This window comes from Martelella sp. FOR1707, assembly GCF_053484265.1.
In genome coordinates this window covers 454,921-510,918 of sequence record NZ_JBAKFP010000004.1, presented here as the reverse complement: position 1 = coordinate 510,918, position 55,998 = coordinate 454,921, and the positions used below count along the sequence as shown (strand labels likewise).

56 protein-coding genes and 1 pseudogene (2 of these 57 cut by a window edge) are annotated in these 55,998 nt (G+C 62.3%); 21 read left to right on the top strand and 36 right to left on the bottom strand.

All coding sequences use genetic code 11. The features are described from left to right. Window positions 1–790, bottom strand: partial view of an ABC transporter transmembrane domain-containing protein gene (locus tag V6765_RS13800; RefSeq protein ID WP_448429679.1) — the 5' portion only. The gene continues 1,007 nt to the left of window position 1, outside the view; 790 of the gene's 1,797 nt are visible here — the first part of the coding sequence; its start codon is at window positions 788–790; its stop codon lies off the left edge, out of view. Window positions 791–984: 194 nt separating this feature from the next. Here V6765_RS13800 and rpmE point away from each other — a divergent pair, with 194 nt between their 5' ends. Further along, window positions 985–1,206 carry a 50S ribosomal protein L31 gene (gene rpmE, locus V6765_RS13795; RefSeq protein ID WP_180897611.1) on the top strand — a complete coding sequence of 74 codons (222 nt, stop codon included), beginning with the start codon at window positions 985–987 and terminating at the stop codon, window positions 1,204–1,206. 98 nt (window positions 1,207–1,304) lie between these two features. On the opposite strand, the gene rcdA is transcribed toward rpmE, so the two are convergent. The 3 genes from rcdA to V6765_RS13780 form a co-directional block, all read right to left on the bottom strand. Then, window positions 1,305–1,817, bottom strand: a complete 513-nt coding sequence (gene rcdA, locus V6765_RS13790) for a protease adaptor protein RcdA (protein ID WP_448429676.1) — start codon at window positions 1,815–1,817, stop codon at window positions 1,305–1,307. Between the two features lie 274 nt (window positions 1,818–2,091). Beyond that, window positions 2,092–2,280: a DUF1192 domain-containing protein gene (locus V6765_RS13785; protein ID WP_448429674.1), complete on the bottom strand. Its 189-nt coding sequence runs from the start codon at window positions 2,278–2,280 to the stop codon at window positions 2,092–2,094. Next, a complete protein-coding gene (locus V6765_RS13780; protein ID WP_448429672.1) occupies window positions 2,264–3,565 on the bottom strand; it encodes an MFS transporter in 1,302 nt (433 codons plus the stop codon). Before V6765_RS13780 ends, V6765_RS13785 begins: the two co-directional genes overlap by 17 nt. A 193-nt stretch (window positions 3,566–3,758) precedes the next feature. Here V6765_RS13780 and V6765_RS13775 point away from each other — a divergent pair, with 193 nt between their 5' ends. Continuing rightward, window positions 3,759–3,917: a hypothetical protein gene (locus V6765_RS13775; RefSeq protein WP_448429670.1), complete on the top strand. Its 159-nt coding sequence runs from the start codon at window positions 3,759–3,761 to the stop codon at window positions 3,915–3,917. Window positions 3,918–3,920: 3 nt separating this feature from the next. Here V6765_RS13775 and V6765_RS13770 read toward each other — a convergent pair whose 3' ends face one another. From V6765_RS13770 to V6765_RS13750, 5 genes are all read right to left on the bottom strand, one after another. Further along, window positions 3,921–4,646 carry an alpha/beta fold hydrolase gene (locus V6765_RS13770; RefSeq protein WP_448429668.1) on the bottom strand — a complete coding sequence of 242 codons (726 nt, stop codon included), beginning with the start codon at window positions 4,644–4,646 and terminating at the stop codon, window positions 3,921–3,923. Window positions 4,647–4,963: 317 nt separating this feature from the next. After that, window positions 4,964–5,746, bottom strand: a complete 783-nt coding sequence (locus V6765_RS13765) for an amino acid ABC transporter ATP-binding protein (RefSeq protein WP_448429666.1) — start codon at window positions 5,744–5,746, stop codon at window positions 4,964–4,966. Between the two features lie 18 nt (window positions 5,747–5,764). After that, complete coding sequence (locus tag V6765_RS13760) at window positions 5,765–6,919, bottom strand: amino acid ABC transporter permease (RefSeq protein WP_448429664.1); 1,155 nt, start codon at window positions 6,917–6,919, stop codon at window positions 5,765–5,767. A gap of 1 nt (window position 6,920) precedes the next feature. Continuing rightward, window positions 6,921–8,114: an amino acid ABC transporter permease gene (locus tag V6765_RS13755; protein WP_448429662.1), complete on the bottom strand. Its 1,194-nt coding sequence runs from the start codon at window positions 8,112–8,114 to the stop codon at window positions 6,921–6,923. Between the two features lie 116 nt (window positions 8,115–8,230). Next, window positions 8,231–9,259, bottom strand: a complete 1,029-nt coding sequence (locus V6765_RS13750) for an amino acid ABC transporter substrate-binding protein (protein WP_448429660.1) — start codon at window positions 9,257–9,259, stop codon at window positions 8,231–8,233. A gap of 363 nt (window positions 9,260–9,622) precedes the next feature. On the opposite strand from V6765_RS13750, the gene V6765_RS13745 reads away from it, so the two are divergent. Then, on the top strand, window positions 9,623–10,810 hold the full coding sequence (locus tag V6765_RS13745) for a cystathionine beta-lyase (RefSeq protein WP_448429658.1): 1,188 nt from the start codon (window positions 9,623–9,625) through the stop codon (window positions 10,808–10,810). A 241-nt stretch (window positions 10,811–11,051) separates the two neighbouring features. Here V6765_RS13745 and V6765_RS13740 read toward each other — a convergent pair whose 3' ends face one another. From V6765_RS13740 to V6765_RS13730, 3 genes are all read right to left on the bottom strand, one after another. Further along, window positions 11,052–11,726 (bottom strand): SH3 domain-containing protein, encoded by a 675-nt coding sequence (locus V6765_RS13740; RefSeq protein ID WP_448429656.1) that lies wholly within the window; start codon window positions 11,724–11,726, stop codon window positions 11,052–11,054. Window positions 11,727–11,850: 124 nt separating this feature from the next. Next, complete coding sequence (locus V6765_RS13735) at window positions 11,851–13,020, bottom strand: FAD-dependent monooxygenase (RefSeq protein ID WP_448429654.1); 1,170 nt, start codon at window positions 13,018–13,020, stop codon at window positions 11,851–11,853. A 38-nt stretch (window positions 13,021–13,058) separates the two neighbouring features. Next, entirely contained in the window at window positions 13,059–13,304 is a 246-nt protein-coding gene (locus tag V6765_RS13730; RefSeq protein ID WP_448429652.1) for a zinc-finger domain-containing protein, read from the bottom strand. Between the two features lie 131 nt (window positions 13,305–13,435). Here V6765_RS13730 and V6765_RS13725 point away from each other — a divergent pair, with 131 nt between their 5' ends. The 4 genes from V6765_RS13725 to V6765_RS13710 all read left to right on the top strand — a co-directional run bounded on the left by V6765_RS13725 (window position 13,436) and on the right by V6765_RS13710 (window position 16,593). Then, window positions 13,436–14,221, top strand: coding sequence for an alpha/beta fold hydrolase (locus tag V6765_RS13725; protein ID WP_448429650.1), 786 nt, complete (start codon window positions 13,436–13,438; stop codon window positions 14,219–14,221). 120 nt (window positions 14,222–14,341) lie between these two features. Continuing rightward, the gene (cysE, locus tag V6765_RS13720; protein WP_448429648.1) at window positions 14,342–15,169 is read left to right on the top strand and encodes a serine O-acetyltransferase; all 828 of its coding nucleotides are present in this window, start codon (window positions 14,342–14,344) and stop codon (window positions 15,167–15,169) included. 100 nt (window positions 15,170–15,269) lie between these two features. Further along, window positions 15,270–15,479 (top strand): DUF3126 family protein, encoded by a 210-nt coding sequence (locus V6765_RS13715; protein WP_018066339.1) that lies wholly within the window; start codon window positions 15,270–15,272, stop codon window positions 15,477–15,479. Between the two features lie 292 nt (window positions 15,480–15,771). Then, a complete protein-coding gene (locus V6765_RS13710; protein WP_448429646.1) occupies window positions 15,772–16,593 on the top strand; it encodes a sulfite exporter TauE/SafE family protein in 822 nt (273 codons plus the stop codon). A 4-nt stretch (window positions 16,594–16,597) separates the two neighbouring features. Here the strand turns inward: V6765_RS13710 and V6765_RS13705 are convergent, their stop codons facing one another. Both V6765_RS13705 and cobS read right to left on the bottom strand, forming a co-directional pair. Then, the gene (locus V6765_RS13705; protein WP_448429644.1) at window positions 16,598–17,299 is read right to left on the bottom strand and encodes a retropepsin-like aspartic protease family protein; all 702 of its coding nucleotides are present in this window, start codon (window positions 17,297–17,299) and stop codon (window positions 16,598–16,600) included. Between the two features lie 50 nt (window positions 17,300–17,349). Then, entirely contained in the window at window positions 17,350–18,123 is a 774-nt protein-coding gene (cobS, locus tag V6765_RS13700) for an adenosylcobinamide-GDP ribazoletransferase (protein WP_448429873.1), read from the bottom strand. Between the two features lie 103 nt (window positions 18,124–18,226). Here cobS and cobT point away from each other — a divergent pair, with 103 nt between their 5' ends. Then, a complete protein-coding gene (gene cobT, locus V6765_RS13695) occupies window positions 18,227–19,243 on the top strand; it encodes a nicotinate-nucleotide--dimethylbenzimidazole phosphoribosyltransferase (protein WP_448429642.1) in 1,017 nt (338 codons plus the stop codon). Window positions 19,244–19,368: 125 nt separating this feature from the next. Further along, on the top strand, window positions 19,369–19,731 hold the full coding sequence (locus V6765_RS13690; protein ID WP_448429640.1) for a diacylglycerol kinase: 363 nt from the start codon (window positions 19,369–19,371) through the stop codon (window positions 19,729–19,731). Here the strand turns inward: V6765_RS13690 and V6765_RS13685 are convergent. After that, the gene (locus tag V6765_RS13685) at window positions 19,728–20,249 is read right to left on the bottom strand and encodes a GNAT family N-acetyltransferase (RefSeq protein WP_448429638.1); all 522 of its coding nucleotides are present in this window, start codon (window positions 20,247–20,249) and stop codon (window positions 19,728–19,730) included. The genes V6765_RS13690 and V6765_RS13685 overlap by 4 nt on opposite strands. Beyond that, entirely contained in the window at window positions 20,239–21,933 is a 1,695-nt protein-coding gene (locus tag V6765_RS13680; protein WP_448429636.1) for a sensor histidine kinase, read from the bottom strand. Before V6765_RS13680 ends, V6765_RS13685 begins: the two co-directional genes overlap by 11 nt. Window positions 21,934–22,048: 115 nt before the next feature. Between V6765_RS13680 and V6765_RS13675 the strand changes: the two genes are divergently transcribed. The 4 genes from V6765_RS13675 (at window position 22,049) to thrS (ending at window position 26,169) form a co-directional block, all read left to right on the top strand. Then, window positions 22,049–22,705: a uracil-DNA glycosylase family protein gene (locus V6765_RS13675; RefSeq protein WP_448429871.1), complete on the top strand. Its 657-nt coding sequence runs from the start codon at window positions 22,049–22,051 to the stop codon at window positions 22,703–22,705. A gap of 59 nt (window positions 22,706–22,764) precedes the next feature. After that, window positions 22,765–23,250 carry an Lrp/AsnC family transcriptional regulator gene (locus tag V6765_RS13670; RefSeq protein ID WP_448429634.1) on the top strand — a complete coding sequence of 162 codons (486 nt, stop codon included), beginning with the start codon at window positions 22,765–22,767 and terminating at the stop codon, window positions 23,248–23,250. 109 nt (window positions 23,251–23,359) lie between these two features. After that, window positions 23,360–24,049 (top strand): outer membrane protein, encoded by a 690-nt coding sequence (locus tag V6765_RS13665; RefSeq protein WP_448429632.1) that lies wholly within the window; start codon window positions 23,360–23,362, stop codon window positions 24,047–24,049. Window positions 24,050–24,201: 152 nt separating this feature from the next. Continuing rightward, window positions 24,202–26,169, top strand: a complete 1,968-nt coding sequence (gene thrS, locus V6765_RS13660; RefSeq protein WP_448429631.1) for a threonine--tRNA ligase — start codon at window positions 24,202–24,204, stop codon at window positions 26,167–26,169. Window positions 26,170–26,203: 34 nt separating this feature from the next. On the opposite strand, the gene V6765_RS13655 is transcribed toward thrS, so the two are convergent. From V6765_RS13655 to V6765_RS13645, 3 genes are all read right to left on the bottom strand, one after another. Further along, a complete protein-coding gene (locus V6765_RS13655) occupies window positions 26,204–26,998 on the bottom strand; it encodes a glycosyltransferase family 25 protein (RefSeq protein ID WP_448429629.1) in 795 nt (264 codons plus the stop codon). Between the two features lie 113 nt (window positions 26,999–27,111). Further along, entirely contained in the window at window positions 27,112–27,966 is an 855-nt protein-coding gene (locus V6765_RS13650) for a glycosyltransferase family 25 protein (RefSeq protein WP_448429627.1), read from the bottom strand. Between the two features lie 135 nt (window positions 27,967–28,101). Then, a complete protein-coding gene (locus V6765_RS13645; RefSeq protein WP_448429625.1) occupies window positions 28,102–29,061 on the bottom strand; it encodes a hypothetical protein in 960 nt (319 codons plus the stop codon). 121 nt (window positions 29,062–29,182) lie between these two features. Here V6765_RS13645 and V6765_RS13640 point away from each other — a divergent pair, with 121 nt between their 5' ends. Further along, window positions 29,183–29,767, top strand: a complete 585-nt coding sequence (locus V6765_RS13640) for a nitroreductase family protein (protein WP_448429623.1) — start codon at window positions 29,183–29,185, stop codon at window positions 29,765–29,767. A 2-nt stretch (window positions 29,768–29,769) separates the two neighbouring features. After that, a complete protein-coding gene (locus V6765_RS13635) occupies window positions 29,770–30,378 on the top strand; it encodes a flavin reductase family protein (RefSeq protein WP_448429621.1) in 609 nt (202 codons plus the stop codon). Between the two features lie 12 nt (window positions 30,379–30,390). Here the strand turns inward: V6765_RS13635 and V6765_RS13630 are convergent, their stop codons facing one another. From V6765_RS13630 to V6765_RS13620, 3 genes are all read right to left on the bottom strand, one after another. Continuing rightward, window positions 30,391–31,653, bottom strand: coding sequence for a cation:proton antiporter domain-containing protein (locus V6765_RS13630; RefSeq protein ID WP_448429619.1), 1,263 nt, complete (start codon window positions 31,651–31,653; stop codon window positions 30,391–30,393). Between the two features lie 94 nt (window positions 31,654–31,747). Continuing rightward, complete coding sequence (locus V6765_RS13625) at window positions 31,748–32,422, bottom strand: hypothetical protein (protein ID WP_448429617.1); 675 nt, start codon at window positions 32,420–32,422, stop codon at window positions 31,748–31,750. Between the two features lie 181 nt (window positions 32,423–32,603). Next, window positions 32,604–33,176: an NADPH-dependent FMN reductase gene (locus V6765_RS13620; RefSeq protein WP_448429615.1), complete on the bottom strand. Its 573-nt coding sequence runs from the start codon at window positions 33,174–33,176 to the stop codon at window positions 32,604–32,606. Between the two features lie 260 nt (window positions 33,177–33,436). On the opposite strand from V6765_RS13620, the gene V6765_RS13615 reads away from it, so the two are divergent. Continuing rightward, window positions 33,437–33,745, top strand: coding sequence for a winged helix-turn-helix transcriptional regulator (locus tag V6765_RS13615; RefSeq protein ID WP_448429613.1), 309 nt, complete (start codon window positions 33,437–33,439; stop codon window positions 33,743–33,745). Here the strand turns inward: V6765_RS13615 and V6765_RS13610 are convergent. Further along, window positions 33,742–34,485 (bottom strand): SDR family NAD(P)-dependent oxidoreductase, encoded by a 744-nt coding sequence (locus tag V6765_RS13610; RefSeq protein ID WP_448429611.1) that lies wholly within the window; start codon window positions 34,483–34,485, stop codon window positions 33,742–33,744. The two genes, V6765_RS13615 and V6765_RS13610, sit on opposite strands and share 4 nt — an antisense overlap. Before the next feature lie 92 nt (window positions 34,486–34,577). Here V6765_RS13610 and V6765_RS13605 point away from each other — a divergent pair, with 92 nt between their 5' ends. After that, window positions 34,578–35,162: a TetR/AcrR family transcriptional regulator gene (locus V6765_RS13605; RefSeq protein ID WP_448429609.1), complete on the top strand. Its 585-nt coding sequence runs from the start codon at window positions 34,578–34,580 to the stop codon at window positions 35,160–35,162. A 135-nt stretch (window positions 35,163–35,297) separates the two neighbouring features. Here the strand turns inward: V6765_RS13605 and V6765_RS13600 are convergent, their stop codons facing one another. The 5 genes from V6765_RS13600 to parE all read right to left on the bottom strand — a co-directional run bounded on the left by V6765_RS13600 (window position 35,298) and on the right by parE (window position 42,382). Then, complete coding sequence (locus V6765_RS13600; protein WP_448429607.1) at window positions 35,298–35,999, bottom strand: L,D-transpeptidase; 702 nt, start codon at window positions 35,997–35,999, stop codon at window positions 35,298–35,300. Between the two features lie 165 nt (window positions 36,000–36,164). After that, a complete protein-coding gene (locus V6765_RS13595) occupies window positions 36,165–37,838 on the bottom strand; it encodes an alpha/beta hydrolase (RefSeq protein ID WP_448429605.1) in 1,674 nt (557 codons plus the stop codon). Window positions 37,839–37,854: 16 nt separating this feature from the next. Continuing rightward, window positions 37,855–38,817 carry a patatin-like phospholipase family protein gene (locus tag V6765_RS13590; protein WP_448429603.1) on the bottom strand — a complete coding sequence of 321 codons (963 nt, stop codon included), beginning with the start codon at window positions 38,815–38,817 and terminating at the stop codon, window positions 37,855–37,857. Window positions 38,818–39,075: 258 nt separating this feature from the next. After that, complete coding sequence (locus tag V6765_RS13585; RefSeq protein ID WP_448429601.1) at window positions 39,076–40,215, bottom strand: esterase-like activity of phytase family protein; 1,140 nt, start codon at window positions 40,213–40,215, stop codon at window positions 39,076–39,078. A 115-nt stretch (window positions 40,216–40,330) separates the two neighbouring features. Continuing rightward, on the bottom strand, window positions 40,331–42,382 hold the full coding sequence (gene parE / locus V6765_RS13580) for a DNA topoisomerase IV subunit B (protein WP_448429600.1): 2,052 nt from the start codon (window positions 42,380–42,382) through the stop codon (window positions 40,331–40,333). A gap of 280 nt (window positions 42,383–42,662) precedes the next feature. Between parE and tpiA the strand changes: the two genes are divergently transcribed. The 3 genes and pseudogenes from tpiA (at window position 42,663) to V6765_RS13565 (ending at window position 45,814) form a co-directional block, all read left to right on the top strand. Next, window positions 42,663–43,445 carry a triose-phosphate isomerase gene (gene tpiA / locus V6765_RS13575; RefSeq protein WP_448429598.1) on the top strand — a complete coding sequence of 261 codons (783 nt, stop codon included), beginning with the start codon at window positions 42,663–42,665 and terminating at the stop codon, window positions 43,443–43,445. A 126-nt stretch (window positions 43,446–43,571) separates the two neighbouring features. Continuing rightward, window positions 43,572–43,991 (top strand): annotated as a pseudogene (gene secG / locus V6765_RS13570) (preprotein translocase subunit SecG); the annotation flags it as partial. A 191-nt stretch (window positions 43,992–44,182) separates the two neighbouring features. Further along, window positions 44,183–45,814: a CTP synthase gene (locus tag V6765_RS13565; protein WP_448429596.1), complete on the top strand. Its 1,632-nt coding sequence runs from the start codon at window positions 44,183–44,185 to the stop codon at window positions 45,812–45,814. A gap of 26 nt (window positions 45,815–45,840) precedes the next feature. On the opposite strand, the gene V6765_RS13560 is transcribed toward V6765_RS13565, so the two are convergent. From V6765_RS13560 to V6765_RS13535, 6 genes are all read right to left on the bottom strand, one after another. Then, a complete protein-coding gene (locus V6765_RS13560) occupies window positions 45,841–48,453 on the bottom strand; it encodes a sensor domain-containing protein (RefSeq protein ID WP_448429594.1) in 2,613 nt (870 codons plus the stop codon). Window positions 48,454–48,648: 195 nt separating this feature from the next. Next, entirely contained in the window at window positions 48,649–49,197 is a 549-nt protein-coding gene (locus V6765_RS13555) for an RBBP9/YdeN family alpha/beta hydrolase (RefSeq protein ID WP_448429592.1), read from the bottom strand. A 31-nt stretch (window positions 49,198–49,228) separates the two neighbouring features. After that, on the bottom strand, window positions 49,229–50,536 hold the full coding sequence (purB, locus tag V6765_RS13550; protein ID WP_448429869.1) for an adenylosuccinate lyase: 1,308 nt from the start codon (window positions 50,534–50,536) through the stop codon (window positions 49,229–49,231). Window positions 50,537–50,636: 100 nt separating this feature from the next. Then, window positions 50,637–51,353 carry a DUF2259 domain-containing protein gene (locus V6765_RS13545; RefSeq protein WP_448429590.1) on the bottom strand — a complete coding sequence of 239 codons (717 nt, stop codon included), beginning with the start codon at window positions 51,351–51,353 and terminating at the stop codon, window positions 50,637–50,639. A gap of 121 nt (window positions 51,354–51,474) precedes the next feature. Next, the gene (gene rpe, locus V6765_RS13540) at window positions 51,475–52,140 is read right to left on the bottom strand and encodes a ribulose-phosphate 3-epimerase (RefSeq protein WP_448429588.1); all 666 of its coding nucleotides are present in this window, start codon (window positions 52,138–52,140) and stop codon (window positions 51,475–51,477) included. Window positions 52,141–52,160: 20 nt separating this feature from the next. Beyond that, window positions 52,161–53,252 carry a branched-chain amino acid ABC transporter substrate-binding protein gene (locus tag V6765_RS13535; RefSeq protein WP_448429586.1) on the bottom strand — a complete coding sequence of 364 codons (1,092 nt, stop codon included), beginning with the start codon at window positions 53,250–53,252 and terminating at the stop codon, window positions 52,161–52,163. A gap of 147 nt (window positions 53,253–53,399) precedes the next feature. Between V6765_RS13535 and V6765_RS13530 the strand changes: the two genes are divergently transcribed. After that, entirely contained in the window at window positions 53,400–53,894 is a 495-nt protein-coding gene (locus V6765_RS13530; protein WP_448429584.1) for a flavin reductase, read from the top strand. Window positions 53,895–54,107: 213 nt separating this feature from the next. Here V6765_RS13530 and V6765_RS13525 read toward each other — a convergent pair whose 3' ends face one another. Together V6765_RS13525 and bcp are read right to left on the bottom strand one after the other, a co-directional pair. Beyond that, a complete protein-coding gene (locus tag V6765_RS13525; RefSeq protein WP_448429867.1) occupies window positions 54,108–55,565 on the bottom strand; it encodes a DEAD/DEAH box helicase in 1,458 nt (485 codons plus the stop codon). 102 nt (window positions 55,566–55,667) lie between these two features. Continuing rightward, window positions 55,668–55,998 carry the 3' portion of a thioredoxin-dependent thiol peroxidase gene (gene bcp, locus V6765_RS13520; RefSeq protein ID WP_448429582.1) on the bottom strand. It continues 137 nt past the right edge of the window, so 331 of the gene's 468 nt are visible here — the last part of the coding sequence; its start codon lies beyond the right edge, outside the window; its stop codon occupies window positions 55,668–55,670.

Below are 55,998 nucleotides of genomic sequence, written 5' to 3'. Positions count from 1 at the left end.
CCAGGCTGATGGCGACCGCCGTCAGCGCGGCCCGCGCCTTCAGCGTCTTCCGGGCGGCCGCGAATGCATGCTCGACCGCCGAGCCGTAGCGCCGGCCGGCCATCGCCTCGGCGGTAAAGGCCTGCAGCGTTCTGGTCGCGCCGATCGCCTCGCCGGCAAAGGCGGTGGCGTCGGCGAGCTCGTCCTGCGCGGCGCGCGAGCGCGAGCGGACATTGCGGCCGGCCGCGATCAGCGGCAGCACCACGATCGGGATCGCGGCGATCGCCATCACCGAAAGTTTTGGCGAGGTATAGACCATCATCGCCAGCGCGCCGATGCCCATGATCAGATTGCGCAGCGCGATCGACGCGGTGGCGCCGAAGGCGGATTTGATCTGAACGGTATCGGCGGTCAGCCGCGAGACGATCTCGCCCGACTGGTTGACGTCGAAGAAGGCGGGCGACAGCCGCACGACATTGTCGAACACGTCGCGGCGCAGATCGGTGACGACCCGTTCGCCGAGAATCATCACGAAGAAATAGCGAAGCGCGCTCGATATCCCGAGCGCCAGCGCCATGAGGCCGAGAACGAGGAAATAGTTGTTGATCAGATTGGCGTCGGAGTCGGAGAAGCCGTGGTCGATGACCCGGCGCACCGCGATCGGCAGCGCGAGCGTGACGAGCGAGGCGGAAAGAAGGAAGATCAGCGCGCCCGCCACGAGCCCGCGATAGGCGCGGATATAGGGCAGCAGGCCGGCGAGCGGGCTCAGCGCGCGTATCCTTTCGCCCCCGGATGATTCATTTCGGCTCAATGGATTTTCCTCGTTTCCGCCGGTCACCGATATTGCTTTCGGCGGCTCTTGTTATTCGCCTCACGTTCCTGTATAGCGACCGCAACCTTTTCGACAGCCGTGGCCTTTTTGAGGTCTCACGGCTTTGTTTATTCAATAGGCCCGGCCGGCGCAATGGCCGCCAGACCTGAAACGAGCTTGCAGGAACGAGAGTTATGAAGGCTGATATTCATCCCGATTATCACACGATCAAGGTCGTCATGACCGACGGCACGGAATACGAAACCCGCTCGACCTGGGGCAAGGAAGGCGATGTCCTGAACCTCGACATCGACCCGACCTCGCACCCGGCATGGACCGGCGGCTCGCAGCAGCTGCTCGACCGCGGCGGCCGCGTTTCGAAGTTCAACAAGCGCTTCGGCGGTCTCGGCATCTGATTGCTGCCCGAGAGATGATTTTGAAAGACCCGGCCATCGCGCCGGGTTTTTTTTATTGTGCTGTTTTGTCGCAGGTAAATGGGCCGGATCCGGCCCGTTCAACGCCGCGCGAAGGCGGTCTGCAGCAGGTCGATCTGGGCGATCACCTGGTTTTCGGGAATTTCCGGGGCTTCGGCCTCGGCGGTCTTCAACAGGCTGTCGTCGAGCTTGCGGATGCGGGCTTCGAGCCGGTCGGTATGGGCGGCGAGATCGCGGAAGCCGGGGGGCAGTTCGTTCCATCCATGCGGGACGCGGTCGTCGCCGTCACCCAACCGGAGTTTGCGGCGCTCCTGAACGACCTGATCCAGCGTCATCTCGCCGGTGTTGAGCGATCGCTGCAGCAGCAGCCAGGAGGCGAGCTGCATCAGCCTTGTCGTCAGCCGGATCGATTCCGTGGAATAGAGCGCGGCGCCAAGCGGGCTCAGCATTTTCGCGGCGGCCCGGCCCGGACCATCCAGATAAGCCGCCGTTGTTTCCACGAGTTTCATGCCCTCGGCATAAAGCGCGTAAAACTGCGGAGAGCTTGCGGCCCTGCCGGCGAAATCTATGGGTTTGGCCCCGGAACTGGTCATCAACTTACTCTGGCTACGCTGCCTGCCCTTGCGAGCGGGACTTGGACACTACCGAAAACAAATATACCTGTAGCGCAAAACCGCAAGACGTTTCTTAATGAAAGGTTAATACCCACTGCCAATCAGGAAAAGGCAAAAAAAAGAGCCGCGAATAGGCGGCTCTGAAGTCAGAGGGTGATGATCGGAATCAAGACAGAGGTTCCGATACCGCATTGCGGATGTCCCCAATAAAATCCTGGAAAGGTTAATATTGCGTTTACGCGCCGGGCAGACGTCATTTCTTGAAGAAACTTTCGGCCGTTTGCCGGTCGCTGCCCTTGCGCGCGATCGCCGCCTCGATGCGTTCGATCTCGACTCTGAGCGCCGCCGCGAAGTCTTTCAGCGCCTCGACGGAGTGCGGCTCGAGATCGGAGCCGATCACGTAATCGCTCTTCTTCGGCGTGGGTTCATCCTCGTTCCACATTCTCGGCCTCCTCGTTTGCCGGCGCGCGTTCTGCGCTTTCTTCCTCATACTCCCGGGGCGGCGTTCTGAACGCAACCCCCTCGCGGGTGGAGACGGGCGTGGCGGCGTCCGGCATCGCCATGAAGGCTTCGCGCTCGGCCATCGGCACGGGTGGACGCAGGCGCGCGCGCAGCAGCGCATAAGCGAGGATCAGCAGGTGCGCTGTGGCGGTGATGATGAACAGCGCGTAGGGACCGAATGCCGACATGACCGGGCCGCCCACCGTCGGCCCGATGATTGTGCCGATCCCGAACAGGAACAACAGACCGCTCGAAATCTTCACATAGTCTTCCGGTCTCGCGAAGTCGTTGGCGTGCGAGGCGGTGATCGGATAGAGCACGTTGGCGGTCGCGCCGTAAATCACCACGAGGCCGATCAGCACCTCCGCGCCGGGCTTGAGCAGAAAGATCAGCACGGCGGCAAGCGCCGCGCAGCCGGCAAGTGCCGCGATCACATAGCGCCTGTCGGTCATGTCCGAGATCTTGCCGAATGGCACCTGCGCCACCGCGCCCGCGAGGATCGCGCCGGTGACGAGAAAGGCGATTTCCGCGTCCGGCAGGCCGGCGCGGGTCGCAAACACGGCGACCAGCGTGCCGAACGCGCCATTGGCGATACCGGTCAACAAAACCCCGAGACAGGCAACCGGCGAGTTGCGGTAGAGCAGTTTGATGTCGATCCTGACCGCCTCGAGCGGACGCGGCGAGGCCGCATTCGACATGGTCGTCGGCAGCATGGCCACGCAGTAGAATATGCCGGCCACCATGAACAAGATCGCGGTGTTGGTGTTGCCGAAGCCGACCACGAGCTGGCCGCCGACCACGCCGAAAAGGGTGATGCCGGTATAGAAGGTGAAGACCACACCACGGCTGGAATTGTCGACCCGCTCGTTGAGCCAGCTCTCGATGATCATCTGGGTGCCGGCCATGGCAAAGCCGGTCGCGGCCCTGAGCGCGATCCAGGCATATTCATCGATGAAGATGCCGGTCGTCAGCGCGACCATGCAGATGATGGCAATGAAACCCGAAAACGCGCGGACATGGCCGATACGCATGATCAGCTTCGGGGCGAACAGACAGCCGAGCACGAAACCGCTCGCCCAGGATGTGCCGATGAAGCCCAGCGCGGTGTCGCTGTAGCCCTCCGCCGCGCCGCGCAGCGGCAGAAGCAGGCCGTGCAGGCCATTGCCGAGAAAGAGAAACAAGGTGCCGAGCAGCAGCGCGAAAACGGGAAGTAAATTGCGTTTCATCAAAGAACCTGGGTAATCTGAAATCAATTTTGCGGGTATGGTTGCAACGCAACATGACCGCACTTGTTCCGGCGCGATTCTATCACCTGCGCGGCAAATTGCACTGTCGAATTATGGCTGTCGCGGGTGACGCGGCCGGCCTGTCGCTGTATGAGGGGCGAAAGCCCGTTGCGCCGGGCGGATGAGGAGAGACATGGCCAAGCTGATATCGCTGCTGCTGATCGCCGCCATGGCGGTTCAAATCATCAAACCGATCGGGCTGCCCGGTCTGAAGAAGCGCATGGATTTCTGGAAGATCGCGGTTTTCGCGCTGGCCATGACCGCGCTGGTGGTGGCCATCCGGCCGTCCTGAAAATCAGTCGCGCCCGGCCTTCATGATCGCCTCTGCGAGGGCTTCCGGATCTGTGAAGCACAATTCATGGCTGCCCGGCAGCTGCACCAGCCTGAACAGTCCGAGTTTTTCCGACAGGCGCGGATGCCAGCCGAGTGATTGCGGCAGGGCGGTGTCTTCGGTGCAGTTGATGTAGGATTTGGCGATCTGCATCTCAGCAGGGTTTGTCGCCAGGCGGATTGGGTCTGACATCGTGGCGTTCGGATGCGGGTTGAGCTTGTTGTAACTTTCCTCGGCAAGCTCCGCCGAAGCGTCATTGATGAACGCTTCGCGCCAGATCGGGTAGGGCAGGGTGACCGAGTTATCGCCGCTTGCTGCCGCGAGCTGGTCGAATAGGGCGCTGTAGTGTGGCGGCACCATATCGGTGAGGGCTTCGCCGTCATTGGGGACAAAGGCATTCCAGTAGATCAGGCGTCGGATGCGGGATGGCGTCCGGTCGGCAACCCCGGTGATCACCATGCCGCCATAGCTGTGGCCGAGCAGGATGATATCGCTGAGGTCATGTTCCTCGAGATAGGCGACGATCGATGCGATCGCCTCTTCAAGCCCGATGGTTTTGGCATCGCCCGGGCGGTTTCCCGCAATCGTCGGGCAGTGCACGGTATGGCCTGCCTTCCTGATGGGTGCTGCAATATCCTCGAACAGTTCGCCCGTATGCCAGGCGCCATGAACAAGCACATAAGTCAACATGACGTGTAATCTCCCCTGTTGCCCGAGAGCGAGATTACAGCGGTCATGCCTGAATGCAAGTGGCGATGGTACGAGTGACGCTGCGCGCGCTGGTTGTCGGCGGGGATGCGGCGTCGGCGGCAGCATTTCCGTGGTTCACGCAAACATGAATATGCTCAGTCGGTTTGCTTTGATCCAATTTCGCGCATGTCGGGTGTTTTGTCCTGCAAGTGAAATGGCTGGAACGCCGTGCGCCCCAAAGGGCGCACGGCGCTCAAACGAGTTGAATCTCGGCATGGTTCCTTTCGAAAATCGATCCCGATTTTCGAGCCGATACGCTAATGCAGGATCTGGCTCAGGAACAGCTTGGTGCGTTCGTGCTGGGGGTTGTCGAAGAACTCGGCGGGCGCGTTCTGTTCGACGATCTGGCCCTGGTCCATGAAGATCACGCGGTTGGCGACCTGGCGGGCGAAGCCCATTTCGTGGGTCACGCACAGCATGGTCATGCCTTCCTCGGCAAGGCCCACCATGGTGTCGAGCACTTCCTTGATCATCTCCGGGTCAAGCGCCGATGTCGGCTCGTCGAACAGCATGATCTTCGGGTTCATGCACAGCGACCGGGCGATCGCCACGCGCTGCTGCTGACCGCCGGAAAGCTGGCCCGGATACTTGTCCGCCTGCTCGGGGATCTTCACACGCTCGAGGTAATGCATCGCGATTTCCTCGGCCTGCTTCTTCGGCATCTTGCGCACCCAGATCGGGGCAAGCGTGCAGTTTTCCAGGATGGTGAGGTGCGGGAACAGGTTGAAGTGCTGGAACACCATGCCGACCTCGCGGCGGATCTCATCGATCTTCTTCAGGTCGTCGGTCAGCTCGATATTGTCGACGATGATCGTGCCCTTCTGGTGTTCCTCCAGCCGATTGATGCAGCGGATCATCGTGGATTTGCCCGAGCCGGATGGGCCGGCGATGACGATCCGTTCGCCCTTCATCACCTTCAGGTTGATGTCGCGCAGAACGTGGAAGTCGCCATACCACTTGTTGACGTTGATCATGTCGACCGCGACCTCGGTATCCGAGACGGTCATGTGGGAGGTGTCGATAGTGTCTACATTTGTCATTGCGGTGCTCTCAAAAATCTAGCTTCTGTGTCCGGTGTCGAGATGGCGTTCCATGAAGCTGGAATAGCGCGACATGCCGAAGCAGAAGACCCAGAAAACGAGACCGGCGAAGATCAGGCCGGTGATCGGGGTGACGGGCGAGGCCCAGGAGGAATCGGTGAAGTTGAACTTGATGATGCCGAGCAGGTCGAACATGCCGATGATCGAGACCAGCGAGGTGTCCTTGAAGATCGAGATGAACTGGTTGACGATCGCCGGGATCACCAGCTTGATCGCCTGCGGCAGGATGATCAGCCGCATGGTCTGCCAGTAGCCGAGGCCGAGCGAGGCCGCGCCCTCGAACTGTCCCTTCGGCATCGCCTGAAGCCCGCCGCGGATCACCTCGGCCATATAGGCGGAGATAAACAGCGACACGCCCACAATTGCGCGCAGGAACTTGTTGATCGTCATGCCTTCCGGCAGGAACAGCGGCAGCATGACGCTCGCCATGAACAGGATGGTGATCAGCGGAACGCCGCGCACCACCTCGATGAACATGATGGAAAGCGTGCGCACCACCGGCAGTTTCGATCGTCGGCCAAGCGCCAGCAGAATGCCGAAGGGCAGCGAAACGGCGATCGCGAAATAGGACAGGATTAGCGTCACCATCAACCCGCCCCAGGCCGAAGTGTCGACCACCGGCAGGCCGAAGACGCCGCCATAGATGATGAAGAAACCGAAGATCGGAAGCACGATGAACAGCGCTAGCGCATTCCAGCCCTTGAACGGGGCCTTCGGCATCAGCATCGGGATCAAAAGCGCGGTGAAGATGACCGCCACCAGCACGGGCCGCCAGAGCCACGGATCGGGATAGCGCCCGAACAGGATCTGATCCATCTTGTTGCCGATGAAGGCCCAGCACGCGCCGCTCCAGCCGTCGGGCTTGATGCCGCCCTGGGCAATGGTGGCGCAGGCCGCGCGGTCCGTGCCGGTCCAGGCGGCGTTGATCAGCAGCCAATCAACCATGGGCGGTATCGCCCATACCAGGAAGACGAGGGCGATCAGCGTCAGGATCGTATCCTTGGGCGTGGCGAACAGGTTGGCCCTGAGCCACTGGATCGCGGTCCCTTCTTTCTTCGGCGCAGGCTGCTGTGCCTGCATTTCCTTTCGGACATAAGCCAGATCTTGCGCCATCTTATCTCTCCACCAGAGCCATCTTGGCGTTGAACCAGTTCATGAAGATCGATGTCAGGATCGACAGCGTGAGATAGATGATCATCCAGATCGTCACCACCTCCACGGCCTGGCCCGTCTGGTTGAGCACGGTCTTGCCGACGGCGACGATATCGGCATACCCGATCGCGACGGCGAGCGAGGAGTTCTTGGTGAGGCTCAGATATTCGGATGTCATCGGCGGGATGATGATCCGCATCGCCTGCGGCACGACGACGAGACGGGTGACCTTGCGCGGATGCAGGCCAAGCGCGCTGGCGGCCTCGGTCTGCCCCTTGGCGACGCCCAGAATGCCGCCGCGGATGATCTCCGCCATGAAGGCGGCGGTATAGAGCGAGAGCGCCAGATAGAGCGACATGAATTCCGGGCCGAGAACCGCGCCGCCCGAAAGATTGAAGCGCCCTTTGACCGGAATGTCGAAGGTGACCGGCATGCCGGAGACGAAATAGGCGATCAGCGGCAGCAGGATCAGGATCGCGATGCTGACCCTGATCGTCGGAAATTGCTGGCCGGTCGCCATCTGGCGGCGCTTGGACCACATGGCGAGCGCCACGACGGCGATGATCGCCGCCACCAGCGCCGCGCCCATCAGCCAGGAACCGGGGCCGAAGATCGGCGTGGGGAAGGCGAGGCCGCGATTGTTGAGAAAGATATCGAGCGGCAGTGTGATCGAATCCCGCGCCGAGGGCAGGAGCGCCAGAACGCCGGTGTAGAAGAAGAAGATGACCAGCAGCGGCGGAATGTTGCGGAAGATTTCGACATAGACCTCGCTGAGCTTGGCCACGAGCCAGTTCGACGAAAGCCGCCCGATGCCGACGATGAAGCCGATGATCGTCGCTGTCACGATCCCCGCAAGCGAGACGATGACCGTGTTGATGATGCCGATGACGAGCGCCCGGCCATAGGTCATGTCGTTGTTGTAGGCGACCGGCGTCTGCGCGATATCGAAACCGGCGCGGCTATCGAGAAAGCCGAAACCCGATGCGATGCCGGCGTTTTGAAGGTTGGTGATGGTGTTGTCGGTGACCCACCAGACAAATCCTACGACCAGAATGACCGTCACCAACTGGTAGACGAAACCTCTGACGGCGGGATTGTACAGAAGTGCGGCAGCCCGCGACTCCCCCAAGGGAGCGTTGCTAGTCGTGTCAGCCATGTGTTCCCCGGTTTGCCCGAAAGGTTTATGTTATTTTGCCCGGAAGGGTTCTTATTTTATACGGCGCATGGCGGATGACCGCCATGCGCCTGATTGTATAGGTTTATAACCGCAGCTTAGCGGATCGGCGGGCCGTACTGCAGGCCGCCATCGGTCCACAGCGCGTTCAGGCCGCGGTCGATCTTCAGCGGGCTGCCCGAGCCTACGGTCTTGTCGAAGACTTCGCCGTAATTGCCGACGAGCTTGATGACGTTATAGGCCCACTTCTCGTCGAGGCCGAGATCGGCGCCGAGCTTGCTGTCGGTTTCGGTGCCGAGCAAACGCTTGATCCCCGGATTGTCGGAGGATTCGGCAATCTCATCGACGTTCTCGGAGGTGATGCCGAATTCCTCGGCGTTCAGCATCGCGTAGTGAACCCACGATACGACGTCGCCCCACTGGTCGTCGCCCTGGCGCCATGCCGGGCCGAGCGGCTCCTTGGAGATGATTTCCGGCAGGATCACGTAATTGTCCGGATCGGTGAGCGTCAGACGGATCGCATAAAGGCCCGACTGGTCGGTGGTGTAGACGTCGCAACGGCCCTGGTTGAAGGCGTTGTTGACGTCTTCGAGCTGTTCGTAGACGACCGGGTTGTAATCCATGCCGTTGGCCGAGAAGTAGTCGGCGAGGTTGAGCTCGGTGGTGGTGCCGGACTGCACGCAAACGGCAGCGCCGGAGAGTTCCTTGGCCGAGGAAACGCCGAGGTCCTTCGGCACCATGAAGCCCTGGCCGTCATAGTAGTTGACGGTGCGGAAATCGAGGCCGAGCGAGGTGTCGCGCGACAGCGTCCAGGTGGTGTTGCGGCTCAGAACGTCGATTTCGCCGGACTGCAGCGCCGGGAAACGGTCGGTTGCCGTCAGGGCAACGAAATTCACCTTGTCGGGGTCGCCGAAGATCGCGGCAGCAATGGCGCGGCAATATTCGACGTCCAGACCGGACCAGTTCCCCTCATTGTCGGGCGCGGAAAAGCCCTGAAGGCCCGTGCTGACGCCGCAGGTCAACGTTCCTTTGGACTTCACGTCGTCAAGTGTCGCGGCCGCAGCGCCCTGGGCGCCAAGACCCAAGACTACTGCGCCGATCGCGGCTGACAGAATCGTCTTTCTCATTTTCCCAACCTTTGTTTATCGTTGAAATCTCGAGTTGCCGCAGCGACCAGTTCAGCTCAGGCCGGTCACGACAACTGCCCGCTACCCCTCGGGGCGAGCGGACTTATCACAGTCGTTATTTTCCGGATGGTCAATACTCGGCTGTCAAAAATGGTCTGTTTTCATGGAAAAGGTACACTTTAGTCTAATAAATGGGCAGGGAGCCAAAAACTGTGCGCGGCGTTGCTGGGAAACAGGGCAGGTCGTTGTCTTGTTTGTTTTATTGACTATCGATCAACTACCGCGAAATCGTTCAGCCTTGACCGGCCTTCCGCAAAACTCCAAAACACCGGTGCGTTTTTCACAACCGTGCGATTGGATGCCATGGCCAGAATACCAGATGCCGCCTCTAAGCTGGGGGACAATAGCAAGCTCGCCCATTGCGGGAACGACCCGCACGCCTTTCACGGCTTCGTCAATCCGCCGGTGGTGCATGCCTCCACCGTGCTGTTTCCCGATGCCAAAACCACCGTGGAAGGGAGCCAGAAATACACCTATGGCACCCATGGCACGCCGACCACGGATGCGGCCAACGCGGCCTTCACCATGCTGGAAAACGCCGCCGGCACGCTGCTCTACCCATCGGGTCTTGCCTCGATCACCATGCCCTGGCTCGCCTTCCTCAAGCCCGGCGATCACATTCTGATCGTCGACTCGGTCTATGATCCGGCCCGTCGTTTCGCCGACAACGTGCTGACGGGGCTCGGGGTGGAAGTCGAATATTACGACCCGGCGCTCGGCGCGGATATCGAGGGCAGGTTCAGGCCGAACACGAAGCTCCTGCATACCGAATCCCCCGGCTCGAACACGTTCGAAATCCAGGACATTCGGCTCCTGTCCGATATCGCCCATGCCCATGACGCGATCGTGTCGATGGACAATACCTGGGCAACGCCGCTCTATTTCAAGCCGCTCGATTTCGGTGTCGATCTGTCGCTCAATGCCGCGACGAAATACCCGTCCGGCCATTCCGATATCCTCATGGGCACGGCCTCGGCCAATGAGCGTTGCTTCCCGCAGCTTCTCGAGCATTACACCTGGACCGGCATGTGCGCGGCCCCGGACGATGCCTACCAGATCCTGCGCGGCCTGAGGACCATGGGCGTGCGCCTTGCCCATCACCAGAAGAGCGCGGTCGAGATTGCGGCCTGGCTGGAAGGCCAGCCTGGCGTGTCGCGGGTGCTGCATCCCGGCCTGCCGTCATTTCCCGGCCATGATCTGTGGAAGCGCGATTTCAAGGGCGCGACCGGACTGTTCTCGATCGTGCTCGCCGCGGAGGAGGGCGCCTTCCGCCGCCGCCAGCACGCCTTCCTCGACGCGCTGGACCTGTTCGGCATCGGCTATTCCTGGGGCGGCTATGAATCGCTCGCGGTGCCGGTGAACCTTTCAAACCGCACGATCAGCAAGGCGCCCGCGGATGGCCCGCTGATCCGCCTGCAGATCGGCCTTGAGGATGTCCAGGACCTGATGGCCGATCTGGAAAAGGGGCTCGCGGCGGCACGGGCGGCGTAGCGCAAACCGCCTTTTCTTGGGTCAAAAGTTCAGGTCGCTGACAAACCTATCCTTTTAACGGACGTCATCCTCGGGCCTGTCCCGAGGAACTAATCACCGTTCCGCACGAGCGGAGTTGGCGTGTCCGGAAGGGATTGTTCTTAAATATCTTTCTCGTCCGAGACGCCTGTCGCGTTGATGCGTGCTTAGATGCTCGGGACAGGCCCGAGCATGACGGCGGTGAGTGGTGCCGGCCTGTTTTTTACCATCGTCCCCCGCGATGACCGCCGTGGAACTCCATCGGAGGGCGATGATATCCGGGCGGCGGACCGCCGTGATAATAAGGCGGCGGCGGGCGGTAGCCCGGGCGGCCCACCGGCGGATAATGCGGCGGCGGCGGCTGGCGGTAGACCGGGCGCGGTCCGCCCCATGGCGGGCGATATCCGGGCGGCGCGCGCCAGCCGGGCGGCGGACCACCCCAGCCGGGCGGGGCGCGCCAGCCAGGCGGCGGATAATAGGGGCGCGGCGGATAATAGGGCGGATAGCGGCCCCACGTATTGTACCAGGGATAGCCGCGATAATAATTGTTCCAGTAGGACTGGGAAAACGCGGTGATCGCAACGCCGGCGCCAAAGGCGATCGCAGGCGACAGCGTCTGCCGCTGGTTCTGGTAGACGATCTGGATGTAGCGCGCCGCCAGCCAGCCGCGATAATTGGCGTAGGACACGTCGCACCAGCTGTAATCGGCAAGGCAGCCATTATTGACGAGGCTGGCGCCCGCCGGAACAACGGTGACCTTGGGATAGGACGTTGAGGGACCGGCGCGAAGATTGACGTTGGAGGTGGCATAGGCGGCGGTCGCCGCATGCGCCTGAACCGACATCAGCGCTGCCGCCAGCGCGATGCCGGCAGATTTAATAACGGCGCTTGCTCTCATGGTTTCTCCCCGAAAAAAGTGTTGAAGCCGATGCTAACACAAAACGAACTATGAGGCGCGGAAGCTGAAGGCCAGATGAACGGGGCCGGGGTAACCGGCCACCCCGGAACTTGCGCAACCGGCGTCAGGCCTGATGAAGACCATAGGCCTCATAGCCATAGAGCCAATCCAGCTCCCGGACAAGGGAATCGGGCGAGCGCATGGTCAGCACGGCGTCGCGGCCAAGCCGGAAGGGGCCGCGCGCATGGTAGGCGAACCTGTTCAGGCCGGTGCGCTTCTTCAGCCGCTCCAGCCGGGGACGGCGATGGGCCTCGAAGGCCGCAAAGGCCGTCGGCGCGGGCATTTCGGACAGAAAGGCGGCAAGCTCGAAGCCGTCCTCGATCGCCATGGCCGCGCCCTGCGCCGAAAACGGCATCATCGCATGCAGCGCGTCACCGATCATGATGGTGTCGGCGCCATTGTGCCAGCGGCCGTCGCCAACCTCGTAAAGCGGCCAGGCCGCGGGTGAGACCTTTGAGAAAAGCCGCTTGAGCGCGCCGTTCCAGCCGCCGAAATGCTTTTCGCGGGCAACCTGCCAGCTATGCTCGGCATTGCCGTCCCAGGTCTCGCCCGGGTTGGCGCCTGCGGCGATTGCCACGAGGTTGAAGCCGCTGACATCGCGCAGCGGATAGGCGACGAGGTGGGCGCTCGGCCCCATGAAGGCGGTGATGTGCTCGCGGTTCAGGAAGGCCGGCGTATCTTCCGACGAGACCACGAAACGCCAGGCGATATTGCCCGAAAACCGCGCCGTCGCGCTGCCCTCTATCCGGCCGCGGCTGGCGGACCACACGCCGTCGGCGCAGATGATGGCATCGGGCTTGCGGCTGCCGTCGGCGACACGCGCCGCGATATCGCGCGATGTCGCGCGCGCGCCAAGCCTCAGCTTGGCGAGCGGTTCTTCGGCGACCGCCTGTGCCAGCGCCGTCTGCAATGTGGCGCGGTGCAGCACGCCATAGGGCGCGTTCCAGCGCGCGCGGGCCTCGCCCATGGGCAGACCGGTGATCCGGCGAAGGCTGACGCCCGAAGCAAGGGTGATCTCGCGCGGCTCGCGCCACTGGCTTTCCAGCCGGGAGAGCACGCCAACCCGTTCAAGGCAGCGCGCGGCATTGGGCGAAATCTGCAGGCCGGCGCCGACCTCGTTCAGTTCTTCCGCCTGTTCGAAGATATCGCTGGAAATGCCGCGCCTGGCGAGCGCCAACGCCACGTTCAGCCCGGCAACGCCCGCTCCGATGATGGCGACATGTTGAACTGTCATGGCATCCTTTGACCGCCGCGAATGCGCAGCAGGCAGGGTCAGACCGCGTCGACCTGATAGGCGCAGCCGGGCGGGTTGGTCTCATTTGCGTGAAGGGCGGGGTTGTAGCGGTAATGCGTCGAGCAATAGGAACAGACAGCCTCGTCGTCATCGCCCATATCGATGAAGATATGCGGATGGTCGAAGGGCGCGGACGCGCCGACGCACATGAATTCCTTCACCCCGACCTCGATGGAGCGATGTCCCTCGTCGTTCTTGAAATGCGCGATCGCGTGACCAGCCATAATTGTCTCCGGTTCCTTGAGCTTTCGGCGCGGACACTATAACTCTTTGCCGCAAATGTGTAGTACCCGATTTGTCGCTGAGGCGGCTTTTCGCGGGCTTGTTTTTGACGACCATCAGCCGCGGTGCAGCCATGAATTTCAATCTCCCGGATTTCGACAGTTTCAGCCATGACGGCCTCGATCTTTCCTATTTCGATGTCGGCAACGGCGAGCCTGTCCTGCTGATCCACGGCTTCGCCTCGACGGCATCCGTTAACTGGGTGCATCCGGGCTGGCTGAAGACGCTGGGGGAGGCGGGCTACCGGGTGATCGCGCTCGACAATCGCGGCCATGGCAAGAGCGACAAGCCGCATGATCCTGAAAGCTATTATCCGAGGTTGATGGCCGGGGATGCCGCGGCCCTGCTCGATCACCTCGGCATCGAAAGCGCCCATGTGATGGGCTATTCCATGGGCGCGCGCATCGCCGCCAATCTGGCGCTCGCCCATCCTGAAAAAGTTCGCAGCCTGGTCTTCGGCGGTCTCGGCATCGCGCTTTGCGACGGGGCGGGGGACTGGGACCCGATCGCCGAAGCCCTGCGCGCGCCTTCGCTGGAAGATGTCACCCATGAGCGCGGCCGCATGTTCCGCAGCTTCGCCGACCAGACCAAGAGCGACCGGATCGCGCTCGCCGCCTGTATCGAGACCTCGCGTGAGCTCGTGAGCCGCGAAGAAGTCGGCAGCATCGCCGCGCCGACTCTGATCGGGGTCGGCACCCGCGACGATCTCGCAGGTTCCGCCCAGACCCTTGCCGGACTGATGCAGAATGCGCGGGCGCTCGACATTCCCAACCGCGATCACATGCTCGCCGTCGGCGACAAGGTGTTCAAGCAGGCGGTTCTGGATTTCCTTGAGGACGCGGCTGACACGAAAAACTGAAGACCGCCGCATTGGTAATTGCGGCCGGCTGATCTATATTCCCGCAAATTGCGTCCTTTACCGTGCTGACGGTGCCGGCAGGTGCGACGCCCGGAGAAACCGGAAGAAAAGGAGGCCGTCATGGCCGCGCAGCCCGAAAAGAACAGCCAGGAAACCAATCTGAAGGCCGTCGATCCGATCTGGGCGAGCCTCAGGTCGGAGGCCGAATACGCGCTCGAAAAGGACCCGATCCTTGCGGCGTTTCTGTATTCCACCATCCTGAACCATGATTCGCTGGAGGATTGCGTCGTCTACCGCATCTGCGAGCGGCTCGACCATCCGGATGTCCAGGCGATCCTTCTGCGCCAGACCTTCGAGGAGATGCGCCGCGACTGGCCGGAATGGGGCGATATCCTGCGCGTCGATATCCAGGCGGTCTACGACCGCGACCCGGCCTGCACGCGGTTCATGGAGCCGGTGCTCTATTTCAAGGGCTTCCACGCGATCCAGACCCACCGGCTGGCGCACTGGCTGTGGAACCGCGGCCGGCAGGATCTGGCGCTTTACCTGCAGAGCCGATCTTCCAGCGTGTTCCAGACCGACATCAACCCGGCCGCGAAAATGGGCAAGGGCATTTTCCTCGATCACGCCACCGGCCTCGTGGTCGGCATGACGGCGACGATCGGCGACGATGTCTCGATCCTGCAGGGCGTCACGCTTGGCGGTACCGGCAAGGAAACCGGCGACCGTCACCCCAAGATCGGCGACAGCGTGCTGATCGGCGCGGGGGCGAAGGTTCTCGGCAACATCGCGGTCGGCAAGTGCTCCCGTATTGCGGCCGGCTCCGTGGTTCTGAAGCCGGTGCCGGCCAATTCCACGGTCGCGGGCGTTCCCGCCAAGGTTATCGGCACGGCCGGCTGCTCCGATCCCGCGCGCTCGATGGACCAGTTGATCATTTCCGAGGAATAGGCGCGGGCAGAGAACAAATCCGTGCGCCCGCGCGTTTGCGTTTCGCCGGCGCGCATGGCAAAAGCCGCGGACATTGCAAAGGCCAGACGGAGAAAATCCCTTGAAACAAGACGAAATCAAAAAACTCGACGCCTATTTCAAACGTCTCTTCGGCCCGAGCTTTGCGGTCCGGGCGCGCCCGCGCAAGGATGATTCCTGCGAGGTCTACAATGGCGAGGAATTCATCGGCGTCATCTATCTCGATGATGAGGACGGCGACCGCTCCTACAATTTCTCGATGGCTATCCTCGACGTCGACCTCGAAGGCTGAGCGCGCTTAAGCCTGTGGCCATTCTGTCCGGCCACAAAAAAAGGCCGGCCCGTGTGAGGGCCGGCAAAAGGCGGAAACATTTCGGTGATGTGAAGTCAGAGGGCAGTAAGGCACTCTTCAAAATCCGGGGCGGCAATAGGCAGGTTATGGCAATCGTACCAGGCAGCGGGTGGCGCCGCCTTGCCCCGTGGTTTGGATAGTGTAAGAACATCTCGTTTTGATGACATCGAGACGCATTTGAGCCTCATTCCGAAAAATTCGGAAAGATGCCGGCGTCTCAGAGGGGAATGAGATGCCGCCGCTTTCCGAACTTCTCGAACTTTGCGTATTGCTGGCGCTTGCCGGCGGAATTGCCGGCTTTCTGGCCGGGCTTTTCGGCATTGGCGGCGGCGCCGTTCTGGTTCCCGTTTTCTATCAGGCGTTTGCCCTGTTCGGCGTGGATGACGGGTTGCGCATTAAGCTGAGCGTCGGCACCTCGCTTGCGATCATCATTCCGACATCGCTGCGCTCCTTCCAGTCGCACTACAAGCGCGGCGCGGTCGACATGTCGGTGCTGAGGCGCTGGGTGATCGCGGTGCCGTTCGGGGCCGTGGTTTCGACGCTGGTGATTGCCTACGCGCCCGGCAGCCTGCTGCGCGGAGCCTTCGCGGTGATCACGCTGTTGATCGGTCTCAAGATGCTCTATCCGAAATCGGCCGAATGGCGGCTTGGCGATGATCTGCCGAAGAACCCGGCGCTGTTCGTCTATGGCTGGCTTATCGGGCTTTTGTCCGGCCTGATCGGCATCGGCGGCGGCACGCTCAACAACACCTTCATGACGCTCTTCAACCGGCCGATCCATCAGGCGGTGGCAACGTCCGCTGGGGTCGGTGTGCTGATTTCAATTCCGAGCTTCATCGGCAATATCGTCGGCGGCTGGGGCAAGGCGGGGCTTCCGCCGCTTTCGACCGGCTATATCAACTGGGTGGCCGTCGCGCTGATCATCCCGATCACGATGCTGATCGCGCCGCTCGGGGCCACCGTCGCGCACCGGCTCAGCAAGCGGAAGCTGGAAGCCGGCTTCGGCATCTTCCTGCTGATCATCTCGGCGCGGTTTTTCTATTCGTTCTTCTGATCTGCTATTCGGTCAGCCGTAACTCGTCCGAGCGCATGTCGACCGAGGTGAGCGTTGACAGGAAGCTCATGCCGAGCAGGCTTTCGGCAAGCCGGCCCTCCGTCGCCACCATGGCCCTGACATTGCGCCGCGTGATCGGGCCGATCGAAACCTCGTCGAGCGTTATGGGCGCGGCCATCGCCGTGCCGTTGGCCGTGGTCACCATCGCGGTATAGCTGATATTGGAGCCTTCAAACCCGATGCGGGCGGCGTCGCGCGCCGTCAGCGTGACGCGGCTTGCGCCCGAATCGACCAGCATGGTGATCGTCTCGCCATCGACCACGACATCGGCGGCGAAATGGCCGTCCAGGCGCTTGTGGAGGATCACCTGCTGGCGTCCGTCGGCCGTGGTGGTTTCCATAGCCATGCCGGGAATGAGCCCGCCGAAGAGCCGCGCGCCGACGGTGCGGAAATCGTCGCGGAAGATGTAGGCCGCCGCCACCACGAGCAGCACCGCCGCCCAGATCAGCAGCGACTGGAACACGAAGCCGAGATTGCGCCGGCTTTGCAGCACGCCCGCGGAGACCAGCAGCAGGATGGGCGCGAGCCAGAGTGTGCGGGCAAAGTCATCGCTGTTGACGCCAAGCGTGGTGCCGCTGGTTCCCGTGACCATCAGGAGGATCATGCCGACCGAAACGACGGCGATCAAAATCCAGAAAAGGCGCAAGGCATGAACTCCCGGTCCGAGACGATGTTGTCCTGTCCGGATATCGGGTTTCAGGCGGCGATAGCAAGGGTTGTGAGGAAAACGATCTCGCCGATCTGCGCGGCAGCACCCAGCGTGTCGCCGGTATGGCCGGCGATCCTCTTGTTGACAAAGGCGGAAAACAGCAGCGATGCGACGCCGGCGGATGCCAAGGCTATCACAACCCCGCCGGGCGCGCTCGTCGCAATGCCGATCCCGACGCATAGAAGGAGCGTGATCGCCTCGGCCGAGGCCGTTGTCCGAACGCCGGGCCGTCCGAGCGTCGCGGCCGCGCCGTCCGCGCGCGCTGCGGGCAGCATTGTCCACTGGAGCACAAGGCTTCCGCGACCGGCAATGGCCGCCGCAATGAACAGCAGCGCCGCAGCCGTCGGGCCGTGATGCGCAACGAGCGCGGCAAGGGCCGCCGCCCGCAACAGCAGCGACAGAACGATCGCGGTGACGCCGAAAACGCCGGAATGGCTGTCCTTCATGATCGCCAGCGCCGTCTCGCGGTCGTGACCGCCGAAAAGCCCGTCGGCCGCGTCAGCGAGACCATCTTCGTGGAGCCCGCCGCAGACCATGATCGAGATCAGCACGGCGAGGAGCGCGGCAACCAGCGGCGAAGCGCCGAGCCAGACGAAACCCGCCAGCGAGATGGCGGGCAGGATGGTTGCAATCGCGCCGGCAAGCGGGTACGCCCAGGCGGCGCGGGCGCCCGCCGGCATCTCGGCCATAAGCAGGTCAGGCACTCTGAGACGTGTCAGGAAGCTAAGGGCGCTCGTCAAGTCGGTAATGAAGAATGGCATCTTCATTGGTTTGTGCTCGTTTCCAGGTCTTCGGCCTTGCTAGCCGGCCGTTTGAAAAATATGAGCTTTGGCAACGCTGTCAGCATAGCACGGGACAAAACAAATGAGCGATGGACACCCATTCGAGGATTTTCGCACTTTGCTGGACGCCTTCCCCAAGGCCGATGCACAGATACTCTCACAGGCGAGAAAACGCAACTCTGTACTTACCAAACCGCCCGGCTCGCTTGGCAGGCTGGAAGAGATTGCCATGTGGCTTGCGGCCTGGAGCGGTCGGACGCCGGCGGTCAACCGGCCCATGGTCGCTGTTTTTGCCGGCAATCATGGTATAGCAGCAAAGGGCGTTTCAGCCTATCCCCAGGCCGTCACCAAGCAGATGGTCGAGAATTTCGCCAAGGGCGGCGCGGCGATCAACCAGATCTGCGCCAGCGTCGATCTCAGCCTGAAAATCTTCGATCTCGCGCTCGATCATCCGACCGGCGACATCTCCGTCGAACCGGCGCTTTCGGAGCGCGATTGCGCGGCGACCATGGCCTACGGCATGGAGGCGGTGGCCGGCGGCGTCGATCTTCTCTGCCTTGGCGAGATGGGCATCGGCAACACTACCGTGGCGGCAGCGCTCAGCTATGGTCTCTATGGCGGCAGCGCCACCGACTGGGTCGGTCCGGGCACAGGTGTGGAAGGGGAGGCTTACGAACGCAAGGTCGCGCTGGTCGAGCAGGCCGTGGCGCTGCACAAGGATCACCTGTCCGATCCGCTGGAAGCCCTGCGCCGTCTCGGCGGGCGGGAACTTGCGGCGATCGCCGGCGCCATCATCGCCGCGCGAATGCAGAAAGTGCCGGTGCTGATCGACGGCTATGTCGCGACGGCCGCCGCCGCCGTGCTGAAAGCCGCCAACCCCTCGGCGCTCGATCACTGCATGATCGCCCATGTTTCCGCCGAGCCCGGTCATCTGAAGCTTGTCCAGAAGCTTGGCAAGACGCCGCTTTTGGCGCTCGGCATGCGGCTCGGCGAAGGCACGGGCGCTGCCCTTGCCGCCAGCCTGGTGAAGGCCGCCGCCGCCTGTCATACAGGCATGGCCACATTCGAGGAAGCCGGGGTGTCTGACCGGGAAGGGTGAGTCACAAACGTGTCGCAGGACTGTCACGGGCCTGTGGCAGTTTGCGCGCTACACCGGGCGACACGGCCGGCCTTTCAGGCTAAGGAAGTGCTTTGGCTGGTTTCGAAAACGGCGAAGGATAATGCATGGCCCCGATCGAGAAGAAGAAGGGTTTCCGCCATCTGCTCGCGGCGGGCGGCTATTCGTTCCAGGGTTTCATGCGGTTGCTGAAGGAAGAGGCTTTTCGCCACGAGTTGATCGGCTTCGTGGTCGGCCTCGTGGTGTTCTTCCTTGCCGGCGCCAGCGCGGTTCAATTCATGATCTTCGTGATCCTGATGCTCTGCCTGTTCGGCGTGGAAGCGCTCAATACCGCCGTCGAGGAGATCATCGATCGGGTGTCGCCGGAACTCTCCGTGGAAGGCCGGCACGCCAAGGACCTCGGTTCGTTCGCGACTTTCTGCCTGATCAGCAGCAATTTCATCTACGCCGTCTACGTGGTGTTTTTCTAAGGCACCGGGCGCTCATGCCGGTAGACGAGGTTTGCCGGGTGCGGGGCTTGGGCGTCCGGATCTAGCCGGCCGCCAAGCCGCTCGGCGAGCCGGATCGAGCGGGCGTTGTCGGGGTCGACATAGCTGACGCAGTCGCGCACGCCGAGCGTTGCAAAGCCCCAGTCGCGCATCGCTGACGCCGCCTCAAGCGCATATCCCTTGCCCTCGGCGCCCTCATAGGCGAACCAGCCGAGTTCCAGTTCGGGAAAGAGCGGCCCCTTGCAGAGCGCCACCTGTCCCATCGTTTCACCGGTGCTGCGGTCTTCGAACATCAGCGCGCCATGGCCGAAGAGCGACCACTGGGCGACATCGTTGCAGAAAAACGACCACGCCGTTTCCTGGGTATGCGGTCCGCCCATGTAGCGGGCGCGATCGGAGGCGAGGAAGGCGAAATAGGCGGGCCAGTCGGCAAAGACGAGCGGGCGCAGACGCAGCCGTTCGGTTTCGATCACCGGGATCGCGGCGATGTCATGCGGCATTGGCGGCCTCGTGACGACGCGCGCCGTCATCGGCCTGCAGCGCCTCGATGATCTCGGCTTCGAGCGCATCCTCGAAGGTGAAGTCCGCGGCGAGGTCTTCTTCCGGCATCGGCGGCGCGTCATTGGCAACCCTGCGGCCCCGGCGTTTCAGCGCCGCGGCAAGGCGGTCGCGGCCGCTGCGGGTTCCCGAAACCCTGGCCGGGGTTTCGATCGTGACGCTCTCTGGCGCAAACGGCATCGCCCGTTCGGGGGACAGGGCCACGGTGAGGCCGGTGTCCTGGTGATGGAGTGCTGCGGCCGGCAGGTCGATCACCCGGCCTGCCGGGAACAGGATCGTGGCAAGCGTACCCTCGCCGGGGGCGGATTGCAGGATCAGCTCGCCCTGATGGGCCTCGGCAAGCTGCTTCACGATCGCAAGGCCGAGCCCAAAACCTTCGACATCGCGGGCTTCCGCGCCGCGCGAGAAGGCGGTGGTGGCAAGCGTCAGCGCATCACCGTCCATGCCGCAGCCAAAGTCGCGAACGCTGAGATACTGGCCGCCTTCCGCGGTCGTGCCGGCCAGGATCAGCACCTCGGCATGGGCGTCGGAAAACTTGACCGCATTGGAGATCAGGTTGAGCAGCATCTGCTTCACCGCCCGGCCATCCGCCGTGATCGGGGCGAGCGCGCCAGCGACATCGCATTTGAGGGCGATTGCCCTGGTTGCGGCCTCGCCGCCGATCATCGCCATCGAGGCATCGATGACGTCGACGAGATAGACCGGCTGCTCGTTCAGCCGATAGCCGCCGGCCTCCAGCCGCGACAAGTCCAGCACGCTGTCGATCATGTCAAGCAGGTGACGACCGGACTGGTGAATGTCGGCGGCATATTCGCGGTAGTGGGCGTTCGGCAGCGGTCCCATCATCTCGGTTTTCATGATTTCCGAAAAGCCGATAATCGCGTTGAGCGGCGTGCGCAGGTCGTGCGACATGGCGGCAAGGAAGGTCGATTTGGCCTGGTTTGCCGCCTCGGCGGCCTCGGCCGCGGCTTCGGCACGGGCGAGGCTTTCGGTCAGTTGCCCGGCAAGCAGGTCCTTTTCACTTTCCCTGGTTTTCAGCGCCTTGTCGCTTTCGGCGATGTGATGGTTGAAATAGGCGATGAACAGCATGACGATCGCGAGCACGGCCGCCAGGCCGATATCGAAGGGCGCGCGGCTCTGATAGGCGACGAGGCCGAATGCTATCACCGCCGGCAGGAAGACATGCCAGGCCGAGCGCGGCAGCGCGACCGCGCCAAGCGCCATCATCGACAGCGCGACAATCACCATGGACGCCTTGAAGAAGGGCAGGGCAGCGCCGCCGCAGGCGCCGCATTCCAGAACGGAGAGAAGCGCCCATGCGCCGCCGGCAAGCCAGTAGGCGCCGATGACGCGGGCGTTCCATTTGCGCACCGATGCGGTATCGACGCCCGCGCGCGCGGCCTGACGGACGGTCAGGAATGCGACCCCGTGCAGGATCAGCGCCGCCAGCGCCCAGACCGCGAAGATCAGATCGCGCCCGAGATAGAGAAAGCCGAAGCCGGCGAGCGCCAGCATGATCGCGATCGCTGGCGCGCTCTTTTCGAGACTTTGAAGCGCGGCGCGGAATTCGCCGGCGGTATCGGCTTCGTTGCGGGGGCTGGCAATCACTTCGGCACGGTTCGTCATCGCATCCATCCTCGATTGCAAACGAGGATACGAACGAATTGTTAAGAAATCCGTAAAGGATTTGTTAGGGCTGTTTTTTAAGACGGCGGTAACACATCTATGCTGGGAGCCGGCAATAAGGGAGCTTTCGCTGACAGACCAGATCGAACTTGCAGAACGGATCGCGGCCTGCCGCATCTGCCGCGATTGTCCGCAGATGGCCGAGCCGCTGCCGCATGAGCCGCGCCCCGTCGCGATCCTGTCGCCCACCGCGCGGGTGCTGATCGCCGGTCAGGCGCCGGGGCTGAGGGTGCATGAGACCGGCATTCCCTTCAACGACCGGTCCGGCGACCGGCTGCGCGACTGGATGGGCGTCGATCGCGCGGCGTTCTACGACACGTCGCGTTTCGCCATCATGCCGATGGGCTTCTGTTTCCCCGGATACGACGCGCGCGGCAGCGACCTTCCGCCGCGACGGGAATGCGCGCCGCAATGGCGCGAGCAGGCGATGGCGGCGATGCCGCAGATCGAACTCGTGCTCGCCATCGGTATGTATGCCCAGAAATGGCATATGGGCGAGGCAAGCCGGAAGACGCTGACGGAAACAGTGCGCAACTGGCGCGCCAGCTATTTCGCCAATACCAACCCCCGTATCCTGCCGCTGCCGCATCCAAGCTGGCGCAATACCGCATGGCTGAAACGCAACCCGTGGTTCGAAACCGAGGTGCTGCCGGAGCTGAAGGCGGCGGTGCGGCTTTTCGCGGGCGATGGCATCCGCTCTCAGGCTGATTGACCCCTTTCAAATCAAAAAATTGATGCTATAAGAGCAAAAATATTTTACGGAGAGCGGAAATGGATCGCCTGGATAGGAAAATTTTGCGCCTCATACAGGAGGATTCGACGCTGGCGGTTGCCGATATCGGCAAGAAGGTCGGGCTTTCGACCACGCCCTGCTGGCGGCGCATCCAGAAGATGGAGGAGGAAGGCGTGATCCAGCGGCGCGTGGCGCTGCTCGACCCGGAAAAGGTCAACGCCAATGTCACCGTCTTCGTCGCGATCCGCACCAATACCCATTCGGTGGAATGGCTGAAGCGGTTTTCCGAGGTGATCGCGGAGTTCCCGGAAGTGCTGGAATTTTACCGCATGAGCGGCGAGGTCGATTATCTGCTGCGCGTGGTGGTGCCCGATATCGCGGCCTATGACGCCTTCTACAAGCGGCTGATCGCGAAGATCGAGATCCGCGACGTTTCATCGTCCTTCGCCATGGAGCAGATCAAGTTCTCCACCCAATTGCCGCTCGACTACATGAAGCTCGAGCTCGCCCGCAACGGCGAATGATACATCGTCTCGAGGTTGTGCGAATTAAGGGTATGTAAACCATAAGCTGACGCTTTCTTAACGCTTCATGCGCTATGGCTTCGATAAGTCATCACCTACGGAGCCTTCCATGAGAAAACTGTCAGCGTCACTTCTCGCCATTTACGGCGCGTCATGCTTTCCGGCATTTGCCGCCGATCTGGCGCTGCGCCCGCCAATTCAGCCGGTGGCCTATCAGGAAGTCTATGTCGAGGAGGAGCCGCTGTGGGACGGACCCTATGCGGGCCTTGGCGGCGGCTATGGCTGGACAGGCGCGCGCGGCACGATCAGCGGGGGAGGCGCCGACCGCCTGGACTATAACGGCGCGATTGCCAATCTGTTCGCCGGCTACAACAAGCAGCTCGGCAACAATATCGTCGTGGGCATTGAGGGCGATGCCGATTACAGCTGGGGCAAGCAGAAATTCGCGACCGGGCTTGGGTTTGACGTCGAGGGCGGCTCCGACTGGAGCGGCACCCTGCGTGGCCGGTTGGGGTATTCCTTCGGCAATGCGCTGGTCTACGTCACCGGGGGCGCGGCGGTTGCCAATGCCTATATTCGCGCGTTGAACGTCAGTCTCAGCGACACGATCTACGGCTATACGGTCGGCGCGGGCTTGGACTACGCCGTCACCGACAGCATCTTCACGCGGCTGGAATATCGCTATACCGGCTATCCGGATCAGAAGGTCGTCGACGATCTGGCCTCCGCCGCCGGCGCAACGGCCAAGTTCAAGATGCATACCCACGCGGTGATGGCCGGCGTGGGCATGAAATTCTGATCGCCTCTTATTTCGGCGTCTGACAGCAAGCGGCCTTGCGGCTTTACGCAGGGCCGTTTTTTCTTTATTGACCTGCCTCGTTTAAGACGCCGTGCGATACGGCAGATTGTCCACCCGCATTCGTTGGCGGGACTGGTTTCAAGGAGCATGACATGTCTGACCAGATTTCCCTCATCTTTCCCGATGGCTCGAAGCGCGACTATGCCGCCGGCACGACCGGCCGAGATGTCGCCGAATCCATCTCCAAGTCGCTGGCCAAGAAGGCCGTCGCGATCGCCCTTGATGGCGAACTGCGCGATCTCGCCGATCCGGTCACCGATGGCCGCATCGAGATCGTCACCCGCACCGATGACCGCGCGCTGGAACTGATCCGCCACGACGCCGCCCATGTGATGGCCGAGGCCGTGCAGGAGCTGTGGCCCGGCACGCAGGTGACCATCGGTCCGGTGATCGAGAACGGCTTCTATTACGACTTCGCCCGCGAGGTTCCGTTCACCCCGGAAGACCTGCCGAAGATCGAAAAGAAGATGAAGGAGATCATTGCCCGCAACGCGCCGTTCACCAAGGAGATATGGTCGCGCGAAAAGGCGAAGAAGGTGTTCGCCGAAAAGGGCGAGGCCTACAAGGTCGAACTCGTCGACGCGATCCCGGAAGGCCAGGACCTCAAGATTTACAGCCAAGGCGACTGGTTCGACCTCTGCCGCGGCCCGCACATGACCTCGACCGGCCAGATCGGCAACGCCTTCAAGCTGATGAAGGTGGCCGGCGCATACTGGCGCGGTGACAGCAACAATCCGATGCTGACCCGCATCTATGGCACGGCCTGGGCCGACCAGAAGGACCTCGACGCCTATCTGACCTTCCTCGAGGAAGCCGAAAAGCGCGACCACCGCCGCCTCGGCCGCGAGATGGACCTTTTCCATTTCCAGGAAGAGGGGCCGGGCGTCGTGTTCTGGCATTCCAAGGGCTGGCGCATGTTCCAGTCGCTGACCGCCTATATGCGCCGCCGGCTCGCCGGCGAATACGAGGAGGTCAACGCGCCGCAGGTGCTCGACACCTCGCTGTGGAAGACCTCCGGCCACTGGGAATGGTACCGCGAAAACATGTTCGCGGTCGCCTGCGCCGATGAGGAGGCTGAAGACAAGCGCGTCTTCGCGCTGAAGCCGATGAACTGCCCCGGCCATGTCCAGCTGTTCAAGCACGGTCTGAAGTCCTACCGCGAACTGCCCATCCGCTATGCGGAATTCGGCGTTGTGCACCGTTACGAGCCGTCGGGTGCGATGCACGGCCTGATGCGCGTACGCGGCTTCACCCAGGACGATGCCCATGTGTTCTGCACCGAGGAGCAGTTGGCGGAAGAATGCCTGAAGATCAACGATCTGATCCTGTCGGTCTATGAGGATTTCGGCTTCGATGAGATCGTGGTGAAGCTCTCCACGCGGCCCGAAAAGCGCGTCGGTTCCGACGAGAGCTGGGATCACGCCGAGGCGATCATGACCGATGTGCTAAAGACCATCGAGGAACAGTCGGGCGGCCGCATCAAGACCGGCATTCTGCCGGGCGAGGGCGCGTTTTACGGGCCGAAGTTCGAATATACGCTGAAGGACGCGATCGGGCGCGAATGGCAGTGCGGCACCACCCAGGTGGACTTCAACCTGCCGGAGCGCTTCGGTGCCTTCTATATCGACTCGACCTCGGAGAAGAAGCAACCGGTCATGGTTCACCGCGCCATCTGCGGCTCGCTGGAACGCTTCCTCGGCATCCTGATCGAAAACCATTCCGGCCACATGCCGCTGTGGTTCGCGCCGCTGCAGGTGGTGGTCGCCACGATCACGACCGAGGCAGACGGCTACGGTGAAAAGGTTGCTCAGAAGCTGCGCGATGCGGGACTGTCCGTCGAGACCGATTTCCGCAACGAGAAGATCAACTACAAGGTCCGCGAGCACTCGGTGGCCAAGGTTCCGGTCATTCTTGTCTGCGGCATGCGCGAGGCGGAAGAAGAGACGGTCAACATCCGCCGTCTCGGCTCCCGCGACCAGCAGTCGATGTCGCTCGATGACGCGCTCGCCCTGCTGATCGACGAGGCAACCCCGCCAGACCTGAAGCGCAAGCGGGCGTAATTAAGAAGGGGCGGGGCTTTTGGCTCCGCCTTTTTTACGGCTTGAAATCAATCACCTGTGCGCGCGCGCCGCTGGCGAAATTTCGCAGCTTCCGGCAGGCATAGGCCAGTCTATCCCTGATCCTGTTCGCCAGTCTTTCGCCCGGCGTCGCGCCATAGGATTTGTGGCTGGCCCTCTCGGAAATATTGCTTTTGTCGGCGGGCGCTCCGCCGGTCTGCAGGCGCGTCTGGATGCAGAGCGCGGGCGAGAGCTGGTAGAGCGACAGCGTTTCGGCAACGCCGCCACGCGGATCGAACAGCGTGGTGTCCACTGCCATACGCAGCTTTTTGCTTTCCGCCAGCATGCGGGCCGCTCCCTTGCGCGTGATCACATAACCGGCCGTGCCGATATGGCAGCCGGCGAGGCGCCGAATCTCGCGCGTATGGACGATGGTTTCCGGCGTCCGCCCGAGCTCTATCGGCTTCAGGCTGGTTTCCAGTTTGACGATATCGGCGTCTTCCGGCATCCAAGCTGCGATCGCGGACAAAACCTCGGTTGCGTCTCTGCTGAGGTCGATATCGTCCTCGAAAATGGCGGCGCACTCTTCGTCGCTGTCGAGTAACAGGCGCCAGGCCTTGATATGGCTGAGATAGCAGGCGATCTCACCGGGTTGCAACCTTATGCTGACGGGCGTCGGATAAGCGCAGACCGCCGCGATCTCGTCTGCAGAAAGCGACCTCCCGTCAACCGCTGTGACCCGGATGAAGGAAACGTCCCGTTCAGAAAGCAGCGCTTCGATGCGCTTCAGCCTTTCCGTATCGCGGTCGAGATTGATGACGAGTGTGAGCACGGTGCCCTTTCGCGCTGGCGGATCGCCTTTGAAGCCAGCTCCGGGCAAGGCGGCTCGCCATGCCTGAAACACTGAAATGGAGCTTTCCGGCGACTCGTCGAAAAGCTGCCAAACTATATTGCAGCTTTATAGCTCGGCTTCGCGCTCTGGCAAGATGGGTGGGCGCTTTGGCGAAAATCCACGGTCCGCTTCCGACAGCCGCCGATCAGACAACCCAACCGAAGTTTCGTCCGACGCAAGCAGTCGCCAATCAGATAGATACCGTATTCGAATGCATTGGCGCCGCGCGATTTCCGGCTCTTGGGCACGGGGTTCACCGAGAAGAAGCCGAGGCTCGGCAGGCCGCAGCGATGGCCAATGTCGTCCTGAATGCAGATTGCCGGATCGACCTGATAGTTGATCATGCCGTGTTTCAGCCTGGCGCGCGGATTGAACATGACCGCATCGACACCCATGGCGAATTTATCGCTGTTTTCCAGTAGCTTGTGGGCTCCCTTTCGGCTGAGAATATAGGCGGCTGAACCCAGATGCCGGGACTTCAAGCGATAGAGGTCGCGTCCGAAAACCGTGTCCACCGGGCTGGTTTCGAGGCGGACGGGCTGGAGACAGGTTTCCAGCTTGACGATATCGCCATCCTCGGGAAACCAGTTTTCCGCCTGTTGCAGAAAGGGGCCGATGTCCTCGGCAAGGTGAACATCATCTTCGAAGATCGCGACCAACGGGGCCCTGCTCTCAAGGAAAGCCTGCCAGCATCTGACATGACTGAGATAGCAACCATATTGGGTGGGCGTCAGCGCGTAGCTTCCGGCTTCGGGATAGCTTCCGCGGCTTGCGATCTCGTCGCCCGGAACCGTGCGGCCATCAATTGCATCGAACCACACGACGTTCAGGCCGGCCGCACCACACGCGCCGGCGAGATGCCTGCGCCTGTCGGCATGTTCTGGAAGATTGATTGCATATACCAGCAAATCTAAGCCCCACCCTCTGGCAGGATACTAATTCATAGGCTGCGCCGACAAAAGCGAGTCATCGGAAAAAAAGCAAAGGCGTCCACGGCGATGGCCAGATTAAATTGTTTGGAGCGACCCAATGGACGCAAGGTTTTAGTCAAACCCATCGCCATCGGTGTTCGCCTTGTTTTCGGACAGCAGCAATTCCACATCCTCGGTGCCGGCGGAGGAGACCGTGAAGGTCTTCTCAAAGAGGCTGTCCTGGTTGCGGGCAACGGCGGTGTAGCTGCCTTCGGCGAGGATCATCGTCGGCATCGCGCTGCTGCTTTCGGTCAGCACGTCGCCGGACGCGCCGAGCACCGTCCAGGCCGTGTCGGCGAGCGCTTCGCCACCGGCCCCGCCGGCAAGCTTCAACGTCACCTCCGCGGCCTTGATCTTCAGCTTGGCGTCGGTGATCTCGCCGGCCTTGACCTTCAGCCTGGCATGGGTTTCGGCATTCAGCGAGCCATAGGAGGATACCACGTCATAGGTTCCCGCGCGCAGGCGCAGAATGCTGCCGGGCGCGATATCCTCGGCCACCAGTTCGCGGCGGTCGTCGCGGTCTTCATAGACCGAAAAGCGAAGCTCGCTGGCGCTGGCGGGCTTGCCGTCGCCGAGCCGGGCATTGAGCATCAGCCCGCCGGCGTTCAGCACAAACGAAATCTGCTCCGCCTTGCCGGCCTCGTGGGCAATGCGGACCTTGCGCGTTGCCGAAGCGCGGCCGAAGGCGCAGTTGATGAAATAGTCGCCGGGGGAAAGCTCGATGGTCTTGCTGCCGCCTTCGGCCGATGCGACTAGCCGCAATCGGCCGCTGGTATCGGGAATGGTGGTGAACACCCGCCAGAACAGGCCGTCGCGCATGACATTGCCATCTTCGGCCAGCCGCGCCTCGAGCTTCACCGGGCGCTTTTCGCCCGGCTGCTGCGTTCCCCGCATCAGGGAGAAGGGATCGTCGGAGTGAACCGATGGCGTGCTCTGGGCCAGCGCTGCCGCCGGCGCGGCCAGCAAAAGCCCGGCCATGACGGCGGCGAGGGGCCGAAGGGTCTGATGTCTGGGCGTTCTGTGCGGAAACATGCTGCTCGCCGGTTGACTTGCCTGACGCAAGTGTTCACTTCAATGTCCGATTGCGTAGTGACCCGAATATCGTGGCGTTTTCAAGAGCGTCGCGTGATTTTTTGACCGAGTGAGGCCCGCCGTGAATGCCAAGAATGACACCCTCATCGATTTCCTGAAAACCCGCCGCTCGACGCCGGTGCTGCAGCTTGCGGCCCCCGGGCCGGCGCGCGGCGAGATCGAGGAAATGCTGACCATCGCCTCGCGCATTCCCGATCACGGCAAGCTCGCGCCCTGGCGTTTCATCGTCTTTGCCGGCGCGGCGCGCGAGGAAGCGGGCGAAAAGCTCGCCGATATCGTGAAGGCGGACGATCCGGAAGCCTCGGCGGAGCGGCTGAAGCTGGAGCGCGAGCGGCTTTCGCGCGCGCCGCTGGTGATCGCCGTCGTCAGCCGGGCAGCGGTTCATCCCAAGATCCCGGAATGGGAACAGGTGATGTCGGCGGGCGCGGTCTGCTACAATCTGGTGGTTGCGGCCAATGCCTTTGGCTACGGCGCGACCTGGCTCACCGAGTGGTACGCCTTCGACGAGCGCGCCAAGCCGGCGCTGGGCGTGGAAGCGGACGAGAAGATCGCCGGCTTCATCCATACCGGCACCCGCACGGAAGCGCCGTTCGAGCGCGTGCGGCCGGCGCTCGAAGATATCGTCACCTGGCGCGGAGAGGCCTGATCATGTTCTACACCACCGACACCAATGCGCATGGCATGCCGCACGATCCTTTCAAGGCGATCGTCGCGCCGCGGCCGATCGGGTGGATCGGCTCGCGCGGCCGGGACGGCAAGGACAATCTCGCGCCCTATTCGTTTTTCAACGCGGTCTCGTCCGCGCCGCCGGTGGTGATGTTTTCCTCCGACACGGTCAAGGACAGCTTTACCAATATCGAGGAGACCGGCGTGTTCACCGCCAGTCTCGTGAGCCGCGACCTTGCCGAAAAGATGAACACCACCTCGGCTCCATTCGCTCGCGGCGAGAGCGAGTTCGAGGCGGCCGGCCTGACCGCCGTCAACGGGCAACTGGTGGACGCCGCCTTCGTCGGCGAAGCCTATGCGGCGCTTGAGTGCCGCGTGACCCGGATGATGGCGGCTCCGACGCTTGAGGGGTTTTCCACCGAGAGCAGGCTGGTGTTCGGTCAGGTGGTCGGCATCCACATCCGCGAGGACGCGATCGGTGAAGACGGTCTTCTCGACATGGCAAGAATTCGCCAGGTCGGTCGCATGGGCTATCTCGATTATGCCGAGTGCGGCACGCCGTTCCAGATGAAGCGTCCACGGCGCGGCTGAGGCAAGGCTTTCTCAGCTTTCCGCATCGTCGGCCTTCGCTTTCCGCCGCGAGGCATAAAGACGCATGCCGGGCGTGGCGGTGACGCCATGGACCAGGATCGATCCCGCGACGCCCGCGCTGACGGCGTACCAGACGAAGTGATCGCCCGTCCGCTCCACGCTTTCCATCGCGTAGAAGATCGCCGCGATTCCGATCGGTCCGAACCAGCCCGCGAAGGCGATATCGCGGCCGCTGAACCGGTTCGACAGCACCGGTGCCAGCGCGAGCATCAGCGGCGGCCGGCGCAACAGAAGGATCGCCAGCGGAAACAGCACCGCCCACACGCCGAGGGTTGCCCAGCCGTGCCATGGAATGACGAGGCCGAAGATCACAAAGGCCGGCAGGTCCATCAATTTGCTGATGGTTTCGTGCACATTCTCCTCTTCCATGGCGTCGTGCCGTCCCACCGTCAGGCAGAATGCGCCTCCGGCGGCAAAGGCTGTGAGTATGCCATCCGCGCCCAGCATCCGTCCGAGCCCGAGCGCGCCAAAGGCGAGCGCGATCGATATTGCATGGTAGGAGTGGAACTCCGCCAGCTTGTAGCGGTCCGAGAGCCTTTGCAGACGGGCGACCAGCCAGCCGAGAACGATGCCGACGCCGGCCGCCAGCAGCACGTCGAGAACCAGGATATCGACAAGCCAGTGCCGAACCAGTTCGCCGCCTGCCTCGCCGCGCGCAATCGCCAACATGGGCAGCATGACGAACAGGTAGCCGAGCCCGTCATTCGCGCCCGATTCCAGCGAAAGCAGGCCACGCAGATTGGCGGGCAGCATGCTCTTGGCGATGGGGCCGGAGACGATGGCGCTGGCCGCCACCGGGTCGGTCGGGGTCAGGCAGGCGGCGATCAGCACCGCGGTCGCAAAACTCAGCGAGAATGCGGGGCCGAGCGTGACCCAGGAAACCAGCGTGGACATCGCCCACATGCCGGCCATGCCGAGCGTCAACATCACCGTGACGGGACGGACGAGACGTTTCCAGGTTTCCGGCGGTGTGCGGATCGCGATACCCACCACGCTGATCGCGATCGTGAAGCGGGCGACCTCGCGGACGATGATTTCCTTGCTTTGCCAGTCGGAAGGGTCGATCCAGCCGGTCAGGGCTGGCCCAGCGACAATGCCGGTTGCGACGGCAAGCAGTGGCAGAGACGCGAGCGTGCCCTGCACATAGGCGGAGAGCGCGCCGAGAATGATAACGACAAGGGAACAGAGGGCGACGACGTGGAAGATTTCGGACATGACGGACAGCGTTCATTGTTGCGCTCATATCCGTTCAATTACTGTCGGGCGGAGTTGTTCCGCACCGCGGCCTCGTTTTTCCCGCCGATCGGGATCAGGCGGCGCCGAAGGCGTGTTTGATGATGCCGATATGGTCGGGATTGCCGGTCAGCTTGCCGGTGAAGCCGGTGCGGGCGGACTGGTGGCAGGCGGTTTTGAAGGCGGCGGTGGCGCTGCCAGCGCCGGAGAAATCGATCGCCGGTATGCCGAGATTGCGCGCCGCCAGCATGGTGGCCACCGCGCCCTGGTGGGCGATGTCGCCGCTGCCGGAGTCGTCCTGCAGGGGGTCGGCATCGTAGCCGAGCGCGATCAGCCGGCCGAGCTTGTGGATGAAGTGGCGGGCGTTCAGCAGGCCGCCGCCATTGTCGCCGATCATCGCGATCAGGGCGATGGCGTTCTCGGTCAGACCTTCCCGGGCCTCGACGACCCTGAGCAGGGTTTCGGCCATCTGTATCCGAGCCGCGCTTTCGACGCCACGCAGGATGATGCCGTCCGGTGCGCATTTCGCGGCTTCGGAGAAATCCGCGATATTATAAGCCTTGGAGATCGGTTCGCAGATCAGGAATATCGGCAGCGACGGCAGCAGGTTGCGCAACGTCGCGACGCGGCCGGCAAGGTCCGTCTCGCCGGCAACGGGAAGACAGAGGCAGTCGGGCTGGGTCTCTCGAGGATCGAACGGCAGGGGCTCATCGGAGCCAAGCAACCAGACTTTCATGCGGCGAATGTCCATGCGTCATTCCTCCAACCGGGTCTCCGTCGGGCTGCAGAATGCCAAAACGCCCGCCGGTTTCAAGCGGCGGGCGCGGGTATCCACTTCATTTATGACTAATATGCTTCGGCTTCGTGAAATTTTTGCGATTTTCGCATTCACGGTCGGTGGGGATACGGACCGCAATCACGCCGAAGCCGAATCAGCCGGCGTTGCGGATCGTCGCCAGCGGCCCGGCCCATTTGAACAACTCGTCGAGCATGCCCTTGGCGCCCGCGTTCATTTCGTCGTTGGGCGTGAACACGCCGTCTTCGCTGATGAATTTGGGAAACAGCGGAACCGGAACGACCTGCGGAATGGCATGGGCATTGAGATTGCCGAGCAGCGTGCGAAGCTCCTGCGCGGAGCGAAGGCCGCCGGAAATGCCGCCAAAGCTGACGACGCCGGCCGGCTTGTAGCCCCATTCCAGCGAAAGCGCCTGGATGGCGTTGACCAATGCTGCCGGCGGAAAATAATCGTATTCCGGCGTAACGAACACGAAGGCATCGGCCGCCTGAACGCTGGCGCTCCATTTCTTGCTGTGTTCATGTTCGTATTTCTGCATCCGGGGATGCGCCACTTCATCGAGCAGTGGCAGGTTGAAATCGACGAGATCGACCAGTTCGACCTCGAACTTGCCATGTTCGCGAGCCGCAGCTTCCACCCATTTTGCGATCTTGGGGCTGACGCGGCCGGGACGGGTGCTGCCGATGATGATGTTCAGTTTCACAATCATTCTCCTTGCCGCCGCAGGCGCGGCGGTCTTCAAATTCAAAACCCTCGATGGGTGTCATTTCCGGGGAGGAACGCGACCAAGACGGTCACAAAAAATGACTTGCTAAAAATAAATGACCGAATACCCTGATGCAAGAACGCAATTTTTTGCAACCAGGTCACATCGAGATGACTAATACGGGGTCAAAGCCCGAAACAAGGCCAGATGCAAGGCCCGAGACCAGGCATGTTCTGGAACGGTGTCGAAATGTCGCGCCCATCTTGCAGCGCGTCGGCGACAAATGGTCGATGCTGATCATCATTGTGCTGATTGACGGGCCGTGTCGGTTCAGCGTCCTGAAGCGCAAGATCGACGGGATTTCCCAGCAGATGCTGACGCGGGTGCTGAAGGCGCTGGAGCGGGACGGGCTGATCAGCCGGACTACCTATCCGACCAGCCCGCCGCAGGTGGAATATGCCCTGACCGATCTCGGCCTGTCACTCAGCGAGCCGGTGCTTCGGCTTGGCGACTGGGCGCGGGACAATATCGCCGCGATCGAGGCCTCACGGGAAACCTACGACGCCGGTTAAACGGCCACGAAGCCGCCGTCGACCAGCAGTTCTTCGCCCCCCACGAAGCTGCTCTCTTGCGACGCAAGGAAAAGCACCGCTTTCGCAATTTCCTCGGTCTGGGCGAGCCGCCCGAACGGAATGGTCTGCTGCATCCATGCTTCGGCGCCCTCATTGTTTTGAAGATAGGTCGCCATCGCCGGCGTCAGCACCATGCCCGGGGAGACAACGTTCACGCGGATCCCGCGATCCTTCAGGTCGGTGGTCCAGCTGCGGGCAAGGGCGCGGATTGCCGCTTTGGTTGCGCTGTAGACGGAAAGGCCAGGAAAGCCTTTCATGCCCGCGCCGGACCCGGTCAGCACGATTGCGCCGCCTTTTGACATCAGCGGTAGCGCCTTCTGCACCGTGAACACCATGCCTTTCACATTGATATTGAAAAGTCGATCGAAATGGGCCGCGTCGATGTCGCCCAAAGCAGCCTGCTCGGAGATTCCGGCATTGGCGAAGACGACGTCGACATGGCCGCGATCGTGGGCGATCTCTGCGTAAAGCCGATCGAGGTCATCTTCGTTCGAGACGTCGCCCTGCACGCCGGTCGCCGCATTGCCGATCGCCTTGACAGCTGCATCAAGGCGGTCCTGGCTTCTCCCGGTGATGTAGACATGCGCGCCTTCCGCGGCGAAGGATTTGGCCGTGGTCAGGCCGATGCCGTCGGTTCCGCCGGTGACCACCACCACCTTGTTTTCAAATCGCTGAGTCATGTTGTTCGTCCTGTCTGCTGATAAGTGGAGTATTGTTCCACTTATGTATATGGAGTATCACTCCACTTAGCAAGACACAAAGAGAACCACCGTTGACCGATGACTCGCCACTGCGCGCGGACGCGCAGCAGAACAGAGACAAGATACTGGCCGCCGCCGAGGACATTTTCCTGGAGCGAGGGGCGACCGTTTCGATGAATGAGGTCGCAAGGCATGCCGGCGTGGGCATCGGAACCCTTTACCGGCGCTTTCCAACCCGCGAGGACCTTCTGGCTGCGGCCTACAGCGCGCGGTTCACGGCCTTCGCCGAAGAAATGTTCGCGCACGCCAAAGAGGTGGACTCGCTGTCGGCGATGCAGGCTTATCTCGAAGGCCTCGTCCGCCACACCATCGTCTATCGCGGCTTTGCAGCTTCGCTCGGTATCGTGTTGAAGACGGGCACGCCCGGATGCCTTGCCACGAGCCAAGTAGGGCAGCAGCTCCTGCAGGCGGCACAGGAGGCCGGCGAAATGCGCGCCGACATCACTTTCGACGACATGGTATGCGTCGCCACGGCAATGTCACTCGCGATCGAACGGGACGGAGCGTCACAATCGCGCATCGCTCACCTTGCGAGCGTATTCACAGAGGGCATGGCCGTCCGCTCGTCAGATCGTGCTAACCTTGAAGCGTCCTGATCCGATTCCGTGTGAAGCGGATAGCGGTTCCCATCCGGAATTGAGAGACCACAAACAGATACAGCGGCTCCGCGAGAAACGGAACCGCTGTAGCGGGCATTGCCAGCCACCCCCGGAAATCCGGGGGCGATGTACTTACTGATAGACGACGATCGGCGTCGGCAGGTTGTCGACCCGGTTATAAAGGTCGATCACATCCTGGTTCAGCATGCGGATGCAGCCGGAGGAGACCGCCTTGCCGATGGACGTCCAGTCCGGATTGCCGTGGACGCGATAGAGCGTGTCCTTGCCGTTTTCGAAGATATAGAGGGCGCGCGCGCCGAGCGGGTTCATCAGCCCGGCCGGCATGCCGCCATTGGCTTCCGAATATTCCTTGAGCTTGGGATCGCGCTCGATCATTTCAGCGGGCGGGAACCATTTCGGCCATTCCTGCTTCCACTTGATCACGCCATTGCCGCCCCAGGAGAAGCCGGCGCGGCCGATGCCGACGCCATAGCGCATTGCGGTGCCGTTTTCTTCCACCAGATAGAGGAAGCGGTTGGGGGTATCGACCACCACGGTGCCGGGCGCTTCGCCGGTCGGATCCTTCACGCGCTGGCGATAGTACATCGGGTCGATCTGCTGGTAGGGCACGGCCGGGATAAGATAGCCATTGTCCTCAACCGGGCCATACATGGCATCGAGCTCGGCGACCGTGTAGGGGGTGTCCTGGACGCGCGGGGAGGGCGGAGCGACCGGGGTGATATCGCGCTGGCTGACGCAGCCTGCAAGCACAGCGGTGGTCGAAACGGCGCCGAGAAGAAAAATCCGGCGCGACATCGTTTTATCAACGAGCATTCAAGCCTCTTGTATTGGTGATATGTAAATCGATTACGGCTTTTATCCGACCGGATTGCCGCTTCATAGCGGCGCGTGATCACAATCACGGGATCGCTGCACTTGGAGTGATGAGTGTGGCGGAAAACACGCATTTTCGCTAGAAAACCGCTGCCGCCGCGCCGATTATTGCACCGCGCAGCCGGTATCCTTGCCCAGATTGCAGATTTCTTTCAGCGCAGTCGTGCGCGCCGGCGACCAGTCCTGCGGACGGGAGACGGCGACCCAGGCATCGATATAGTCGCGGGCGAGGTAGTTGTGGCCGAAGCCGGCCGGCAGCGCCTTCGACAACGCCATGTCGAGCGCGAGCTGGAACTGGGTGACGATCGGCACGAACCGCAGATAGGGCGAAACATCGGGCGCCGGCGGCTCGCGCATCCACTCCGGTTCGATGAAGCTCGCGTTGGGCTCGAAAAACACAATCGGATCAGAGGCATATTGCAGGAAGTTGATGCGCACTCTGCCCCAGTCATCGCCTTCCGCCTGCGGTTTTCTGAACTGTGAGGAGAAACGGACGACGGCGCTGTTGTCGATCACGGGCAGCACGTAAGGCGTGCCGGCGTTGCGGGCGGCCACCGTGTGACGCCAGAGATAGGACGGGAAGGGCGGGCCGGCCCAGACCGCGCCGGCGACCGGTTCATCCAGCATCTGGAACACGTTGAAGGAATACATCGACGACCACGCGCCGAGACTGATTCCATGCATGTAGAGTTCCGGGCGGCTGTCTTCCGGCAGGGTGCGCCAGTAGCGATAGACTTCTTCCATCGTGGCGGTCGCCTGCTTGAGGCCGGTATCGGTCTCGAAGATCAGCGCCAGCGGCGATTGCAGGAAGGAGTACTGCACCGCCACAGTCGCGACATCGCCATTGTGCATATATTCGAAGGTGTCGTGCGCGCCGGGATCAAGCCAGCCGGTGCCGGTGGGGCTTGCGATCATCAGATAGGCGCGATCGAAGGCGCCCAGGCGCTGCATCTCCTCAAGGGCGATCCTGGCGCGTTCCTGCGGCTCGTCGGCCTGGGACCGGCCGACATAGACGCGGATCGGGCGTTCGGCCGGGCGGCCGGTGAAGGTTTCGATATCCTCGGCGGATGGCGCGCTGGTGACGAAGTTGCGGCCGGGCTGGCCCATCGCCTCCCAGCTTGCCAGCGAGCCGGGGCCGCCCGCGATGAAGGAATCAGTGGGCGGCGGCGGGGCGGTTTCGAACAGGTCCTGCGCGGTCTCGTAGCTTTCGTCGAGGAAGTCGAAGATCGCCGGCACCACCCAGTCGCGGCTTGCCACGACCACGACCAGCAGCACGATGACGACGCCGGCCAGATTGGCCGCGCGCGGCGACATTACCCGGTAAAGCCGCAGCCGGACGATATCGAAAGCCTTCTGAAACAGGGCGCCGATCAGGAACAGCACGATGAACACGGCAAGCCCGACGGCGAGGATGCCGAGCACGGTGCCGCCTTCCAGCAGTTCCATGTTGACGCGGGAGCGCACCGAGTTCTGCCATTCGGTCATCATCGACAGGCAATAGACCAGAAGGATCAGCGCCGCGGCGTTCACGACGGCCAGGCTGATCGCGCGCCAGCGACCGCGCGGCTCGGGGATCTGCAATCCGCGCCACAGCGCCACGATGAACCGCCCGATCATGTAACCGAGCGCCATCACGAGGCCGGCCAGCACGGCCTGCAGCGGCCACGCTCGTGGGATCAGCGACGGCGTGAGCGAGGCGGCGAAGAATGCCAATCCGAGCGCGAGCGAAAAAAGGCTGATTGAGAACCAGCGCGCGGTTGTCGGCGTTTCCGTCTGCATGGCGGCTGACCCGTCCTTATCTGTTCTGCTCTGCGAGCTCTTCCATCTGCCGCTTGAAGGCATCCTGGTCCTTGTCAACGGTCGAAAGGATGGTCTCTATGTTGAAGAAATCCAGAGGCTGATAACGCCCGACATTCGGCGCCACGAAAAGGTCCGGCGCCGCGTTTTTGAGTTTTTCCACCACGATCGAGTGTTCTGTGATGGAGAACGATCCGGCCCAGGTCTCGAACGACCCGGGAATGTTACCGTCATTCTCGATCGTCGACCCGGTCACGTCGATGCCGATGGTGATGTAGCGGTCGGCGTCGAGAAGGTCGAAGGGCGTCGGGTTCACGAAGCCGCCGTCGATCAGCACCCGGCCGTCGCGGCTGACCGGCGTCAGCAGAACGGGCAGGGCGGAGGACGCGGCGATCGCCGACAGCAACGGTCCCTCGCGCATCACATATTCGTTCTGTTCGTAGAAATCGGTCGCGATGATCGCGAGCGGTATCTCCAGCCCCGCGAAATCGGCGGGCAGGTCCGCAGGCAGCAGCGCTGCGAACAGCACCTCGGGCTCGATCACCGCCGGGCGGAACAGGTTGAACAGCGAGCCCCAGGTATCGCCGGTATCGATCAGCAGGCGCTTCAGCAGCGACTGGCGCTGGGTCAGCAGGTCCACGCCATATTCACGGATTTCGGTGCCGGTCATGCCGCTGGCATAGAGCGCGCCGATGATCGAGCCCATCGACGTGCCGGTCATCTGTTTCGGCTTGATGCCGAGTTCATCAAGGCTCTGGAGGTAGGGGATATGGGCAAAGGCCTTGGCCGCGCCGCCGCCGAGCGCCAGCGCGAAACCATCGCGGCCGACGGGCTCAGCCTCCAGCGCGACGCCGGGCAGGTTGCGGGTGATCGTTCCCGGTCGGCTCTCGGCCATGGCAAGACCGGTTGCGCCGGCCAGGCCGGCAGCAGAGGCGATGATGAAGTTTCGGCGCGAAGTCATTGTTTCACAGAGCTTTTCTGTTTTTGTCCGGCGCAAACTATAAAGAGCGTATCCATGCCCGACAAGCGCGGAAACCGGCTCAATTTTAGCGTTTACGGAGAAACTGGTTTAAGTCGTTGGTACCATGGTTTGAGTTTCCTCCGTAACGCCATGTTTATTAAAGATATAATTAACCTTAATGCCAGCCTTTCACCATCACGTGCGGGCCCGCGTTTAACGAGGATGCGGGCCCGCCTTATCGATTCGACCAGCACCGTCTCAGCGGCTGACGCCGGGCAGGCTTTCGATCCGGAAGGCCAGAAACTGGGTCTTCTGGTCGGCATTGAAATTGTTGTCGGAGGCCAGCAGCAGCAGCGGCGTTCCGTCTTCCGCCCGGCCGATCGTCATCGCCTCGATATTGTCGGGCTCGATGCCGATGGCGCCGAGATCGAGGATCTGCGTCTTGGCAACCGGAACGATGGTCTCGTCGGTGTCGGCAAGCGAGGCGATCGCCGAAACATCGGTCGCGCCGTCGAGGTCGATCATGAAGATCCGGATGGTGAAGCCGCGGTTTTCGGCGAAGCTGCGCTCGGAGACCAGAAGGCGGGTGTCGTCGAGCGGCATCATGTCGGACAGGCCGTTGTCGTTCCACGCGCCGCCGTCGACCGGCGCATGGGGAATAGGGTCGATCATGTAGACATACTGCGCCGTCGGTTCGCCGCTTTCGGCATCGTAGCGCACGATCCGGGCGGGGCTTGCGGTGGTCAGCGTCGAGGCGGGACCGTCCTGATAGAGGGCTGCCTCATTGGCCACGAGCACATCGCCTGCCGGCAGCACAGCGATGCTCTCGAAGGCGTTGTTGTTGCGGACGCCGGTGGCGTGGTCCTCGCTCGGCGCAAAGCCATCGGGCAGGGCGAATTCGCGCACGAAATCGCCATCGGTTGACGTGACGCGCACGAACGGCGCGATCATCGCCTTGCCGTCGCCCTCGCTCGACCAGATCAGATTTTCGCCGAACAGGCGGATCTGCTCGGGATCGACGGTCTTTTCCGCAAAGGGCGATCCATTCTCGTCCTTCAGCGTCACGGTCTTCACGACCGAGACATCGTCGATGCCGTTGGCGCCTGATTCGATATCGAGTTCGTAGAACCGGGCCGGAGCCTTCTGGGAACGGTCGTCGGAGATCGCGATGTAGCGGCCGGTTGCGGCATCGTAGTCGATCCCGGAAATGCCGCCGAACTCTACGCCGTCGACAATGGTGCCGGTATCGATGGCGAATTCGCCGGCGAATGTCAGGCTGACGGGGGCGTCGCAGTCGTTAATGGGGCAATCGACGGCAATTGTCTTGCCGATCTCGGCGGCATGGGCGCCGGCGGCGAGTATGGCGATAAGGGTAGTGGCGGAAAGCAGGGATTTCATGGCAGCACCTCGTGTGAGACGGCGGGAGTTGACCGTCATTGAGGTAGTGCCCTCGCTCGTTATCAGGCGTATGACACCGGCCCCCGTGAGAGCGTCTCCGGGCCGGCGCTCGCCGTCAGATATCCAGGTTTTCCGCGAACGCCGCGTTTTCCTGGATGAAGCGGAAGCGGGCTTCCGCCTTGGTGCCCATCAGGTCTTCCACCGCGGCCTTGGTGCCTTCGAAATCGACGTCGTCGATATCGACGCGCAGAAGCGTACGCTTCTTCGGGTCCATCGTGGTTTCCTTGAGCTGAGCCGGCAGCATTTCGCCAAGACCCTTGAAGCGGCTGATCTCGACCTTGCCGCGCCCGGTAAACACCGACTTCATCAGCTCTTCGCGGTGGGCATCGTCGCGGGCATAGGCCGTCTTGCCGCCCTGGGAGAGTTTGTAGAGCGGGGGGACGGCCAGATAGAGGTGGCCCTGGCGGATCAGCTCCGGCATCTCGGTATAGAAGAAGGTGATCAGCAGCGAGGCGATATGCGCGCCGTCGACGTCCGCATCGGTCATGATCACGATGCGCTCATAGCGCAGGTCTTCCTCGCGGTATTTCGTCCGCGTGCCGCAGCCGAGCGCCTGGATCAGGTCGGCCAGCAACTGGTTGGAAGAAAACTTGTCGCGCCCGGCGCTCGCCACGTTCAGGATCTTGCCCCGAAGCGGCAGGATCGCCTGGTTGGCGCGGTTGCGCGCCTGCTTGGCGGAGCCGCCGGCCGAATCGCCCTCGACCAGAAACAGTTCCGCGCCGGCGGCGGTGTTCTGCGAGCAGTCGGCGAGCTTGCCGGGCAGGCGCAGCTTCTTGACCGCGGTCTTGCGGTTGACCTCGCGCTCCTTGCGCCGGCGCAGCCGCTCCTCGGAGCGTTCGATCACCCAGTCGAGCAGTTTTTCCGCCTCTGCGGGGTTGGCGGAAAGGTAGAGATCGAAGGGGTCGCGCAACGCGTTTTCGACGATCCTCTGGGCTTCAACGGTCGCGAGCCTGTCCTTTGTCTGGCCGACGAATTCCGGCTCGCGGATGAAAACCGACAGCATGCCGACGGCCGAAATCATCACGTCGTCGGTGGTGATCTGCGCGCCGCGCTTGTTGCCGATCATCTCGGCATAGTTCTTCAGGCCGCGCATCAACGCCTGGCGCAAACCGGCCTCGTGCGTGCCGCCTTCGGGCGTGGGGATGGTGTTGCAGTAGGAATGGACGTTCGGGTCGCCGCCATACCAGGCCACCGCCCATTCGACCGCGCCGTGGCCGCCGGTCTTCTCGGTCTTGCCGGCGAAAATCTCGCGGGTGACGGTGAAGTCCTTGCCGATGGTTGCGGCGAGGTAATCCTTCAGCCCGCCGGGGAAGTGGAACTCCGCCTTTTCCGGCAGGTCCTCCTTGCCTTCGACCAGCGAGGGATCGCAGGACCACCGGATTTTCACGCCGCCGAACAGATAGGCCTTGGAACGCGCCATCCGGAAGAGGCGGGCGGGATCGAATTTCGCGCGCGGCCCGAAGATTTCGGCATCGGGATGGAAACGGATCTTGGTGCCGCGCCGGTTCTGTGTCGGGCCGCAATCCTCAAGCTCGCCCTGCGGCACGCCGCGCGAGAAGGAAAGCCGGTAGAGCCGCCGGTCACGGGCAATCTCGACCTCCAGCACATCGGAGAGCGCATTGACGACCGAGACGCCGACGCCGTGCAGACCGCCGGAGGTCTCATAGGCCTTGCCGTCGAACTTGCCGCCGGCATGCAGCTTGGTCATGATCACTTCCAACGTCGACTTGCCGGGCACCTGCGGATGGTTTTCCACCGGAATGCCGCGGCCATTGTCGGTCACCGTCAGAAAACCCTCGGCGTCGAGATGAACGTCGATGAAATCGGCATGACCGGCGACAGCCTCATCCATCGAGTTGTCGATGACTTCCGCAAACAGATGATGCAGCGCCTTTTCATCGGTGCCGCCGATATACATGCCCGGTCGCATGCGCACCGGCTCCAGCCCCTCGAGCACGCGGATAGAGGAGGCGCCATAGTCCGCGTTTTCCAAGGAGGCGGGGGCCGAGGTTCTCGGCTTTGCCGCGCTCTTGCGCTCGGGCTGCGTTGTATCGGTTTCGGCCTTGCTGCCGCCAAGATCGGCGAAGAGGTCTTTGCTGTTGTCCATAGGGTCGGGCAGCCTGTAAAGATCGGTTTGCGCTGGTGCCGGCGCTTTGCGGCGAATCACCCTGCTATTCTGGCAAAGTTTTGGTCGCGAGGCGATGCCGCGCCAGATTCTCGCGATAAGGGTGTGGATAGTCTGATGCGCCGTATAAAGCCGTGATTGCGCCTGCTGTCAAACCATGAGCGGCAAAACGCCCTTTGACGGCGCGCGCAAAACGGACGACAAGGGAAGACCTTTGCCGGTCGCGCCGGCCACAAAAGCAATGAACGGGAGAATGACGAAGATGACTGCCGCAATACGCCCCATGGTCGCCGGTAACTGGAAGATGAACGGCACCCGCGACTCGCTGGCTCAGGTCCGGGCCATCGCCGACGGGGTGAGCGGCGGGCTCGCCGACAAGGTCGACGCGCTGATCTGCCCGCCGGCAACGCTGCTCTACGTCGCGACCACGCTGACGGAAGACACAAAGCTGATGATCGGCGGCCAGGATTGCCACGAAAAGGCGCGCTCCGGGGCCCATACCGGCGACATCTCGGCGGAGATGATCAAGGACTGCCTCGCCACCCATGTCATCGTCGGCCATTCGGAGCGTCGCGCCGAGCACCACGAAAGCAACCGCACGGTCTGCACCAAGGCGCGCGCTGCCTATGACCAGGGCCTGACCGCGATCGTGTGCATTGGCGAGACCCGTGAGGAGCACGCCGCAGGCCGCACCATGGAAGTGCTGAAGACCCAGCTCTTTGAATCGATGCCGGACGATGCCACGCCTGAAAACACCATCATCGCCTATGAGCCGATCTGGGCGATCGGGACCGGTCAGACGCCGGGACCGGAACAGGTGGCCGAGGTCCACGCCGCCATGCGCGCGGATCTGGTCGAGCGTTTCGGCGAGGCGGGCGAAAAGATCCGGCTGCTCTATGGCGGCTCGGTGAAGCCCGCCAACGCCCGCGAACTCTTGAGCGTGCCCAATGTCAACGGCGCGCTGATCGGCGGCGCCAGCTTGAAAGCGCCCGATTTCCTCGCCATCTATCAGGCCTATGACGATATTCTGTCCTCTGCAAAGTAAGAATAGACCACGGTTCGGGCTCAAAACGGCCAGAAAAAGGGGTTGGATTGCGCGCCGGCCTCATGTAGAGAGACGCCAGTTATTCTAGCGGGCCCGGACCTTAAGGCGGGGCCGGATTGGACATTCATGCAGACGGTATTGATCGTAATTCACCTGATAATCGTCGTTGCGCTGGCCGGTGTGATCCTCATCCAGAGGTCGGAGGGCGGCGGGCTCGGCATCGGCGGTGGTTCCGGTTTCATGACCGCGCGCGGCACGGCCAATGCGCTGACGCGCACCACGGCCATTCTCGCAACGCTGTTTTTCGTGACCTCACTCGGTCTCGGCATTCTTGCCCGCTACCAGGGCAATCCGTCGGATATTCTCGACCGGATCGAACAGAACGCCGAAACTGACGGCCAGGGCATCCTGAACCAGCTCGGCGGTTCCGTGACCACGACGACGCCGGCAACGACTGACGAAAGCGGCGTTCCGAGCGGCAGCGAAGGCTCTTCGGCGCCTGCCGTCAGCGCTCCGGCGCAGGATTCGAACGCCACCGGCGTTCCCACCGGCGACTGATCGCCGACAAGAGTTAAAGACATCAGCCGGCGGGCCTCCCGCCGGCATTTCTTTGGGCCGCTCGTCCCGCGCAGGCGCGGGCGATGCGGCATTATTGTGACAAACGACCGGGAATGAACGGGCTTTTTTACGTGAAGGCTCTGGCAGAATCGGTTTGAAAACGGTATCGGAATAAGCCCATGGCGCGATATATTTTCATCACAGGCGGCGTGGTTTCCTCCCTCGGAAAAGGCATTGCCGCAGCAGCACTCGGTGCATTGCTGCAGTCACGGGGCTATCGAGTGCGGCTCAGGAAACTCGATCCCTATCTCAACGTCGATCCGGGCACGATGAGCCCGACCCAGCACGGCGAGGTGTTCGTCACCGACGACGGCGCGGAGACCGATCTCGATCTCGGTCACTACGAGCGCTTTACCGGCCGCTCGGCGACCAAGACCGACAACATCACCACCGGCCGGATCTACAAGAACATTCTCGACAAGGAACGCCGCGGCGACTATCTCGGCGCGACCGTTCAGGTCATTCCGCACGTCACCAACGAGATCAAGGACTTCGTGCTCGAGGGCAATGAGGAGTTCGATTTCGTTCTGTGCGAGATCGGCGGCACGGTCGGCGATATCGAGGCGATGCCGTTCATGGAGGCGATCCGCCAGCTCGGCAACGATCTGCCGCGCGGCAACGCCGTCTACGTCCACCTGACGCTGATGCCCTATATTCCGGCGGCGGGCGAGCTGAAAACCAAGCCGACGCAGCATTCCGTCAAGGAGTTGCAGGCGCTCGGCATCCATCCCGATATCCTGCTGGTGCGCGCCGACCGGGAAATTCCCGAGGCCGAGCGCCGCAAGCTCTCGCTGTTCTGCAATGTGCGCGAATCCGCCGTCATCCAGGCGCTCGATGTCGCCAATATCTACGACGTGCCGCTGGCCTATCACCATGAAGGGCTGGATGACGAGGTGCTGCACGCCTTCGGCATCGATCCGGCCCCCGTGCCGCGCATGGATGCCTGGAAGCAGGTGAGCGAACGCATCCGCACTCCCGAAGGCGAAGTGACGATCGCCATCGTCGGCAAATATACCGGGCTGAAGGATGCCTATAAATCGCTGATTGAGGCGCTGCACCACGGCGGCGTCGCCAACCGGGTCAAGGTCAATCTCGAATGGATCGAGTCGGAGATTTTCGAGAAGGAGGACCCGTCCCCCTATCTCGAAAAGGTCCATGGCATTCTGGTGCCGGGCGGCTTCGGCGAGCGCGGTTCGGAAGGCAAGATCCAGGCGGCCCGCTTTGCCCGCACCCACAAGGTGCCGTATTTCGGCATCTGCTTCGGCATGCAGATGGCCGTGATCGAGGCGGCGCGCAATCTGGCCGGCATCAAGGACGCCTCGTCGACGGAATTCGACCGCAATGCGGCCGAGCCGGTCGTCGGTCTGATGACCGAATGGGTGAAGGGCAATACGCTGGAGAAGCGCTCCGATACCGATGATCTCGGCGGCACGATGCGGCTTGGCGCCTACAAGGCCCATCTCGGTGCGGATACGAAGATTGCCGAGATCTACGGCACCACCGAAATCTCCGAGCGCCACCGTCACCGTTACGAGGTGAATTTCGGCTATCGCGACAAGCTGGAGGCCTGCGGGCTGGTGTTCTCCGGTACCTCGCCGGATGGTGTTCTGCCGGAGACGATCGAATATGCCGACCATCCCTGGTTCATCGGCGTGCAGTATCATCCCGAACTTAAGAGCCGGCCGCTGGAACCGCATCCATTGTTTGCGAGCTTCATCGAAGCCGCGCTTGAACAGAGCCGGCTGGTATAGGCTGACATCGGAAACGGCTGCGGCAGCTACACCAGTTCGGTCTGCTTCCGCAGCACTTTCTCGAACTCGCCGGCCGGCATCGGCCGGCCCAGCCAGTAGCCCTGAAGAACGTCACAGCCGAGCTTGGTCACGATCTCGGCGTGTCGTCTGGTTTCCACGCCCTCGGCGATCACCTTGATCTTCAGAGTCTTGGCGATGTCGATGATCGATTTGACGATCGCGCGCTGATCGGGCGAGTGCGGCAGCGGCAAGACCAGTTCGCGGGCGATCTTGAGGCCGTTGGGCGCGACCTTCAGGAGGCCGCTGATCGATGTATATCCCGTGCCGAAATCGTCGACGTCGATGCAGATGCCCAGCCTTCGAAGCTGTTTCAGATTGTAGGCGCTGATGTCGTCGGGCTCGTCCAGAAAGATCGATTCCAGCAGTTCGAAGGTCAGCTTGCCCGCCGGAAGTTCGAATTCCTCCAGCGCGGAGACCAGTGCCGGATCGCTCAGGCGACGCGGCGATAGGTTGAGCGATATGCCCGGCGGATCGAGCCCGAGATCGCTCCAGCGCCGGAAATCGCTGGTTGCCTGGGCGAGGATGCTGGTGTCGATCATGTTCATCAGGTTCAGCGTTTCCGCCAGCGGCATGAATTCCGAGGGCTGGCCGAAGCTGCCGTCGGCATGGCGCCATCGCGCCAGAGTCTCGATGCCGGTCAGCCTCAGCGTTCTCGCGTCAAACTGCGGCTGATAGAAGGGGACGAAGTCGTTCTGCTCCACCGCCTGCATCAGCCGGTCGGCTGGCGTCCGGTTGGCGGCAACCGCGCTTTTGAGATCGGGCGAGTAGAAGGCGATGCGGTTCTTGCCCTGCTGTTTTGCAAGCTTGAGGGCAAGGTCGCTGTTCTTCATGAGGCTGCCGGCGGACAGGTCCTCGCAGGCATCCGCGGTGACGATGCCGACGCAGGCGCCGATGCGGATGCGGTGCTCGCCCACTTCGAGTGGCTTGGACAGTTCCAGAAGCATGCGCTTTGCGATCTGTTCCAGGCCGGATGCGCCATTGCCATAGCTGCAGATGAAGGCGAATTCGTCGCCGCCCACGCGCGCGACGAAATCATTATGGCGACTGATGCTGAGAAGCACTTGGGCGGCATGGCGTAGCACCGCATCGCCGGCGCCATGCCCATAGCTGTCGTTGACGGCCTTGAAGTCATCGATATCGATCTGCATCAGGGCGAGCTTGCTGGCCGTTGCCGGCGCCATCTCGACGCGGCGCGACAATTCATCGTCAAGAAAACGGCGGTTGGGCAGGCTGGTCAGATAATCGTGCAGGGCTGCCTGCTCGATATCCGATTTGGCGCGGTCGAGCTCGAAGTTGCGGGCTTCGGCAAGTTGCTTGGCGGTGATCAGGTCCTGGCGCAGCCGCACCTCTTCGGTGACGTCCCAGTTGATGCCCAGAATGTTCTGCTGCCCGTCATCGTCGATCCGCATGGTCATCAAAGCGCGGACATGACGCACAGTTCCATCGTCCTCCCGGTTGATCCTGAACTCATCGGATATCGGCGGGTCACCGGGCTTCAGCGATTGCAATGCCGTATTAAGGCGGTTCAGGTCATCCGGGGCGGTGAGCGCGCTGAGGCGGCTGGCGTGGTAGGTTTCTGCCTCGTCCCCAAATCCGTAAATCTCGCATATGCGCTTGTCGGCAATCACCATGCCCGTCGCCGGATTGTACTCGAACACGCCGATGCGGGAGGTGCTCAGGGCCAGTTCGAGCCGTTGCCGGGTCCGCGAAAGAAGCATTTCGGCAGTCTTGCGGTCGGTGATGTCGCGATCGGTGCCGACGATCCGCGCCGGTTTGTGGTCGGAGAAGCTCGATACCGCGTCGCCCCGACACTCGATCCAGATCCAGTGTCCGTCCGCATGGCGCTCGCGGTATTCGAAGTTCATGTACTGGGGGTCGCCGGTCTTCTGGCGTTCGATCGCGTTGGCAACGAAATCGCGATCGTCGGGGTGGACCAGTTGCAGCCATTCCTCGGTCGATCCGAAGGGCTGCGGGCCGCCGCCGGGATAGCCGCGCATCGTCAGCCAGGTTTGCGAATAGAAGAACTGGCCGCGCCGGTAATCATGGTCCCATACGCCGAGCCCCGAACTGACGAGCGCGTAGTCCCAGCGATGGGCGCGTTCATTGGCTTCCAGCTCGCGCAGCTTCTGCGCGTTGATATCCGTGCAGCTCAGCAGGGAAAGCGTTTTGCGGCCGTCGTGTTCGGGCGGCAGGGGCTTGTTGGAGCAGAGCATCCAGCGCCATGGACCATCGGGGCGCGGGCCGAAACGTATTTCCCGGGTAAGTGGCTTGCCCTTCTTGTCCGCCGTGGACAGCAGGGACTGCAGCACCGGGCGGTCGTCACTGTGAACCCAATCGAGAATATTCGCGCCGACAAGATCGCTTCCCTGAGCGATCGCCTTGAAGCTTTCATTGACGGCCCGGATCTTGAAACTGAAGACGTCAAGCGCCGCCATTGCGACTGCCGAGCCTTCAATTGCGGCGGCCGCTATTCCGGATTTCCTCCAAAACTCACTCCTGTCCTCCGTCAACGTTTGCCCTCTTGCTGGAGGCGGTTTTGACAGATGCTGGACTTGCTTTGCTCGGCTGCAAGGCCGCATCAGCCCGGTTCGCGCGCTCCCCTCAATTTTCTATATTTGGCCGATCCGGATGCAAAGTCATCGTGGACCAACAATACAAGTGTGGTCCATGAGTGGAGAAAGTCAATTCTGATTTGAAAGCCGCAATGATTTCAGTTCGCTGAAGCGGCATTTGCGATATCGCGAAGTCCAGGCATCCTCCCGCGATCTCCGGTCTCACAAATGCGACAGAAAACGCCCGAACATTAATATTCCTTCCGGCCAGGGGCCGAAGCCGTCTTCCTCGTTGATGTGCCCGGCCTCGCCGACATCGAAGAAGGCCGACCCCCATGCATTGGCGATGTCGCCGGCATGGTCGAATGAGCCGAAGGAATCATTGCGGCTGGCGATCACGATGCTCGGAAATGGCAGCGGGTCGCGCGGGTAGGGGCCAAAGGTCTGGAGATGTTTTGGTCGAATCTTCGGATTGTCGACTTCCGGCGGCGCGACGAAGAAGCCGCCGGCCACCGGCTTTTCGAACTTGGGCAGCGCGAGGATGGCGGTGGGAATGCCGAGCGAATGGGCCACCAGCACGGCCGGGCGCGTCGAGGCGTTGACCGCTTCCACAAGCTTGTCGACCCAGTCTTCGACAACCGGCTTGTTCCATTCAGCCTGCTCCACCCGCCGGGCCGTCGAGAGCTTCTGTTCCCAGCGGCTCTGCCAGTGACCCGGCCCGGCATTCTTGTAGCCGGGGATGAGAATGATATCTGCTTCGGAGGCTTTCATGCGGATCGTCGTCTTTGATAGGGAGCGGGCGTCAGGCTTCGCCGAAAACCCGCTTGAAAATGGTATCGGCATGCTTGGTGTGGTAGCCGAGGTCGAACTTCTCGCGGATCGTCTCTTCGGAAAGCGCGGCGCGCACTTCCTCGTCGGCGAGCAGTTCCTCGAGAAAGTCCTTGCCTTCCTCCCAAACCCGCATGGCGTTGCGCTGGACGAGGCGATAGGCGTCCTCGCGCGACACGCCGGCCTGGGTCAGCGCCAGCAGCACGCGCTGGGAATGAACCAGCCCGCGGAACTTGTTGAGATTGTTCATCATCGTCTCGGGATAGACGAGCAGCTTGTCGACAACGCCGGTGAGACGCGCGAGCGCAAAGTCGAGCGTCACGGTCGCATCGGGGCCGATCATGCGTTCGACCGAGGAGTGCGAAATGTCGCGCTCATGCCACAGCGCCACATTCTCCATCGCCGGCATCGCGAAGCTGCGCACCATGCGGGCAAGCCCGGTGAGGTTTTCGGTCAGCACCGGGTTGCGCTTGTGCGGCATTGCCGAGGAACCCTTCTGGCCCGGCGAGAAATATTCCTCCGCTTCCAGCACCTCGGTGCGCTGCAGGTGGCGGATTTCGGTGGCAAGCCGCTCCACCGACGAGGCGATTACGCCGAGCGTGGCGAAGAACATCGCATGCCGGTCGCGCGGGATCACCTGGGTCGAGACCGGCTCCGGCTCCAGGCCCATGGCTTCCGCGACATGTTCCTCGACCCGCGGATCGATGTTGGCGAAGGTGCCGACGGCGCCGGAGATGGCGCATGTGGCGACTTCCGCGCGCGCGGCGACAAGCCGGTCGCGGCAGCGGTCGAACTCGGCATAGGCCTGTGCCAGCTTTATGCCGAACGTGGTCGGCTCGGCATGGATGCCATGCGAACGGCCGATGGTGATCGTGTCCTTGTGCTCGAAGGCGCGGCGCTTCAGGGCGGCCAGCAGCTTGTCGAGATCGGCGAGCAGCAGGTCGCTGGCGCGGGTGAGCTGGATGTTGAAGCAGGTGTCGAGCACGTCGGACGACGTCATGCCCTGATGGACGAACCGGGCATCGGGTCCGACGATTTCGGCAAGGTGGGTGAGGAAGGCGATCACGTCATGCTTGGTGACGGCCTCGATCTCGTCGATGCGGGCGACATCGAAGGTCGCGGCGCTGCCCTTTTCCCAGATGGTTTTGGCGGCGCTTTCCGGGATCACCCCGATTTCGGCGAGCGCATTGCAGGCATGGGCCTCGATTTCGAACCAGATCCGGAATTTCGTTTCCGGCGACCAGATTTCCGTCATCTCGGGGCGGGAATAACGCGGTATCATCGAGGCTTCGTCCTTCACATTTCCATCTGGCAAAGCGCATAGACCATTTCCGGCGCAAATGAAATCTTTGCGCCGGCAAAATGCTCCGTGTCCCTGTGTTTTACGGGCGGAACGGCACGGCGATCCAGCGGCCGTTGGGGCCCTCGAAGCCTTGCGACAGCACGATCACCAGCGCGACGTGGACCGCATCCGGCCCGCCGCCGCCATAGGTCATCATGCCGCCGAGGCGGTAATCCAGCGGGCAGTTGCGGCTTTCCGGCAGGCGCGTGTCGGCGTGGATTTCCCGCTCTTCGCCTTCTGGGCTGCGATAGGTCAGGCGAAAGCCGCGGGCATCGGGCGTGATGTCGGTGCAGGCGGGGTTCGGCGCGAGCGGAAAGGTTTCGAGGGTCATTTCGCTGACCGGCGACAGGTTCGGGTGAGCGCGATACCTGATTGTTCCGTTATCGCCATTGTTCTCCGTCACCGGGTTGAAGGCGGCGAGCCAGCCGGGATGGTCGAGCAGCTGGTAATCCTGGATCATCTGCAGGGCCTCGCGCACGGCGAGCGCGCGCGCCGCGCTGATCGAGGCATTGTCGGTTTCGGTGCGAAGGCGGAACGGCGTGCCGTCCAGAAAAGCGTCGTTTTGCGTGTCAATGAAGAAGATGTTGGAATAGGCGAAACCGGATCCATCTTCCTGACCGTATTCCTCGAAAGCAAAGACCTTGCCGTCCTCCGAAAAACCGAGCGGGGTAAAGGCGGCGAAATCGCCGGCGCTCGCGGTCGCGGCGGCGAGGCCGGAAAGCACTGTTGCGCCCAGAAGGCGTGTAAGACCTGGCATTGCAGCTCCTTGTTATTGGCCGGCGCGGCGCCGGCATATCGGCAAACCTCATCGGGCCGGGCGCGTAACATCGCCCCCGGCCGTTGACCCATTTTCCAGAATACGCCTGAAACGCTTTACGCTAAACTGCGGCCGACCGCATGGCATCCATGGCCGGGCGGTAGCTGCCGCCCTCGGCCTTGCCGAAGATGGCGGAGCCCGCGACCAGCACATTCGCGCCGGCCTTCGTGACCGCTTCCACCGTGTCCGGCGCGATCCCGCCATCGACCTGAAGCTCAATCGGGCGGTCGCCGATCAGCGCATCGACCTGCTTGATCTTCTCAAGCATGGCGGGGATGAATGCCTGGCCGCCGAAACCCGGATTGACGGTCATCACCAGGATGAGGTCGAGATCGTCGATCACGTTTTCGATCGTCGAGACCGGGGTTGCCGGGTTCAGCGCCACGCCCGCCTTCTTGCCGAGATTGCGGATGGTCTGCAAGGATCGGTGCAAGTGCGGTCCGGCCTCCTGGTGCACCGTGATCCTGTCCGATCCCGCTTTGGCAAAGGCCTCAAGATACGGATCGGCGGGCGCGATCATCAGATGGCAGTCGAAGACGGCATCCGTGTGGCCGCGCAATTTGGAGATGATCGGCGGGCCGAAGGTGATGTTCGGCACGAAGTGGCCGTCCATGACATCGAGATGCACCCAGTCGGCGCCGTCATCAACGACGGCGCGCACATCCTCTCCCAGTCTGGAAAAGTCGGCGGAAAGTATCGAGGGGGCGATGCGCAGGGGACGTTTCACTGCATGTATCCTTCTTGGTATTACTGGCGGGCCGAATCGAAAACCGGCACGAATTGATTACCCTGCCAGCGCAAAAGAAAATACGGATTGTCCGCCAGTTCGTGGCGATCGGTGAAGGAAACGGGGCCGAACGCGGTGTCGAACTCACCGGCGGCAAGCATTGCGGCGAGCCGGGCGGCATCGCCATCGGCTGCCGCCATTGCCTGGGCGGCAACATCGACCGCGCTTGCGGCAGCCACGACATAGCCTTCCGGGATGATGCCCTGGATCAAGGCAAGCTCCGCGAACTCGGCGGCAGGGGGAAGTTCGCCATATTCGGGCAGTCCGATCGCCAGAACGCCGGGCTCGAGCGGCACATCCGTTTCCCGGGCGCGGAGTGCCTCGGTTCCGAGGATCGTGAGATCGGCGCCCTGTTCGATCGCGTCGCGCGCGACAATGGCGACATCGCCGCGCGTGCCGCCGATGAAAACATGGGTTGCGCCCGCCTGCGCAAGGCGGCGCACCAGCGACAATTGCTGTTCCTGCGCCGGACGGAACGTATCGACGAGCACCGGCTGCAGCCCGCGTTCCTCCAGCGCGTTGCGCACGGCGTTGACCATCTCGCGGAAATAGATCGTTCCGTCATCGAGCAGGGCGACCGGCTGATCGATCCATTCGTCCATGATGAAATCGACGATCGCGGCGGTCTCGTCCTGATCGTTGGGCGCCATGCGGAACAGCGGCCAGCCTTCCTTCAGCGCGGTGGCCATCAGCGGCATCGACCGAGCGGAAAGGGTGATCGCCGGAATGCCGGAATCCCTGAGCACCGGCATCGCCCCGCGCACGGTCTCGGAGCAGAAAAAGCCGATGGCGATATCGACGCCGGCATCGGCAAGCGTGCGACCGATATCCGCGCCGCTGCCATCCTCGCAGCTTTCATCGACCGGAGTGAGCTCTATGTCTTGGTTTCTGGCGGCAAGGGTCGCGCCATCAAGCGCCTGTTCGCCGAGAATGGCGTAGTCTCCGCTCACCGGTGCGACAACGCCGATCTTCAGGCTCTCGGCCGCAAGGGAAGGAGCGGCGGCGAGCCCGGTGATGGCGAGGCCCAGGAGGCAGGCGTGAATGGATCTCATGATCGCGCGTCCTCTTCTCAAAACTTGCCGCAATGAACCCTGTCATAACCCTTGCCAGATGCAGGGGCAACGCCGTAAGTACCGCAACTGAGTATTAGAGGGATGGTTCCTTGACAGTCTTTTCCACGCATAAGCGCGGCGTTTCCCATGCATGATGATCCGCAGTTTTCCAAACATTACCGCGACGCAATGGCCCATTATGCCGGCCATGTTCAGATCGTGACCACCGCCCATGGCGGCGTGATGCGCGGCGTGACGGCGACCGCCGCCTGTTCGGTATCCGACGCGCCGCCGACGGTGCTCGCCTGCGTCAATCGCCTGAACGAGCACAATGCGATATTTGAGGAAAGCGGCAATTTCGCGCTCAATACGCTTGCCGCCCATCACCGCCCGCTCGCCGATGCCTTCGCCGGCTTCACCGGGCTTTCGGCCGAGGAACGGTTCGCCATGGCCGAGTGGGAGGTCGAGGCAAGCGGCGCGCCGGTTCTGGCCGATGCGCTGGCCAGTTTCGACTGCAGGCTGGTGGAAGCAAAGGCAATGACGACGCACTGGATCCTGATCGGCGAGGTCGTCGGCGTAAAGATGAGCGCGCCCGGCGAAGCCTTGATATACTACGGGCGCGGTTACCACTACTTGTCGTGAAGTGCGGACTTCTCGAAAATATAATTGACCGATAATGCGCATTTGTAGTATATAATGCGCATACCAAATGAATATTGAGAGATTTTTATCTGTATGTATTGCTGTAAAGGCAAGCTTACTGACGGTTTTTTGACGGTATATCAGGCATATGATGAGAGCCGCACCTCCTGAAGGAGATGCGGCTCTCATCATATTCAAGGAATAGTTCCGGCGTCAGGCCTTCGCGGCGACCAGCATGAAGGCCGGGATTTCGTCGCCGAAGCCGACCGGCGTCTGGTCGTCGTCGCGGTCGCGGCGGCGCGAGCGCCGGCGATCGTCATTGGCGGGCTTCTTCGACGGGGCCGGCTTTTCGGCCGGCGCAGGTTTCGCCGCTTCGGCGGGACGGGCTGCCTCCGCCTTTTCTTCAGCGGGCTTGTTGTCCTGCTTGCGCGACTTGCCCTTGCGGGTGCGCGCGGCGGGCTTTTCACCCTCGTCTTCAGTCGCGACCGTGCCGAGATCGCCGTCGAGATATTCGATCTTGCGGTCGATCAGCTTTTCGATGGCATCGACGAATTTGGCGTCCTTGGGGGCAACCAGCGTGAAGGCCGCGCCCTTGCGTCCGGCGCGGCCGGTGCGGCCGATCCGGTGGACATAGTCCTCGGCATGGATCGGGACGTCGTAGTTGAAGACGTGGCTGACATCGGGAATGTCGAGGCCGCGGGCGGCGACATCGGAGGCCACCAGCAGCGGCAGCTTGCCGTCGCGGAAATTCTGCAGGATCGTGGTGCGCGAATGCTGGTCCATGTCGCCATGGAGCGCGCCGCAGGGATATTCGTGGCGTTGCAGCGAGCGCAGCAGATCGGCGACCGACTTCTTGCGGTTGCAGAAGATGATCGCGTTCTTCAGATCGTCCTGCTTGTCGATGATGGCGCGTAGCGACGCGCGCTTCTCATAGTCCTTGCCGCCGGTCGCGACGAGCTTCTGCTCGACGGTTGCCGCGGTGGAGGAGGGCGGCGCGACTTCGACGCGGGCCGGGTTCTGCAGGAACCGGTCGGCGAGCTTCTGGATCTCCGGCGGCATCGTCGCCGAGAAGAACAGCGTCTGGCGCGTGAACGGAATGAGCTTGGCGATCCGCTCGATATCGGGAATGAAGCCCATATCGAGCATGCGGTCGGCCTCGTCGATGACGAGAATTTCGACGCCGGTCATCAGCAGTTTGCCGCGCTCGGTGTGGTCGAGCAGGCGGCCGGGGGTGCAGATCAGCACATCGGCGCCGCGTTCGAGCTTGCGGTTCTGCTCCTCGAAGGAAACGCCGCCAATCAGCAGCGCAACGTTGAGCTTGTGATTCTTGCCGTATTTGTCGAAATTCTCGGCGACCTGGGCCGCGAGTTCGCGGGTCGGCTCGAGAATCAGCGTGCGCGGCATGCGCGCCCGCGCTCGGCCGCGCTCCAGAAGCGTCAGCATCGGCAGCACGAAGGAAGCGGTCTTCCCGGTGCCGGTCTGGGCGATACCGCAAACATCGCGGCGCTCCAGAGCATGCGGAATGGCGCCCGCCTGGATGGGCGTGGGTTCGCTGTAGCCGGCCTCGGTTACAGCGGAAAGTACTTTGGGGCTAAGCCCAAGATCGGAAAATGAGGTCAAAGGAAAACGGGTTCCGTGTTTTCGTGACAAATTCGACGGCGCTTTCACCATCGTCATGCGTACGAGGGGCGGGATAGTCGCAAACGGCCCGAGAGTCAAGAAAACCGGGCGATCAAGGGCATTTCAGCGCAATGAAATGCCCTTTTTCGTCGGTTACCCGCCGTTGACGGCCTCAAGCACCGCTTCGGCATGTCCGTCCGCCTTCACCTTGCGCCAGATGCGCTTGAGCGTGCCGTCCGGCGCAATCAGAAAGGTCGAGCGCTCAATCCCCATATAGGTCTTGCCATACATGCTCTTTTCCTTCCAGACGCCATAGGCCTCGGCCACCGTGTGATCTTCGTCAGCGCCGAGCAGAACGGAAAGGTCGTGTTTCTTGGCGAACTTCGCGTGGCTCTTGAGCCCGTCGGGCGAAACGCCCAGAACAATTGTGTTCGCCTTTTCAAAGGCTTCCGCAAGGGCGGTGAACGCAATTGCTTCAACGGTG

Excerpts from the sequence above, each read along its gene's own strand:
- V6765_RS13785 (WP_448429674.1), bottom strand. The coding sequence starts at position 2,280 with ATGTGGAACGAGGATGAACCCACGCCGAAGAAGAGCGATTACGTGATC.
- V6765_RS13740 (WP_448429656.1), bottom strand. The coding sequence starts at position 11,726 with ATGAGAGCAAGCGCCGTTATTAAATCTGCCGGCATCGCGCTGGCGGCA.
- V6765_RS13685 (WP_448429638.1), bottom strand. The coding sequence starts at position 20,249 with ATGCCGCATGACATCGCCGCGATCCCGGTGATCGAAACCGAACGGCTG.
- V6765_RS13590 (WP_448429603.1), bottom strand. The coding sequence starts at position 38,817 with ATGACTTCGCGCCGAAACTTCATCATCGCCTCTGCTGCCGGCCTGGCC.
- V6765_RS13690 (WP_448429640.1), top strand. The coding sequence starts at position 19,369 with ATGGCCCCGATCGAGAAGAAGAAGGGTTTCCGCCATCTGCTCGCGGCG.
- V6765_RS13730 (WP_448429652.1), bottom strand. The coding sequence starts at position 13,304 with ATGGCTGGTCACGCGATCGCGCATTTCAAGAACGACGAGGGACATCGC.
- V6765_RS13625 (WP_448429617.1), bottom strand. The coding sequence starts at position 32,422 with ATGGACATTCGCCGCATGAAAGTCTGGTTGCTTGGCTCCGATGAGCCC.
- V6765_RS13770 (WP_448429668.1), bottom strand. The coding sequence starts at position 4,646 with ATGTTGACTTATGTGCTTGTTCATGGCGCCTGGCATACGGGCGAACTG.
- V6765_RS13535 (WP_448429586.1), bottom strand. The coding sequence starts at position 53,252 with ATGAGATCCATTCACGCCTGCCTCCTGGGCCTCGCCATCACCGGGCTC.
- V6765_RS13780 (WP_448429672.1), bottom strand. The coding sequence starts at position 3,565 with ATGAAACGCAATTTACTTCCCGTTTTCGCGCTGCTGCTCGGCACCTTG.
- V6765_RS13670 (WP_448429634.1), top strand. The coding sequence starts at position 22,765 with ATGGATCGCCTGGATAGGAAAATTTTGCGCCTCATACAGGAGGATTCG.
- V6765_RS13595 (WP_448429605.1), bottom strand. The coding sequence starts at position 37,838 with ATGCAGACGGAAACGCCGACAACCGCGCGCTGGTTCTCAATCAGCCTT.
- V6765_RS13565 (WP_448429596.1), top strand. The coding sequence starts at position 44,183 with ATGGCGCGATATATTTTCATCACAGGCGGCGTGGTTTCCTCCCTCGGA.
- cysE (WP_448429648.1), top strand. The coding sequence starts at position 14,342 with ATGGCCGCGCAGCCCGAAAAGAACAGCCAGGAAACCAATCTGAAGGCC.
- V6765_RS13735 (WP_448429654.1), bottom strand. The coding sequence starts at position 13,020 with ATGACAGTTCAACATGTCGCCATCATCGGAGCGGGCGTTGCCGGGCTG.
- tpiA (WP_448429598.1), top strand. The coding sequence starts at position 42,663 with ATGACTGCCGCAATACGCCCCATGGTCGCCGGTAACTGGAAGATGAAC.
- V6765_RS13680 (WP_448429636.1), bottom strand. The coding sequence starts at position 21,933 with ATGACGAACCGTGCCGAAGTGATTGCCAGCCCCCGCAACGAAGCCGAT.
- V6765_RS13620 (WP_448429615.1), bottom strand. The coding sequence starts at position 33,176 with ATGATTGTGAAACTGAACATCATCATCGGCAGCACCCGTCCCGGCCGC.
- V6765_RS13630 (WP_448429619.1), bottom strand. The coding sequence starts at position 31,653 with ATGTCCGAAATCTTCCACGTCGTCGCCCTCTGTTCCCTTGTCGTTATC.
- V6765_RS13610 (WP_448429611.1), bottom strand. The coding sequence starts at position 34,485 with ATGACTCAGCGATTTGAAAACAAGGTGGTGGTGGTCACCGGCGGAACC.
- V6765_RS13745 (WP_448429658.1), top strand. The coding sequence starts at position 9,623 with ATGGCCAGAATACCAGATGCCGCCTCTAAGCTGGGGGACAATAGCAAG.
- rpmE (WP_180897611.1), top strand. The coding sequence starts at position 985 with ATGAAGGCTGATATTCATCCCGATTATCACACGATCAAGGTCGTCATG.
- V6765_RS13645 (WP_448429625.1), bottom strand. The coding sequence starts at position 29,061 with ATGTTTCCGCACAGAACGCCCAGACATCAGACCCTTCGGCCCCTCGCC.
- cobT (WP_448429642.1), top strand. The coding sequence starts at position 18,227 with ATGAGCGATGGACACCCATTCGAGGATTTTCGCACTTTGCTGGACGCC.
- V6765_RS13555 (WP_448429592.1), bottom strand. The coding sequence starts at position 49,197 with ATGAAAGCCTCCGAAGCAGATATCATTCTCATCCCCGGCTACAAGAAT.
- V6765_RS13765 (WP_448429666.1), bottom strand. The coding sequence starts at position 5,746 with ATGACAAATGTAGACACTATCGACACCTCCCACATGACCGTCTCGGAT.
- rcdA (WP_448429676.1), bottom strand. The coding sequence starts at position 1,817 with ATGACCAGTTCCGGGGCCAAACCCATAGATTTCGCCGGCAGGGCCGCA.
- V6765_RS13525 (WP_448429867.1), bottom strand. The coding sequence starts at position 55,565 with ATGGTGAAAGCGCCGTCGAATTTGTCACGAAAACACGGAACCCGTTTT.
- V6765_RS13750 (WP_448429660.1), bottom strand. The coding sequence starts at position 9,259 with ATGAGAAAGACGATTCTGTCAGCCGCGATCGGCGCAGTAGTCTTGGGT.
- V6765_RS13710 (WP_448429646.1), top strand. The coding sequence starts at position 15,772 with ATGCCGCCGCTTTCCGAACTTCTCGAACTTTGCGTATTGCTGGCGCTT.
- V6765_RS13560 (WP_448429594.1), bottom strand. The coding sequence starts at position 48,453 with ATGCGGCCTTGCAGCCGAGCAAAGCAAGTCCAGCATCTGTCAAAACCG.
- V6765_RS13585 (WP_448429601.1), bottom strand. The coding sequence starts at position 40,215 with ATGAAATCCCTGCTTTCCGCCACTACCCTTATCGCCATACTCGCCGCC.
- parE (WP_448429600.1), bottom strand. The coding sequence starts at position 42,382 with ATGGACAACAGCAAAGACCTCTTCGCCGATCTTGGCGGCAGCAAGGCC.
- V6765_RS13665 (WP_448429632.1), top strand. The coding sequence starts at position 23,360 with ATGAGAAAACTGTCAGCGTCACTTCTCGCCATTTACGGCGCGTCATGC.
- V6765_RS13600 (WP_448429607.1), bottom strand. The coding sequence starts at position 35,999 with ATGCTCGTTGATAAAACGATGTCGCGCCGGATTTTTCTTCTCGGCGCC.
- V6765_RS13725 (WP_448429650.1), top strand. The coding sequence starts at position 13,436 with ATGAATTTCAATCTCCCGGATTTCGACAGTTTCAGCCATGACGGCCTC.
- purB (WP_448429869.1), bottom strand. The coding sequence starts at position 50,536 with ATGATACCGCGTTATTCCCGCCCCGAGATGACGGAAATCTGGTCGCCG.
- V6765_RS13755 (WP_448429662.1), bottom strand. The coding sequence starts at position 8,114 with ATGGCTGACACGACTAGCAACGCTCCCTTGGGGGAGTCGCGGGCTGCC.
- V6765_RS13635 (WP_448429621.1), top strand. The coding sequence starts at position 29,770 with ATGTTCTACACCACCGACACCAATGCGCATGGCATGCCGCACGATCCT.
- V6765_RS13530 (WP_448429584.1), top strand. The coding sequence starts at position 53,400 with ATGCATGATGATCCGCAGTTTTCCAAACATTACCGCGACGCAATGGCC.
- cobS (WP_448429873.1), bottom strand. The coding sequence starts at position 18,123 with ATGCCATTCTTCATTACCGACTTGACGAGCGCCCTTAGCTTCCTGACA.
- V6765_RS13545 (WP_448429590.1), bottom strand. The coding sequence starts at position 51,353 with ATGCCAGGTCTTACACGCCTTCTGGGCGCAACAGTGCTTTCCGGCCTC.
- V6765_RS13775 (WP_448429670.1), top strand. The coding sequence starts at position 3,759 with ATGGCCAAGCTGATATCGCTGCTGCTGATCGCCGCCATGGCGGTTCAA.
- V6765_RS13760 (WP_448429664.1), bottom strand. The coding sequence starts at position 6,919 with ATGGCGCAAGATCTGGCTTATGTCCGAAAGGAAATGCAGGCACAGCAG.
- thrS (WP_448429631.1), top strand. The coding sequence starts at position 24,202 with ATGTCTGACCAGATTTCCCTCATCTTTCCCGATGGCTCGAAGCGCGAC.